This is a genomic window from Allokutzneria oryzae (genome assembly GCF_042429765.1).
GTDB lineage: Bacteria > Actinomycetota > Actinomycetes > Mycobacteriales > Pseudonocardiaceae > Allokutzneria > Allokutzneria oryzae.
In genome coordinates, this window is record NZ_JBHLZU010000005.1 from 170,544 (window position 1) to 224,644 (window position 54,101).

General features: G+C 70.3%; 56 protein-coding genes and 3 tRNA genes (2 of these 59 cut by a window edge). 25 read left to right on the plus strand and 34 right to left on the minus strand.

Translation table 11 applies throughout. The features are described 5' to 3' along the window. Together ACFFQA_RS06140 and ACFFQA_RS06145 are read right to left on the minus strand one after the other, a co-directional pair. Positions 1-31, minus strand: partial view of a YihY/virulence factor BrkB family protein gene (locus ACFFQA_RS06140; protein WP_377850659.1) — the 5' portion only. Its footprint begins 947 nt before the window's first position; only the first 31 of its 978 coding nucleotides appear in the window; its start codon is at positions 29-31; its stop codon lies off the left edge, out of view. 8 nt (positions 32-39) lie between these two features. After that, the gene (locus ACFFQA_RS06145; protein WP_377850660.1) at positions 40-282 is read right to left on the minus strand and encodes an acyl carrier protein; all 243 of its coding nucleotides are present in this window, start codon (positions 280-282) and stop codon (positions 40-42) included. Between the two features lie 175 nt (positions 283-457). Here ACFFQA_RS06145 and ctaD point away from each other — a divergent pair, with 175 nt between their 5' ends. Then, entirely contained in the window at positions 458-2,221 is a 1,764-nt protein-coding gene (gene ctaD, locus ACFFQA_RS06150; RefSeq protein WP_377850661.1) for an aa3-type cytochrome oxidase subunit I, read from the plus strand. A 13-nt stretch (positions 2,222-2,234) separates the two neighbouring features. On the opposite strand, the gene ACFFQA_RS06155 is transcribed toward ctaD, so the two are convergent. Continuing rightward, complete coding sequence (locus tag ACFFQA_RS06155) at positions 2,235-3,176, minus strand: sigma-70 family RNA polymerase sigma factor (RefSeq protein ID WP_377850662.1); 942 nt, start codon at positions 3,174-3,176, stop codon at positions 2,235-2,237. A gap of 109 nt (positions 3,177-3,285) precedes the next feature. Then, positions 3,286-4,164, minus strand: coding sequence for an SDR family oxidoreductase (locus ACFFQA_RS06160; protein WP_377850663.1), 879 nt, complete (start codon positions 4,162-4,164; stop codon positions 3,286-3,288). A gap of 251 nt (positions 4,165-4,415) precedes the next feature. On the opposite strand from ACFFQA_RS06160, the gene ACFFQA_RS06165 reads away from it, so the two are divergent. Together ACFFQA_RS06165 and ACFFQA_RS06170 are read left to right on the plus strand one after the other, a co-directional pair. Next, positions 4,416-5,600 (plus strand): Cmx/CmrA family chloramphenicol efflux MFS transporter, encoded by a 1,185-nt coding sequence (locus tag ACFFQA_RS06165; protein WP_377850664.1) that lies wholly within the window; start codon positions 4,416-4,418, stop codon positions 5,598-5,600. A gap of 30 nt (positions 5,601-5,630) precedes the next feature. Next, positions 5,631-6,068, plus strand: coding sequence for a DoxX family protein (locus ACFFQA_RS06170; RefSeq protein ID WP_377850665.1), 438 nt, complete (start codon positions 5,631-5,633; stop codon positions 6,066-6,068). Positions 6,069-6,102: 34 nt separating this feature from the next. Here ACFFQA_RS06170 and ACFFQA_RS06175 read toward each other — a convergent pair whose 3' ends face one another. The 5 genes from ACFFQA_RS06175 to ACFFQA_RS06195 all read right to left on the minus strand — a co-directional run bounded on the left by ACFFQA_RS06175 (position 6,103) and on the right by ACFFQA_RS06195 (position 7,604). Beyond that, positions 6,103-6,531: a MarR family winged helix-turn-helix transcriptional regulator gene (locus ACFFQA_RS06175; protein ID WP_377850666.1), complete on the minus strand. Its 429-nt coding sequence runs from the start codon at positions 6,529-6,531 to the stop codon at positions 6,103-6,105. A gap of 40 nt (positions 6,532-6,571) precedes the next feature. Then, positions 6,572-7,273, minus strand: coding sequence for a DJ-1/PfpI family protein (locus tag ACFFQA_RS06180; protein WP_377850667.1), 702 nt, complete (start codon positions 7,271-7,273; stop codon positions 6,572-6,574). Between the two features lie 90 nt (positions 7,274-7,363). Next, positions 7,364-7,436: transfer RNA gene (locus ACFFQA_RS06185), tRNA-Gln, on the minus strand. Between the two features lie 21 nt (positions 7,437-7,457). Next, a tRNA-Leu gene (locus tag ACFFQA_RS06190) sits at positions 7,458-7,530 on the minus strand. A gap of 1 nt (position 7,531) precedes the next feature. Next, positions 7,532-7,604, minus strand: a tRNA-Leu gene (locus ACFFQA_RS06195). A gap of 520 nt (positions 7,605-8,124) precedes the next feature. Here ACFFQA_RS06195 and trpS point away from each other — a divergent pair. After that, positions 8,125-9,144, plus strand: coding sequence for a tryptophan--tRNA ligase (gene trpS / locus ACFFQA_RS06200; RefSeq protein WP_377850668.1), 1,020 nt, complete (start codon positions 8,125-8,127; stop codon positions 9,142-9,144). Here the strand turns inward: trpS and ACFFQA_RS06205 are convergent. Next, complete coding sequence (locus tag ACFFQA_RS06205; RefSeq protein ID WP_377850804.1) at positions 9,138-9,425, minus strand: TetR/AcrR family transcriptional regulator C-terminal ligand-binding domain-containing protein; 288 nt, start codon at positions 9,423-9,425, stop codon at positions 9,138-9,140. The two genes, trpS and ACFFQA_RS06205, sit on opposite strands and share 7 nt — an antisense overlap. Positions 9,426-9,427: 2 nt before the next feature. Between ACFFQA_RS06205 and ACFFQA_RS06210 the strand changes: the two genes are divergently transcribed. Together ACFFQA_RS06210 and ACFFQA_RS06215 are read left to right on the plus strand one after the other, a co-directional pair. Then, entirely contained in the window at positions 9,428-9,559 is a 132-nt protein-coding gene (locus ACFFQA_RS06210) for a hypothetical protein (protein WP_377850669.1), read from the plus strand. A gap of 110 nt (positions 9,560-9,669) precedes the next feature. After that, complete coding sequence (locus ACFFQA_RS06215; RefSeq protein ID WP_377850670.1) at positions 9,670-10,797, plus strand: HNH endonuclease signature motif containing protein; 1,128 nt, start codon at positions 9,670-9,672, stop codon at positions 10,795-10,797. 47 nt (positions 10,798-10,844) lie between these two features. Here ACFFQA_RS06215 and ACFFQA_RS06220 read toward each other — a convergent pair whose 3' ends face one another. Next, on the minus strand, positions 10,845-11,549 hold the full coding sequence (locus ACFFQA_RS06220) for an SDR family oxidoreductase (protein WP_377850671.1): 705 nt from the start codon (positions 11,547-11,549) through the stop codon (positions 10,845-10,847). 101 nt (positions 11,550-11,650) lie between these two features. Here ACFFQA_RS06220 and ACFFQA_RS06225 point away from each other — a divergent pair, with 101 nt between their 5' ends. Beyond that, entirely contained in the window at positions 11,651-12,484 is an 834-nt protein-coding gene (locus ACFFQA_RS06225) for a helix-turn-helix transcriptional regulator (RefSeq protein ID WP_377850672.1), read from the plus strand. Here ACFFQA_RS06225 and ACFFQA_RS06230 read toward each other — a convergent pair. Together ACFFQA_RS06230 and ACFFQA_RS06235 are read right to left on the minus strand one after the other, a co-directional pair. Then, the gene (locus ACFFQA_RS06230) at positions 12,459-14,087 is read right to left on the minus strand and encodes an AfsR/SARP family transcriptional regulator (protein WP_377850673.1); all 1,629 of its coding nucleotides are present in this window, start codon (positions 14,085-14,087) and stop codon (positions 12,459-12,461) included. The two genes, ACFFQA_RS06225 and ACFFQA_RS06230, sit on opposite strands and share 26 nt — an antisense overlap. Positions 14,088-14,186: 99 nt before the next feature. Then, a complete protein-coding gene (locus tag ACFFQA_RS06235) occupies positions 14,187-16,898 on the minus strand; it encodes an AfsR/SARP family transcriptional regulator (protein WP_377850674.1) in 2,712 nt (903 codons plus the stop codon). A gap of 324 nt (positions 16,899-17,222) precedes the next feature. On the opposite strand from ACFFQA_RS06235, the gene ACFFQA_RS06240 reads away from it, so the two are divergent. Then, entirely contained in the window at positions 17,223-18,371 is a 1,149-nt protein-coding gene (locus tag ACFFQA_RS06240) for a DICT sensory domain-containing protein (RefSeq protein WP_377850675.1), read from the plus strand. 25 nt (positions 18,372-18,396) lie between these two features. Here ACFFQA_RS06240 and ACFFQA_RS06245 read toward each other — a convergent pair whose 3' ends face one another. The 3 genes from ACFFQA_RS06245 to ACFFQA_RS06255 all read right to left on the minus strand — a co-directional run bounded on the left by ACFFQA_RS06245 (position 18,397) and on the right by ACFFQA_RS06255 (position 21,261). Further along, positions 18,397-18,954: a CAP family protein gene (locus ACFFQA_RS06245; RefSeq protein WP_377850676.1), complete on the minus strand. Its 558-nt coding sequence runs from the start codon at positions 18,952-18,954 to the stop codon at positions 18,397-18,399. Positions 18,955-19,057: 103 nt separating this feature from the next. Further along, positions 19,058-19,759 (minus strand): aspartate/glutamate racemase family protein, encoded by a 702-nt coding sequence (locus ACFFQA_RS06250; protein WP_377850677.1) that lies wholly within the window; start codon positions 19,757-19,759, stop codon positions 19,058-19,060. A gap of 62 nt (positions 19,760-19,821) precedes the next feature. Continuing rightward, positions 19,822-21,261 carry a KamA family radical SAM protein gene (locus ACFFQA_RS06255; RefSeq protein ID WP_377850678.1) on the minus strand — a complete coding sequence of 480 codons (1,440 nt, stop codon included), beginning with the start codon at positions 21,259-21,261 and terminating at the stop codon, positions 19,822-19,824. A 78-nt stretch (positions 21,262-21,339) separates the two neighbouring features. Here ACFFQA_RS06255 and kdd point away from each other — a divergent pair, with 78 nt between their 5' ends. Genes kdd through kal form a run of 5 tightly spaced genes read left to right on the plus strand, consistent with a single transcriptional unit; the run spans position 21,340 to position 26,772 of the window. Next, entirely contained in the window at positions 21,340-22,404 is a 1,065-nt protein-coding gene (gene kdd, locus ACFFQA_RS06260) for an L-erythro-3,5-diaminohexanoate dehydrogenase (protein WP_377850679.1), read from the plus strand. 5 nt (positions 22,405-22,409) lie between these two features. Further along, a complete protein-coding gene (locus ACFFQA_RS06265) occupies positions 22,410-24,029 on the plus strand; it encodes an amidohydrolase (protein ID WP_377850805.1) in 1,620 nt (539 codons plus the stop codon). Further along, positions 24,026-25,606: a lysine 5,6-aminomutase subunit alpha gene (kamD, locus tag ACFFQA_RS06270; RefSeq protein WP_377850680.1), complete on the plus strand. Its 1,581-nt coding sequence runs from the start codon at positions 24,026-24,028 to the stop codon at positions 25,604-25,606. The genes ACFFQA_RS06265 and kamD overlap by 4 nt, the downstream gene beginning before the upstream one ends. Continuing rightward, the gene (kamE, locus tag ACFFQA_RS06275) at positions 25,603-26,370 is read left to right on the plus strand and encodes a lysine 5,6-aminomutase subunit beta (protein ID WP_377850681.1); all 768 of its coding nucleotides are present in this window, start codon (positions 25,603-25,605) and stop codon (positions 26,368-26,370) included. Before kamD ends, kamE begins: the two co-directional genes overlap by 4 nt. Next, entirely contained in the window at positions 26,371-26,772 is a 402-nt protein-coding gene (gene kal / locus ACFFQA_RS06280; protein WP_377850682.1) for a 3-aminobutyryl-CoA ammonia lyase, read from the plus strand. A gap of 5 nt (positions 26,773-26,777) precedes the next feature. Here kal and ACFFQA_RS06285 read toward each other — a convergent pair whose 3' ends face one another. After that, on the minus strand, positions 26,778-27,497 hold the full coding sequence (locus ACFFQA_RS06285; protein WP_377850683.1) for a TetR/AcrR family transcriptional regulator: 720 nt from the start codon (positions 27,495-27,497) through the stop codon (positions 26,778-26,780). Positions 27,498-27,708: 211 nt separating this feature from the next. On the opposite strand from ACFFQA_RS06285, the gene ACFFQA_RS06290 reads away from it, so the two are divergent. Beyond that, positions 27,709-29,085 (plus strand): serine hydrolase domain-containing protein, encoded by a 1,377-nt coding sequence (locus ACFFQA_RS06290; protein WP_377850684.1) that lies wholly within the window; start codon positions 27,709-27,711, stop codon positions 29,083-29,085. After that, complete coding sequence (locus ACFFQA_RS06295) at positions 29,069-30,016, plus strand: MBL fold metallo-hydrolase (RefSeq protein WP_377850685.1); 948 nt, start codon at positions 29,069-29,071, stop codon at positions 30,014-30,016. Before ACFFQA_RS06290 ends, ACFFQA_RS06295 begins: the two co-directional genes overlap by 17 nt. On the opposite strand, the gene ACFFQA_RS06300 is transcribed toward ACFFQA_RS06295, so the two are convergent. Then, positions 29,985-30,575 (minus strand): helix-turn-helix domain-containing protein, encoded by a 591-nt coding sequence (locus ACFFQA_RS06300; RefSeq protein ID WP_377850806.1) that lies wholly within the window; start codon positions 30,573-30,575, stop codon positions 29,985-29,987. The genes ACFFQA_RS06295 and ACFFQA_RS06300 overlap by 32 nt on opposite strands. Before the next feature lie 53 nt (positions 30,576-30,628). Between ACFFQA_RS06300 and ACFFQA_RS06305 the strand changes: the two genes are divergently transcribed. The 4 genes from ACFFQA_RS06305 to ACFFQA_RS06320 all read left to right on the plus strand — a co-directional run bounded on the left by ACFFQA_RS06305 (position 30,629) and on the right by ACFFQA_RS06320 (position 32,899). Then, positions 30,629-31,156 carry a GNAT family N-acetyltransferase gene (locus ACFFQA_RS06305; RefSeq protein WP_377850686.1) on the plus strand — a complete coding sequence of 176 codons (528 nt, stop codon included), beginning with the start codon at positions 30,629-30,631 and terminating at the stop codon, positions 31,154-31,156. After that, positions 31,153-31,629, plus strand: coding sequence for a GNAT family N-acetyltransferase (locus ACFFQA_RS06310; protein ID WP_377850687.1), 477 nt, complete (start codon positions 31,153-31,155; stop codon positions 31,627-31,629). The genes ACFFQA_RS06305 and ACFFQA_RS06310 overlap by 4 nt, the downstream gene beginning before the upstream one ends. Beyond that, on the plus strand, positions 31,622-32,368 hold the full coding sequence (locus ACFFQA_RS06315) for an SDR family NAD(P)-dependent oxidoreductase (protein WP_377850688.1): 747 nt from the start codon (positions 31,622-31,624) through the stop codon (positions 32,366-32,368). Before ACFFQA_RS06310 ends, ACFFQA_RS06315 begins: the two co-directional genes overlap by 8 nt. A 174-nt stretch (positions 32,369-32,542) precedes the next feature. Then, positions 32,543-32,899, plus strand: coding sequence for a hypothetical protein (locus ACFFQA_RS06320; protein ID WP_377850689.1), 357 nt, complete (start codon positions 32,543-32,545; stop codon positions 32,897-32,899). 539 nt (positions 32,900-33,438) lie between these two features. On the opposite strand, the gene ACFFQA_RS06325 is transcribed toward ACFFQA_RS06320, so the two are convergent. The 4 genes from ACFFQA_RS06325 to ACFFQA_RS06340 form a co-directional block, all read right to left on the minus strand. Further along, positions 33,439-34,305: a 3-hydroxyacyl-CoA dehydrogenase family protein gene (locus ACFFQA_RS06325; RefSeq protein ID WP_377850690.1), complete on the minus strand. Its 867-nt coding sequence runs from the start codon at positions 34,303-34,305 to the stop codon at positions 33,439-33,441. A 529-nt stretch (positions 34,306-34,834) separates the two neighbouring features. Further along, the gene (locus ACFFQA_RS06330) at positions 34,835-35,593 is read right to left on the minus strand and encodes an arylamine N-acetyltransferase family protein (RefSeq protein ID WP_377850691.1); all 759 of its coding nucleotides are present in this window, start codon (positions 35,591-35,593) and stop codon (positions 34,835-34,837) included. Next, positions 35,577-36,128 (minus strand): LOG family protein, encoded by a 552-nt coding sequence (locus tag ACFFQA_RS06335; protein ID WP_377850692.1) that lies wholly within the window; start codon positions 36,126-36,128, stop codon positions 35,577-35,579. The genes ACFFQA_RS06330 and ACFFQA_RS06335 overlap by 17 nt, the downstream gene beginning before the upstream one ends. A 25-nt stretch (positions 36,129-36,153) precedes the next feature. Next, positions 36,154-36,480 carry a hypothetical protein gene (locus ACFFQA_RS06340; protein WP_377850693.1) on the minus strand — a complete coding sequence of 109 codons (327 nt, stop codon included), beginning with the start codon at positions 36,478-36,480 and terminating at the stop codon, positions 36,154-36,156. Positions 36,481-36,525: 45 nt separating this feature from the next. On the opposite strand from ACFFQA_RS06340, the gene ACFFQA_RS06345 reads away from it, so the two are divergent. After that, the gene (locus ACFFQA_RS06345) at positions 36,526-36,729 is read left to right on the plus strand and encodes a hypothetical protein (protein ID WP_377850694.1); all 204 of its coding nucleotides are present in this window, start codon (positions 36,526-36,528) and stop codon (positions 36,727-36,729) included. A 35-nt stretch (positions 36,730-36,764) separates the two neighbouring features. Here the strand turns inward: ACFFQA_RS06345 and ACFFQA_RS06350 are convergent, their stop codons facing one another. The 6 genes from ACFFQA_RS06350 to ACFFQA_RS06375 all read right to left on the minus strand — a co-directional run bounded on the left by ACFFQA_RS06350 (position 36,765) and on the right by ACFFQA_RS06375 (position 42,216). Continuing rightward, entirely contained in the window at positions 36,765-37,181 is a 417-nt protein-coding gene (locus ACFFQA_RS06350) for a YkvA family protein (protein ID WP_377850695.1), read from the minus strand. A gap of 72 nt (positions 37,182-37,253) precedes the next feature. Continuing rightward, complete coding sequence (locus ACFFQA_RS06355; protein WP_377850696.1) at positions 37,254-38,078, minus strand: DUF2705 family protein; 825 nt, start codon at positions 38,076-38,078, stop codon at positions 37,254-37,256. Continuing rightward, positions 38,075-39,010: an ABC transporter ATP-binding protein gene (locus ACFFQA_RS06360; protein WP_377850697.1), complete on the minus strand. Its 936-nt coding sequence runs from the start codon at positions 39,008-39,010 to the stop codon at positions 38,075-38,077. The genes ACFFQA_RS06355 and ACFFQA_RS06360 overlap by 4 nt, the downstream gene beginning before the upstream one ends. A gap of 268 nt (positions 39,011-39,278) precedes the next feature. Then, complete coding sequence (locus ACFFQA_RS06365; protein WP_377850698.1) at positions 39,279-39,983, minus strand: hypothetical protein; 705 nt, start codon at positions 39,981-39,983, stop codon at positions 39,279-39,281. A 265-nt stretch (positions 39,984-40,248) separates the two neighbouring features. Then, on the minus strand, positions 40,249-40,737 hold the full coding sequence (locus tag ACFFQA_RS06370) for a methylated-DNA--[protein]-cysteine S-methyltransferase (RefSeq protein WP_377850699.1): 489 nt from the start codon (positions 40,735-40,737) through the stop codon (positions 40,249-40,251). A gap of 15 nt (positions 40,738-40,752) precedes the next feature. Beyond that, positions 40,753-42,216 carry an AlkA N-terminal domain-containing protein gene (locus ACFFQA_RS06375; protein WP_377850700.1) on the minus strand — a complete coding sequence of 488 codons (1,464 nt, stop codon included), beginning with the start codon at positions 42,214-42,216 and terminating at the stop codon, positions 40,753-40,755. A gap of 122 nt (positions 42,217-42,338) precedes the next feature. Between ACFFQA_RS06375 and ACFFQA_RS06380 the strand changes: the two genes are divergently transcribed. After that, complete coding sequence (locus tag ACFFQA_RS06380; RefSeq protein WP_377850701.1) at positions 42,339-43,154, plus strand: isocitrate lyase/PEP mutase family protein; 816 nt, start codon at positions 42,339-42,341, stop codon at positions 43,152-43,154. Positions 43,155-43,510: 356 nt separating this feature from the next. Here ACFFQA_RS06380 and ACFFQA_RS06385 read toward each other — a convergent pair whose 3' ends face one another. Next, a complete protein-coding gene (locus ACFFQA_RS06385; protein WP_377850702.1) occupies positions 43,511-43,978 on the minus strand; it encodes a VOC family protein in 468 nt (155 codons plus the stop codon). 81 nt (positions 43,979-44,059) lie between these two features. On the opposite strand from ACFFQA_RS06385, the gene ACFFQA_RS06390 reads away from it, so the two are divergent. Further along, positions 44,060-44,905 carry an AraC family transcriptional regulator gene (locus tag ACFFQA_RS06390; protein ID WP_377850703.1) on the plus strand — a complete coding sequence of 282 codons (846 nt, stop codon included), beginning with the start codon at positions 44,060-44,062 and terminating at the stop codon, positions 44,903-44,905. Positions 44,906-45,067: 162 nt separating this feature from the next. Further along, positions 45,068-45,727, plus strand: coding sequence for an endonuclease (locus ACFFQA_RS06395; protein WP_377850704.1), 660 nt, complete (start codon positions 45,068-45,070; stop codon positions 45,725-45,727). Positions 45,728-46,113: 386 nt separating this feature from the next. On the opposite strand, the gene ACFFQA_RS06400 is transcribed toward ACFFQA_RS06395, so the two are convergent. Continuing rightward, positions 46,114-47,328, minus strand: a complete 1,215-nt coding sequence (locus ACFFQA_RS06400) for a cytochrome P450 (protein ID WP_377850705.1) — start codon at positions 47,326-47,328, stop codon at positions 46,114-46,116. Between the two features lie 113 nt (positions 47,329-47,441). Between ACFFQA_RS06400 and ACFFQA_RS06405 the strand changes: the two genes are divergently transcribed. Beyond that, the gene (locus tag ACFFQA_RS06405) at positions 47,442-48,047 is read left to right on the plus strand and encodes a TetR/AcrR family transcriptional regulator (protein ID WP_377850706.1); all 606 of its coding nucleotides are present in this window, start codon (positions 47,442-47,444) and stop codon (positions 48,045-48,047) included. Positions 48,048-48,384: 337 nt separating this feature from the next. Here ACFFQA_RS06405 and ACFFQA_RS06410 read toward each other — a convergent pair whose 3' ends face one another. After that, positions 48,385-49,119, minus strand: coding sequence for a lysophospholipid acyltransferase family protein (locus ACFFQA_RS06410; RefSeq protein ID WP_377850707.1), 735 nt, complete (start codon positions 49,117-49,119; stop codon positions 48,385-48,387). A 130-nt stretch (positions 49,120-49,249) separates the two neighbouring features. Here ACFFQA_RS06410 and ACFFQA_RS06415 point away from each other — a divergent pair, with 130 nt between their 5' ends. Next, on the plus strand, positions 49,250-50,203 hold the full coding sequence (locus ACFFQA_RS06415; RefSeq protein WP_377850708.1) for an endonuclease/exonuclease/phosphatase family protein: 954 nt from the start codon (positions 49,250-49,252) through the stop codon (positions 50,201-50,203). Here the strand turns inward: ACFFQA_RS06415 and ACFFQA_RS06420 are convergent. From ACFFQA_RS06420 to ACFFQA_RS06430, 3 genes are all read right to left on the minus strand, one after another. Then, positions 50,182-51,657 carry an SDR family NAD(P)-dependent oxidoreductase gene (locus tag ACFFQA_RS06420; RefSeq protein WP_377850709.1) on the minus strand — a complete coding sequence of 492 codons (1,476 nt, stop codon included), beginning with the start codon at positions 51,655-51,657 and terminating at the stop codon, positions 50,182-50,184. The two genes, ACFFQA_RS06415 and ACFFQA_RS06420, sit on opposite strands and share 22 nt — an antisense overlap. A gap of 81 nt (positions 51,658-51,738) precedes the next feature. Then, positions 51,739-52,884, minus strand: coding sequence for a S1 family peptidase (locus tag ACFFQA_RS06425; RefSeq protein ID WP_377850710.1), 1,146 nt, complete (start codon positions 52,882-52,884; stop codon positions 51,739-51,741). A 135-nt stretch (positions 52,885-53,019) separates the two neighbouring features. Continuing rightward, on the minus strand, positions 53,020-54,101 hold the 3' portion of the coding sequence (locus ACFFQA_RS06430) for a pyridoxal phosphate-dependent decarboxylase family protein (RefSeq protein ID WP_377850711.1). 292 nt of this gene lie beyond the right edge of the window; 1,082 of the gene's 1,374 nt are visible here — the last part of the coding sequence; its start codon lies beyond the right edge, outside the window; it ends in the stop codon at positions 53,020-53,022.

Genomic DNA, 54,101 nt, shown 5'->3' on the forward strand with positions numbered 1-54,101 from the left:
CGTGGCTCGGTGGGAAGCCGTGGCGCGCCATGGACGAACTCAACTCACCGCGGGACCGGACGCCGATGTCTCAGCGTGGTCCCTGATGTACTCGCGGCACTGCTTGGCCCGATTCGAGTCCTCAGCCATCACCTTGCGGAAGAAGGCGGCGATGTCCTTCCTGCCCGCGTTCTCGGCGTCACGGACGTACTGGCCGTAGTCGTGTCCCGCCTTCAAGGAGTGGTACTGCAAGGACACGAGGTCGTAGGTCACGTCGTCGAACCCGGTTTCTCCGGTGGCCATGCCGGTCTCCTTTCTTCTCACGGGCACGTCACCTGCCTGGTACCCCGAGCGAGCCCGGGCAACCACGCGGAGTTCGTGCTTGGGACGAACCGGTGGCCGCGACAGGTGACCGTTTGCCGCCACCCGCTTTGGGTACGCACGCGGCGAACCGTCCGCCACAGCTGTGGGGGGAGACATGACTCGGATCGTCGCCACTCCGGTGCCCACTCGTCCTGGGGCGCGTGGGCGCGGAGCAGGGAAGGGCTCGGTCCTGCTCGGGCTGTTGCGCACCACCGACCACAAGCAGATCGGCCTGATGTACATCGTGACCGCCTTCGGGTTCTTCCTGCTGGGCGGGCTGATGGCGATGCTGATGCGCGCCGAGCTGGCCCTCCCCGGGCTCCAGTTCCTCTCGCAGGAGCAGTACAACCAGCTGTTCACCATGCACGGCACGGTGATGCTGCTGCTGTACGCGACGCCGATCCTCTTCGGCTTCGCCAACTTCGTCCTGCCGCTGCAGATCGGCTCACCCGATGTCGCCTTCCCCCGGCTGAACGCCTTCTCGTACTGGCTGTTCCTGCTCGGCGGGATCATCACGGTCAGCGGGTTCCTCACCCCCGGCGGGGCGGCCGACTTCGGCTGGTTCGCCTACACGCCGCTGTCGACGGCGACCCACTCGCCCGGGATCGGGGCCAACCTGTGGAACACAGGGCTGATCGTCAGCGGCCTCGGCACGATCCTGGCCGCGGTCAACATGATCACCACGGTGATCTGCCTGCGCGCGCCGGGCATGACGATGTGGCGGATGCCGATCTTCACCTGGAACATCCTGCTGACCAGCGTCCTGGTGCTGATGGCGTTCCCGATCCTGACCGCGGCGTTGTTCGGGCTGTTCGCCGACCGGCTGCTCGGGGCGCACGTGTTCGACCCGGCCAACGGCGGTTCGATCCTGTGGCAGCACCTGTTCTGGTTCTTCGGCCACCCCGAGGTCTACATCGTGGCGCTGCCGTTCTTCGGCATCGTCTCCGAGATCTTCCCGGTGTTCAGCCGCAAGCCGCTGTTCGGCTACAAGGGCCTGGTCTGGGCCACCTTCGCCATCACAGCACTGTCCATTGTGGTCTGGGCGCACCACATGTTCGCCACCGGCGCCGTGCTGCTGCCGTTCTTCTCACTGACGTCCTTCCTGATCGCCGTGCCGACCGGGATCAAGTTCTTCAACTGGATCGGCACGATGTGGAAGGGGCAGCTCACCTTCGAGACGCCCATGCTGTTCAGCGTCGGGTTCCTGGCGACGTTCCTGCTCGGCGGTCTGTCCGGTGTCCTGCTGGCCTCACCCGCACTCGACTGGCACGTCACCGACACCTACTTCGTGGTGGCGCACTTCCACTACGTGCTGTTCGGGACGATCGTGTTCGCCACCTTCGGGGGCATCTACTTCTGGTTCCCGAAGATGACCGGCCGGATGATGGACGAGCCGCTGGGCAAGCTGCACTTCTGGACGACCTTCATCGGCTTCCACCTGACGTTCCTGGTGCAGCACTGGCTCGGCGCGTCGGGGATGCCCCGCCGCTACGCGGACTACCTGCCCAGCGACGGCTTCACCGGCATGAACATGGTGTCGAGCATCGGCGCGTTCCTGCTCGGCGCGTCGATGCTGCCGTTCCTGTGGAACGTGGCGAAGAGCTACCGCTACGGCGAGATCGTGACCGTGGACGACCCCTGGGGCTACGGCAACTCCCTGGAGTGGGCGACCACGTGCCCGCCGCCGCGGCACAACTTCACCGAGCTGCCCAGGATCCGTTCCGAGCGCCCCGCGTTCGAGCTGCACTACCCGCACGTGGTCGAGCGCTTCCGCGCCGAGGCGCACGTCGGCGGCAAGGGCCGCCCTGCTCCCTCCGAAACCGCCGCCGACGCCACCCGGGAGGAGACGGAGCGCGGAGACGACGCGCGCGACCGATGAGGACGGGCGCAGGTCAGCTCGCCCACGCCCGCAGCGGCTGACAGTGCTCGGGCTCCCGCAACCACCGCATGGACTCCTTCTCCAGCTGGCGGATCCGTTCACGGGTCAGGCCGAGCTCGTCGGCCACCTCCTGCAGCGTGCGCTGCCGACCGTCGTCGAGGCCGTAGCGCAGGGTCATGATCCGGGCCTGGCGCGCCGGCAGGGAGTCCACCAGCTCGCGCAGCCGCGCCGCGAACTGCTGGTGCTCCACCAGCTCCTGCGCGCTCGCCGACTCGGAGTCCTCCAGGAGGTCACCGAACACGGTGTCGCCGTCCTCACCGATCGGGGTCTCCAAGCTGACCACGCTGCGGCCGATGCGGCGCAGCTCCGCCACGCGCTCCGGCGCGACGTCGGCCTCCTCGGCGATCTCCTCCACGCTCGGGTCGCGGTTGAGCTTCAGGCCGAGCTGTCGCTCGACCCTGCGCACCTTGGACAGCTGCTCCACCACGTGCACCGGCAGCCGCACCGTCCGGCCCTGCTCGGCGACGCCGCGCGTGATCGCCTGGCGGATCCACCAGGTCGCGTAGGTGGAGAACTTGTAGCCCTTGGCGTAGTCGAACTTCTTGACCGCGTGGATCAGGCCCAGGTTGCCCTCCTGCACCAGGTCCAGGAACGGCATCTCGTGGTAGGTGTACTTCTTCGCGATCGACACCACCAGGCGCAGGTTCGCCCGGACCATGTGGTCCATCGCGGCGCGTCCCTGGTCGGCGACCACGCGCAGCTCGTCCGCGCGTTCGCCGGTGGCGGCCGGCAGCAGCTGCTCGGCGTAGACCCCGGCCTCGATGCGCTTGGCCAGGTCCACCTCCTGCTCGGCGGTGAGCAGGGGGGTCGAACCCACCTGGTTCAGATACCTGCGCACCAGGTCCGGCTCGGGGGCCGAGGCGCTCTGACGGAGGGTGCCGCTGGTCACTGTCATGATCATCTCCTCGGTCCTGATCGGGGCGCGGGCATGCGTCAGCCCGCCGCGATTGCAGATCTGACAAGGTGTCTTGTTCAACAATCCCGGACCGTGGACAATTCCCGGCTCAGCCGAGCAGCCGCACCAGCTCCGCGCGGTGGTCGGCGGCCACCTCGGCCGCGTTCCTCGGCGCGGCGACGCCGAGCTCGGCGAGCCGGTCGGCGCGCAACGTCGCCCGGAGCGGCCGGTTCGGCCATTCGGGGCGCGGCGTGGTCCGCACGAGCTCCGGTGACAGCCCGACGGTCTCGGCCAGCAGGCGCGACCACGCGTACTTGGTGCAGGTCTGCTCCGGCGCGATGTGCACGACCCCGGCGCTGCCCGCCTCGATCAGCTCCGCGAAGCAGCGGGCGACGTCGGCGACGAGCGCGGGCTGCCTGATCTCCTCGTCGTCGGCGAGGACCTGGTCACCGCGCGCGAGCGTGGCCAGCACCTGCGCGGGCCAGGTCGGGCGCGGTACGGACCCCAGCCCGTAGAGCAGCGGCACCCGCACGACCAGGGTGGACTCCTGCCGCGCCGCCGCCTGTTCGGCGGCGAGCTTGGACCGGCCGTACGCCTGGGCGGGTGCGGGCGAGTCGGTCTCGCGGTAGCCGCCCTCGCCGGTACCCGCGAAGACCCAGTCCGTGGACACGTGCACCACGCGCGCGCCGACCTCAGCTGCCTGTTCCGTGACCAGCTCGGTGCCGACCACGTTGACCAGTCGCGCCCTGTCGGGGTCCTTCTCGCACAGCGCGACGTCGGGGATGGCGGCGCAGTGCACGACCACGTCCGGGCGAGTCCTGCCGAACACCTCGGCGACCGACTCGGCGCTGGTGATGTCCAGCCGTTCCCCGCCGCTGTGGTTCTTGTTGTGGTGGCAGGGGATCACGGTGTGCCCGGCGGCTTCGAGGCGCTCCCGCACAGCCGCGCCGAGCAGTCCGCTGGAGCCGGTGATCAGGACTCGGGTCATGGTGCCAGGGTAAAGGCGTCGTGCTCGGCGATGGGATCTGCTAGCGTCCCGCCTCGTGTCGAGCCCCGAGGCCTCAAGAGCCTAGCCACCGGTCATCCGGTGGCTGCTCGCGTGCGCTCACACAGCGACTCCCATCGGATCACCGCGTCGTGGACCGCGGTCGACTCCTCCTTCATCAGGTTCTCCTGTCTCTTTGGCGTTCCCGCGGTCCTTTTCCGGGTTGACCTCCGAATTCACAGGGAGTACCTGTCGTGCCCTTCGCTGTCTACGTGCTGGGGTTGGCCGTCTTCGCCATCAGCACGTCCGAGTTCATGTTGTCCGGCCTCGTGCCGGCCATCGCCACTGACCTCGCGGTGTCCATTCCGGACGCCGGAATGCTCACCTCCGCCTTCGCCATCGGCATGGTGTTCGGCGGACCACTGCTCGCGGTGCTGACGATGCGGTGGGAGAGACGCCGCGCGCTCGCGGCGTTCCTCGTGACCTTCGCGGTCGTGCACGTCGTCGGCGCCGTTTCCTCCGACTACGCCGTGCTGCTGGTGACCCGCGTGCTCGGCGCACTCGCCTGTGCCGGGTTCTGGGCGGTGGCGGCGGTCTCCGCGATCGGCATGGTCGGTGAGAACGCCAAGGCCCGTGCGATGTCCGTCGTGGTCGGCGGGACCACCCTCGCCTGCGTCGCCGGAGTGCCCGGTGGCGCGTTCCTCGGCCAGCACTGGGGCTGGCGGTCGGCGTTCTGGGCGGTCGCGGTGCTGTCCGCGTTGTCCGTCGTCGCGGTGCTGGCCACGTTGCCGCCGAGCAGGCCGGAACCCCCGGTGCGCATCGAGTGGAAACCGTTGTTCGCCAAGCCGCTTCTGGTGGCGTACGCGCTCAACGCCCTGATCCAGGGTGCGACGTTCTGCACGTTCACCTATCTCGCCCCGCTGGTGACCGAGGTCGCGGGGCTCGGAGAGGGCTGGGTCCCCGTCATGCTCGTGCTGTTCGGTGTCGGCTCCTTCATCGGGATCACCGTGGGCGGCCGCATCGCCGACGCCCGCCCTGGGCTGGTGCTCCTGGTGGGCATGATCGCCCTCACCCTCGGCTGGACCGTGCTCGCGCTGACCGGTGGCAGCGGGATCGCGACGGTGGCGCTGGTGTTCATCCAGGGGCTGCTCGCCTTCGGCATCGCGCCCGTGCTCACCTCGCGGGTGTTCTACCTGGCCAAGGCGGCTCCGGCGCTCGCGGGCGGGTTCAGCACCGCCGCGTTCAACGTCGGCAACACCGTCGGCCCTTGGCTCGGCGGTGTGGTGATCGACGCCGGGCTCGGTTTCCGGTCACCGGTGTGGGTCAGCGCGCTGATGATGGTCCTCGCGTTGGGCGTGCTCGCGGTGAGCCGGAAAAAGTCCGCCGACACAGTCCGGCGACCTGTCGATCCCGGCGTCTCCCGTTCGACGCAGGGGTAGGGAAGGAAACGAACAGGGAGGACAGCGGTCATGTCTGGAGACTCGAACACGCAGGTCAGCGCTCGTCGCATCACCAAGGAGAAGCTGGACGCGGGGGTGCTCGCCGCGGTGCGCGTCGTCGTGTCGTTCCTGTTCCTCTGCCACGGCGGCCAGGGCCTGTTCGGCTGGTTCGGCGGCATCGACACCGCCGGTACCGCCGTCCCGTTCGGTTCGTGGCCCGGCTGGTGGGGCAGCGTGTTCGAGCTGGTCGGCGGCCTGCTGGTGCTCCTCGGCCTGTTCACGAGGCCGGCGGCCGTGCTGTGCTCGGGTGTGATGGCCTACGCCTACTTCACCGTGCACCAGCCGATGGCGCTGCACCCGATCCAGAACATGGGTGAGCTGGCAGCGGTCTACAGCTGGGTGTTCCTGCTGATCGCGGTGCTCGGGCCGGGGGCGTACGCCCTGGATCGGGTTCTGCGGCGCGGGTGACCGACGGGACGTGCCGCGCTGGGCGCCGACGCGCCTAGCGCGGCACGTTCGTGAGTGTCCGGATCACCGCGCCGCGCAAGGCTTCCGGCTGGCCGGGCTCCAAAGCGGCGAGGAACTCGCGGTCCAGCTCGGCCACCACCACCCGGGCCTTGGCGAGCAGGTCCCGGCCCCGGTCGGTGAGGTCCAGCCGTGCGGGGTGCCCGTGCCCGGCGAGCGTGCGCCGGACCGAGCCCTGCTCCTCCAGCATGAGGACGGTGGCGCGCATGCTCTGGGTGGTGATCCCCGCACGGCGGGCGAGGTCGCTGTAGGAGACCTCCGGGTTCTGCGAGATGTGGCCGAGCGCCCCGAGGTGCCGCATCGTCAGGTCGATCTCGGCGAGCGCCGCCTCCGTCCGTCGTTGCAGCTCGCGCCCGGCGGCGATCAGCAGCATCACGGTCGACGACGTGATATCACCCTCGGCCACCCGGACACTCCCCACTCGCGGTTCCAGCCGCGCAAGTGTCTCAGGCGCGCACGCCCATGCGCTCCGCGGCGCGCTCGGTGACTTCCCGGTAGCCCTTGAGCATCCCGGCGGAGAAGTCGAGCGTCCGCCGCGTCAGCTCGGGCCCGGCCAGCTCGGGGGTGCCGACGCCGAACAGCGGCTTCGGCGCGTACTCGGTGCCGAGCTCGGCCATCTTCGCCAGGTCGTCGCCGTGCAAGGCCTGGAGCAGCCGGAAGCCGACCTCGTGGCTGCCCGTCGCGGGGCCGGCGGTGATGCGGTTGCGGTCCTCGACCACGTTCCCGTGCGCCGGCACCGCCCCGACCAGGGCGAGCTGGTCGTGGCACTGGAAGTTCGTGGTCGCCCGGTACCCGCGCATCAGCCCCGCCGCGCCCAGCAGCAGCGACCCCGCGCACACGCCGGCGACCCACCGCGCGCGGGCTCCCCGGTCGGCGAGGAACGCCAGGGTCTCGGCGTCCTCGAAGACCTGCGCGGGCACGGCGCCCGCGAAGAGCACGTCCAGGTCGGCGGGGCAGTCGTCGAAGGTGGTCGTGGCGCGGGTGGGGAAGTGCGGCAGGCCCGCGATCTCGTCCCGGTTCTTCCACACCAGGTGCACGTTCGCGCCCGGCAGCATGCTGATCACCGCGTGGAAGCCGACCACGTCGATCTGCATGAAGCCGGGACACACCAGGATCGCGATCTCCAGGGGGCGGGACTGGTCGGTCATGGCGCTCCTCTCGTCGAAGGTGCAGTCAAACTAACAGCCAGACTGCAACCTCGGCAATCGCGTCGCCCGAGGAGGGGTTCGTGGACGTCGCTGCCCGTCGAGGGTTCGAACCTCGGTCTCCGGAGCCAGAATCCGGTGTCCTTGCCAGCTGGACCAACGGGCATTGTCGCTGTCGTGACAGCCGTGCCCCCACCAGGATTCGAACCTGGACCGGACGCGTCCTGAACGCGTTGCCTCTGCCGTTGGGCTATGGGGGCGTGCGGTTCCGGGGAGTCGAACCCCGACTGGCCTGGCTCTCGACCAGGTGCCTCTTCCGTTGGGCTAGAACCGCGGGAACCCTTGGCGGACAAGGGTTCTTGTCGGATGCCCGCGAGTCGAACGCGGTGTCTTCCGCTCCCAAAGCGGATGGGTTGCCGTCTCCCTCGCATCCGTTGCGCGCAAAGAAAAACCGCCCTGTCCGGACTCCCGGCGGGCGGCTCCCTCGCTGTGACGACGTGCGTCAGGGTGGGGAGGCCGCGCCGGGCAGCAGCTGCTGCGGCAGCGGAAGGGAGGACGGGAGCTGTCGTTGCTGACGGGTGTTCGTCATGGCTGCCTCCTCCGCTTGGTCGTGTGGTCACATCGTCGCCACGGCCGGAGGTGAGCGGCAACCCCTTTTTGTCGACTGTGCGCCTCGGCGGGTGTAACCTCGCCCCATGCTTCGCTCGTCGTGCCTGTGCTGGTGGCGCTCCACTTAGGAGCGGCACCCCTCACGCACGACCTGGGCCGTTCGGATGGACGGCCCTTTTTCGTTCCCTGGTTCGGGATGCGGTCGCCGTTCGGACGCCCGCCCACCCACCGAACAGGAGAACGTCATGACCAGCGCGCTACTGGAGAAGTCCGTCATGGAGGCCCCCCACCGGTTCCGGGTGCTCACCGGGGACCGGCCCACCGGGCGGCTGCACCTCGGGCACTACTTCGGCACGCTGCACAACCGGATCCGCTTGCAGAACCTCGGCGTCGAGGTGTTCCTGATCATCGCCGACTACCAGGTGCTGACCGACCGCGACGTCGCCGACAGGCTCACCGAGCACGTCGAGGAGCTGGTGCTGGACTACCTCGCCATCGGCTTCGACCCCAGTCGTGGCACGGTGTTCGCCCACAGCGCGGTGCCCGCGCTCAACCAGCTGCTGCTGCCCTTCCTCAGCCTGGTCTCGATCGCCGAGCTCGGCCGCAACCCCACGGTCAAGGACGAGATCGCCCACTCTCGCCAGTCCGCGGTCAGCGGACTGATGTTCACCTACCCGGCCCACCAGGCCGCGGACATCCTGTTCTGCAAGGCGAACCTCGTCCCGGTCGGCCAGGACCAGCTGCCGCACCTGGAGCTCACCAGGACCATCGCCCGCCGCTTCAACGACCGCTACGGCCGGGTCTTCCCGGAGCCGGAGGCGCTGCTGTCGGCCGCGCCGCTGCTGCTGGGCACCGACGGCACGAAGATGAGCAAGAGCCGGGGCAACGCGATCTCGTTGTCCGCCACCGCCGACGAGACCGCCCGGCTGGTCCGGGGCGCGAAGACCGACGCCGAAAGGCACATCACCTACGACCCGGACACCCGCCCCGAGGTCTCCAGCCTCGTGCTTCTGGCTGCACTGTGCGGGAATCGCGATCCGCACGAGGTCGCCGCGGAGATCGGCTCCGGCGGCGCGGCCGCGTTGAAGAAGACCGTCACCGAAGCGGTCAACGAGTACCTGGCGCCGATCCGGGCTCGTCGTGCGGACCTCGCGCGGGACCGCGGCTACCTCCGGCAGGTCCTCCGCGAGGGCAACGAGCGCGCCAACGCCATCGCCGACAAGACCCTCGCGGAGGTGCGCCACGCCATGCGGAGCCTCTACTGAGGGCAGTGCGGCCGTGTCCAGCTTCGCTCGGTTTGTTCTTGCACAGCAAGGACAGCCGCGCGATCACCGGACCGAGGGTTAGCTCCACGGGGCAGCTCGCCACGGGTGACGGCGCGGTCGAGCACGGCGGTCACGCACTCCTGCTCGCTCGCGACGAAGATCTCGTGGAACCAGGCAGCCTGGCGCGAGCCGGCGAGGAGATCGGCGGGCAGGCCGAGCACGGCGGCCAGCGCCGTTGGTCCGGACAGGCTCGCGGCGATGCGTTGGTACCGCGAGCAGATCGGTGCGCAGCGCGCCGGTGTCCTTGGGAACCGTCACGGTCAGGCTGCCGGAGGGCGGCCTGTTCGAGCCCTCAACGGGTACCGCGATCCTTGGCGGCTTCGGTGTGCTGCTGGCGGTGGTCCCGGCGCGTTGATCACCCGCGTCACCGTCGTGACGAAGTTCCTTTTCCATAGCGGGAAAATTGTCGCCGCATTTCACCCTATAGGGCCATGATCACTATTCTCAGCGCGATAGAATAAGAATATGACCCCCGACGAGACCCTCGACGCAATCGAGGACGCTTACCGCGCGGTGAATCACGCGCACGCGGTCCTGGCACGGCATCTCGCCGAATTGGTGGTCAGCACGGATTTCGCCGAATACCCCTACCTCGGTGACGAGGTCGGCGCTCTGCTGTCGATTTCCTCGCGCAAGGCCAGCACCCTGATCAACCACGCCGAGAACCTCGCCTCCCGCCCCGCCGTCCTCGCCGCCCTGGAAGAGGGCCGGATCGACCAAGGCAAAGCCCTGTTGATCGTGGACCAACTGGATCCCCTCACCGCTGTGCAGGCGGAGATCGTGGAAGCGGTACTGATCGAGTACGCCCGCACCCACCACTACAGCCGGATCCGCCAGCACGCCCAACGCCTGATCGCCAAGCTCGACCCCGCAGCAGCCGCCCGGCGGCACGAGGAGAAGAAGCGCACCCGCCGGGTGGAGAAGCTCAACCTTGATGACGCGATGTGCGCGTTGCGGTTCGAGTTCACCGCGCTCCAAGGCGCCCTGGTGTGGGATCGGATCGACCGCATCGCCCGAGGCCTCGGCGGCGATGAGCGCACCATGGACCAGCGCCGCGCCGATGTCGCGTTCGACCTGCTGATGGGCAAGGAGACCGGAGCCCCGCAGGGCGAGGTGAAGGTCCTGGTCACCCTCCCCGCCACCACGCTGATGGGCATGGATCAGGAACCCGGGATGCTCGCCGGGTACGGGCCGATTCCCGCAGACGTGGCCCGCGATATCGCCGCCGGAGGCACGTGGAAGCGGATTCTCACCGACCCGGTGACCGGGGTGGCGGTGGATGTGGGGCGGACGAACTACCGGCCCTCAGCCGCCCTCGCCGACCTAGTCCGGGCGCGGGATGTCACCTGCGTGGCCATTGGGTGCAGGCAACCGGCGCACCGGTGCGATCTGGATCATTGCGAACCTTTCGACGGCACCAACACGGTCGCGGATGATCTGGGTCCGAAATGCCGACGGCATCACGTGATGAAACATCACACCCGGTGGAAACGAACGCAGCTCCCCGGCGGTATCCACATCTGGACGACCCCGATGGGACGCACCTATGTCCGTGAACCGGAACCGATAGCGGATCCCGCTCCACCGTTTTAATACTCGCTAGCCCGCCACCATTCCAAGGTGAGCGGGCTGGACGAGGTCTAAACCAGGCGGTGTCCGCCGTCGACGTGCACAACGGTCCCGGTGATGAACCCATTGCGCAGTAGTGTCACAAAAGCCTCCGAAACGTCGTCCACGGTGCCGATGCGGTTCACCGGCAACCGCTGGGCCATCGTCGCCAGGCGCTCCGCCTTGCCGTCACCGACGAGGTCGTCCCAGATCGGCGTGTCGATCCACCCCGGCGAGACCGCGTTGACCCGCAGCGGCGCCAGCTCGACGGCCAGCGCCCGGACAAGCGCTTCCAACGCCCCGTTCACCGCCGCGAAGACCGAGGAACCCGGCATGGGACGGTATGCGGCGATGCCGGAGGTGAACGTGATCGAACCACCCGGCGCGAGATCGGCGTGCTTGCCCACCAGCCACGGGCCCAGCAGCTTGGTGCCCACGATCGCCTTCGCCGTCGCCACGTCGTACGCGGCGACCGGCTTGTACGCCCCGACCGCGTCCGCCGCTGTCACCACGACGTGATCGAGCTGTCCGGTCTCGGTGAACAGGCGTCGAACCGCGTCCTCGTCGGAGATGTCTGCCTGTGCGGTGCGCACTCGCGGCAGTCGAGCGGCCACAGTGGACAGACGCTCGGCGGAGCGACCCGCTACGGTCACGTCCGCACCGTCGGACAGCAGACGTTCGGCGAGCGCGAGACCCATGCCGGAGCTGCCACCGATGATCAGTACTCGATTCTTCATGCCCACAGCGTCCTTCAGCGCGCAGAGAGCACGGAAGGCCGCGCCGGGACTGGTCCTCGCAGGGCCACCCCCGATGTGCCCGCCGATGTCAGACTTGACCGGTGAGCGAGCTTGGTGAGTTCCTGCGCAACCGGCGCGGGCGCATCCGTCCCACCGAGGTGGGACTACCGGTCGGCACCGGTCGACGGCAGACGCCTGGCCTGCGCCGCGAGGAACTGGCCGCGCTGGCCGGAGTCAGCGTTGACTACTACATCCGCCTGGAACAGGGGCGGGACAGCAACCCGGGTGCGGCGGTGCTGGACGCGCTCGCTACGGCACTGCGGCTGGACAACGACGAACGCGCGCACCTGCACGGCCTCGCGCGCGCCGCGAGCGGCTCGGCGCCGCCCAAGCGCCCACGGACGGTGACAGCGCGGCCGGGGCTGCTGCAGCTGCTTGAGGCGGTGCGCCCGACTCCGGCGTTCGTGCTCGACCAGGTCAGCAACATCCTCGCCGCGAACCCGGAAGGCTGTCGGCTGATGGCGGGCATCGAGGACTGGCCCGTGCGGCAGCGCAACCTCGTCCGCTATGTGTTTCTGCACCCGACGGCGCGGCAGGTGTTCGTGGCGTGGCAGCAAATGGCGGAGGACTGCGTCGCCCATCTCCGCACCGTCGAGGCCGTCGATCCGGAGCCGGTCGCCGACGTGGTCGGACCGCTCCGCGCGGCCAGCCCGGAGTTCGACGAACTGTGGCGGAACTACGACGTCCGGGTCAAGAGCGGTTCCCGGCGCGTGTTCCACAATCCGGCGGTCGGGCGATTCGAGCTGACCTCGGAGATCCTCACAGCCGTTGACAGCCAACGATTCGTGGCGTTCCAGCCGGAACCGGGAAGCACCGGTCAGGATGCGATCACGTTGCTGTCCATGGAAATCAACGCATCCCAAGACCGTGGCTAGCCCTGGCCGCCAAGCGGACCAGCTCGTGCATCCGGTAGCGGCCGAGCTGGTGCTCCGAGACCAGCGAAACGGCCTCAAGCTCCCGCAACACCGACCTGATCTCGGAAGCGGGAAGCCCGCTCAGCTCGGCCGCTTCCTCCAGGCCGAACTCTCCGGAACCCTTGCTCAGCAAGGCGAAAGCACGGCGTTGCTTCTCCGTGAGTGCGGCGAAGGAGCTGGCGAACACCGTCCGCAGGTCGGCTGCGGCGCCCCATGCCCGCAGCGCTTGCAGTCGCGTGCTCTCCTCCCGCAGCTCGGCGGCGAACCGAGCCAGGGGGTGGCGTGGCTGCTGGACGGCGCGCGCCGCCACGATCGCCAACGCCAGCGGCAGTCCCGCGCAGTACCCGACCAGTTCGCTGACCGCGTCAGGATCTTCGGCGGCTCGTCGTGCCCCGACACGTGCGGTGAACATCGCCAAAGCGTGCTTCTGCGGCAATGGGTCCACGGGCACCACGTGCGCGTCGTGGGTGACCGCGAGCCCGGTGAGCGCGCGTCGACTGGTGATCACCACTGTGCAGGTGCTGGAAACCGGGAGCAGCGGGCGGATCTGGTCGACGTCGAATGCGTTGTCCAGCACGACAAGCAACCGCTTGTCAGCCACCATGCGTTGATATAGCGCGGCTTTGGCCTCATCCGTCAGTGGAACGTCGTCAACCCCAAGTGCGACAAGCAATCCGTGCAGCGCGTCCCGAACTGGCTCCTCGCTGTCGAAGCCGTGCAGATCGACGAACAGCTGCCCGTCCGGGAACCGGTCGAGGTTGCGATGCGCCCAAGCGACCGCGAGCGCGGTCTTGCCGACCCCCGCGCCACCATCGATCGCGCAGACCCGCGCTCCGTCGAGCAGCGCGAGTTCGTCGTCCCGGCCGGTGAACCACCGCGTTACTCCGGGAAGTTGTTGCGGCACAACTGTTCTTGGTGGACTCAGGATCTGCTGCTCCATCGCGAGCAGTTCCCGGCCCGGATCGATGCCGAGCTCATCGGCCAGTCTCTCGCGTGCGGCCTGGAAAGCGGCAAGAGCCTCCGAAGTGCGGCCGGCGCGGTGAAGTGCTTGCATCAGCTGGGCCTGCAACCGCTCGCGCAGCGGATGCTCGGCGGCCAAAGCGGTCAGCTCCGGCACCAGCTCCGCCCCGCGCCCCAACGCCAGCTCCCGCTCCAGACAGTCCTCCCACGCCGCCATGCGCTCCTCGACGAGCCTGATCCGGACCGCGTCCAACCCGGAACAACGAGCATCGGCCAACGGTTCACCGCGCCACAAAGCCAAAGCGGCGCGCAACCGCGTCACCGCGACGGCGGGATCCCGTTCCTGCCTGGCTTGGCTGACGAGGTCGCGGAACCGGAAGAGGTCGATATCGCTCTCGGCAGCGGTGATCACGTAGCCCGGGTCCTGGTGGACCAGCCGGACATCCGCGGGCAGCAGCAGGCGAAGCCCGGTGACGCGTTGCTGCAACGAGTTCCGCGCGGAGCGTGGTGGGTTGTCGCCCCACAGCGCGTCGACGATCCTCTCGGTGTCGACTGGACGGTTCGGGGTGAGCAACAGCAACGCAAGCAGGCACCGTTGCTGCAAGCTGGAAACTCGAATCCCACTGCCCCCGTGGGAGATCGTCACCGTCCCGAGCAGGCCGAACCGCACAGCACCTCCGCTCTCTTCTTGTCCATTGTGGACTTAGTCGTCGAGTTCCTTCAACTGTCGCCGAACGGTCTCGGCTTCGGTGTCCCGGCCCTGGGTCTCGTAGAGTTCGAGCGCCTGCTTCCAGTGGTCACGGGCTTCGTCCACACGCCCGAGATCGAAGTGCGTTCTGCCGAGGTTGTTCAGGACACTGGCTTCGACATAGGCGTTGCCGTGTTCGCGAGACAGCGCAAGAGCTTCACCGTAGTAGTTGATCGCAGTGGAGTAGTCACCAGTCTCGTGTGCGATGAAGCCCAGCGAGTCGAGGGTATCCGCCTCGCCCAAGGGATAACGGTGTTCCCGGAACAGGACGAGGGAGGCTTCGCAATGGGTTGAGGCCATCGCGTAGTCGCCGCACTTGGCTGCGCTGTTGCCCACAATGTTCAGTGAGAGTGCTTCCCACACCGGTTCTGCCATGGCCTGGTAGAGACGGAGCATGCGGGTAGCGTGGTGCAAAGCTCGTCGATTGTCGCCGCACAGGTCCCAAAGCAGGTTGAGGGAACCGTGAATTCCGGCTTGACGCCACGTGGCGCCGGTCTCCTCGGCCAGAGCCAGTGCTCGATCGAGGTGCTCAAGCGCTTTGTCGTGGGAACCCATCCGTGAGTACGCCGTACCGAGTAGGTAGTGGGTCAGGGACAGTGGATCGTGCTCTCCTGAAAGCTCCGCTGCCGTGACCCCGGTCCGAGAGACGACGAGTTGAGTGCCGAGGTCCCCGATCAGCCCGAGGAAACTGGTCGTGGCCGAAGTCATGTGCCAGGCAGGGCTGTGCCAATCGTGTTCCAGGGCGGTTTGTTGGACTGCGACCAAGTGCAGCTTCTCGGCGCCGAACCACGCCAACGCCGCTGAGTCGTCCGCCAAGGGAAGCGGTGTGCAGCCCGAGCTGTGCGTGTCGAGCTTCGGGACTCGACGATGCGGGTTGAGCAACCGGTCACCTGCGTAAGCCGTGTGCAGGTAGAAGTCGACCAGTCGCCGCAGCGCCGTCTCGCGCTCGTCCTGTGACTGCTCGTGCTCGGCCTGTTCGACGGCGTAGAGCCGGGTGAGGTCGTGCATCCGGAACCGGTCGGGCACGTGCTCCTCAACCAGGGAGAGCTCCTCCAGCTCCCTCAGCACCCGCACAACCTGCTCGGCGGGGAGCGCGGTGAGGCTGGCCGCCGCGGGCACGCTGATGTCCGGTCCCGGGGCCAGGCCGACCAGCCCCAGCACCCGGGCCTGCTCCGTGCTCAAAGCCACCCGGGAGAAGGAGAACACGGCCCGCAGGCTCGACGGGATGTCCCCGCCGTCCAATGTGGCCAGACGGCCGGTCTCGTCACGCAGCTCGACGGCGAAGCGCGCCAGCGGTTGCCTGGGGTGGCGAGCGATGCGGGCGGCGGTGATCGCCAACGCCAACGGCAGGCCCGCGCAACAGCCCAGCAGCACCTCGACCGCGTCCGGTTCGGCGTCCAGCCTGGCCTGGCCGAGTCGTCCCGCGAGGAGGTTGCGGGCCTCGGCGTCGTCGAGGATGTCCAACGGCAACCAGGACGCGCCGTGGTGAGTGATCAGGCCGGTCAGCCGGTGCCGACTGGTCACGATCACCGCGCAGGTCGCGCCGCCCGGCAGCAGCGGGGTGATCTGGTCCAGGTCGCGGGCGTTGTCGAGCACCACCAGCATCCGTTTGCCCGCGAGCAGGCTGCGGTAGAGGGCTGCCTGGGCGTCCAGCTCCACCGGGATGCGCTGCGGCGCCACGCCCAAGGCGTCGAGGAACCCGCGGACCGCGGTCTCCGGCGTCATGGGCTCGTGCTGGTCGAAGCCACGGAGGTTGACGAACAGCTGCCCGTCCGGGAACCGGTCGGCATGGGCGTGCGCCCACCGCAGCGCCAGTGTGGTCTTGCCGATGCCGCCGCCCCCGCCGATCGCGGAGATCACCACCGTGCCGCTGTCCTCCAGGGACGCCGACAGCTGGTCCAGTTCGGCGTCGCGGCCGGTGAACCAGCGCGTCACCGGGGGAAGCTGGTCAGGGCCGCCGCCGGGCCGTGGCGGGGGTTCGGGGAGCAGGTCGGGGTCGTTGCGGTGGATGCGATCCGCCAGCTCCCGCAGCGCCGCAGATGGCGCGGCCCCCAGCTCTTGGCGGAGCCGGGTGAACACCGCCAGCGCCTCGGCCTGGCGGCCCGCCCGGTACAGCGCCGTCATCAGCAGCGCGTGGCAGGGCTCGCGCGCCGGGTTCTCCGCCGCCACAGCGGTCAGTTCCGGAACCAGCTCCGCCCCGCGCCCGGCCGCGAGCTCCAGGCCGATGGCCTCTTCCAGCACCGCCAGGCGTTCCTCCGCCAGCTCAGTCTTGATCTCGTCGAACCCCGGCGCGGTGACATCGGCCAACGGAGCGCCGCGCCACAACGTCAACGCGCTCCGCATCGCCGCGACGGGCTCCGGCAGCGCGCGAGCCGCCCGCACCCGGTCCCGGAACTCCTCCAGATCCGTCGAGGCATCCACCACCCGATACCCCTGACCAGCCCTCTCCACTGCCACACCGAGCTTGCGCAGCTGCGACACGTACTGCTGCACCGTGTTGCGGGGTGACACCGGAGGGTGCGGCCCCCACAGGCACTCCGCGATCCGGGACGTCGCCACCACCTGGCCCGCGTCCAGGACCAACAACGCCAGCACCGCCCGCTGCTGCCTGCCGACGGAGATCTCGCCGTCACCGATCACCAACGTGCCCAGCAAGCCGAACCGCACACATCCCCCTCACGCCTTGAGCCCACAGCATGGTCGACCGGCTCGCTGTCGCGGTGGGCAACGCTCTGACCTGGCCAGGAGGCCCTCATTCTCTAGGCAAGTGCAGGAGGTGGTCGAGCGGGCTCCGCCCTCGCCGCACGCGATCGGGTGATCGTGGTGATCTTGGGCGGTTCCGTTCTCCGCCAATAGCCCCACGGCAGGGTGGGCGGGGCCCGGTGTCACGGAGCGTCACCGCTGTCCGAGTGGTCTTGACGTCCTTCCCGCCGGGTTAGCCTCGTCGCCGCTGTCTCCTCGAAGGCGGAAGCTCCCCGAAGGCGGAAGCGCATGACTCACGACGAGTTGCCACCCAGGACCGGAACTCTCACCAAGCGCGCGTTGGTTCTCGCCTCGCACGCCGTGGAGCGCGCGGCGCTCGCCGCGGCGGACGACGGTCTCCTGGTGATCGCCCTGTTCCAGCGGCTGCCGTACTTCGAGCGGGAGCGGCGGGTCTACGCCGAGCTCGCTCGTCACTCCGCGTGCACGGTGGTCGGCATGGTGGACCGGACACGGCCCGACCTGCCCGTCGGGGTGACTCCGGTGCTGCTGCGCGAGGACGAGGACCTGGCGCACGAGTGGTCGGTGATCGCGCTGTCCCCGACCTTCGGCGCCTCCGTGGTGGCCCGCGACCTGGAGCGGGTCGAGACGCGCTCGACCTCGCTGGAGGCGGCGCGGCTGTTCCAGGGCCGGTGGGGCTTCCGGCGGGACGAGGCCTACGCCGAGGCCGTGCGGCTCCGGGACACGCTCGGCGACCGGCTGCCGCCGTCGGCCCGCAACGCCATCGAGCGGGTGCTCGACAGCGTCGTCGACGACCCGGCGACCGCGGTCGAGCAACGCGCCGAGGCCGCGCTGCGACACCTGGTGACCCGGCTGGAGCACCAGCGGCGCCGGTACCTCGACCTGCGGGAGAAGGTGGACGCCGACCGCGGGTTCGGGCGTGACCCCTGGACCGGGCTGCATTCGCTCAGCTCGCTGGGGACGTGGCTGGGCGTGACCGCCCCCGACACGCTGCCCCTCGGGCTGGCGCTGGTGCGGGTGCCCGACCTCGCCAGCCTTGAGGCCAGGCACGGTGCCAGGACGAGCATGCACACCGAGAACAACATCGCCGACGTGCTGCGGCGCGAGCAGCGGCAGCAGGACCGGGCGTTCCGGATCTCCAAGACGGAGTTCCTGCTCGCGCAGCCGGGGGTGGACGCGGCGGCGATCGAGGCGATCGGCCGCAGGCTCGGCGAGCGGGTCAGGGGACTGGGCGCGTGCTACCCGTTCGTCGGTGTCTGCGCCGAGGTCGCCACCACGATCAGCAGGACGCGGCCGCTGCCCCTGGAGGAGCTGCGCTCGCGGCTCGGCGCGCCGAACGCCGTCCCGATGGACGACCGCAGCTGGGAGACGGCGCCGATCCCGGTGGTGCGGGCCGCGACGGTGGCGGCCGAGGACTGAGCCTCGGGCCGCCCCGACGCCGTGGTCAGCCCTTCGGCGGGAGGACGTTCCTCGGGAAGTCGCCCTGCACGTTGCCCGGCACCTTGTAGTTGCAGACGACGTAGGTCTCGAACCACTTCCCGCCCTGGCCCGCGACCCGTGCGCAGCCGAGCTTCGTGCTGGCCTTCCACACCACCTGGGTGAAGTGGCCGGTCGCTCCGGAGAAGCCGGGTCTCGCGAAGTCGTAGTCCTTGATCTCGTCGTACCAGGACTGCACCGCCCTCCGGCAGCTGCCCAGCTGGCCTCGCTGGGTCGTCGCCCACCAGGACAGGTTCTCCCCGTGGTCCCTGAGCCCGGCGTGGCCATGCGAGAGGCCGTCCTTCTGCGAGATCAGGGCCGCGCGGAGCTTCGCGTAGACGGCGATGTTCGTGTCGACGGCCATCGGTGGTGCGCCGTGTCTGGCGCGCAGCTCGTTGTGCACGGCAAGGCACTCGGCTTGGAACTCCGCGTCCGTCCGGTTGGGCAGAGCGGATCGCGCCCATGCCGCGGGAGCGGCCAGAACGGTGAGCACGAGTGCGATCGCCAATGAACGAGCAGCACGCATATCTAGACCTCTTCCTGGCTGAATTCGGTGCGTGGCAAGGGAAAGCTTCGTCACCGTTCAGCGCGGACCGAGGTCGCGGGGATCACTTCTCGGTCACTGCCGGTCAGAACATCGACACGCCGATGTCGTCCCCGAGCGCGACGTCCACGGCCAGCTCGGCGTGCAGCCGGGTCGTCGGGAACACCGGCACCGGACTGTCGTCGGCGCCGATCAGCAGCTCGATCTCGGTGCAGCCGAGGATGACGCCTTCCGCGCCGCGCTCGACGAGCCGGCCGATGATCTCGCGGTAGGCGGCTCGGGACTCCTCGCGGACGATGCCGACCACCAGTTCCTCGTAGATGACCCGGTGCACGACGGCGCGGTCCTCCGGACCGGGGACCAGCACGTCGAGGCCGTGGCCGCGCAGCCGGTCGACGTAGAAGTCCTGCTCCATGGTGAACGCCGTGCCCAGCAAGCCGATCCTGGCCAGCCCGGTGGCCTGGACCGCCGCCGCGGTGGTGTCGGCCAGGTGCAGCAGGGGGACGCCGAGGTCGTCGGCGACCTTGTGCATGGTGTTGGTGCAGAGCACGACGAAGTCGGCGCCCGCCCGCATCAGCGCTTGCGCGGCTTCGCGCAGTACCGCGGCAGCCTCGGCCCACCGGCCTTCGGCCTGCATGCGCTCGATGGCGGCGAAGTCGACCGAGTACATCACGCAGTGCGCGGAATGCAGCCCGCCCAACCGTTCCCGGACGCGCTCGTTCACCACGCGGTAGTACTCGATCGACGACTCCCAGCTCATGCCGCCGAGCAATCCGATGACCTTCATGGGGCCATTGTCGTGGACTCCGGAGCGGGGCGGGGCGGACCCGCGCCGCCCCGCCCCGGTGATCACGCGTCCTTGTTGTCCTGCCACCACTTCTGGCCGGTGTCCGGCAGCGTGGTGATCGGGTCGTAGTACGGGTAGCGCCGTTCCAGCGCCTCGTCGTCGGTCAGCTCGATGCCGGTGCGGTAGTTCTTCGTCCAGTACGAGATGCCCAGCTCGCGGTCGTACTCGGCGAGCTGGTGGACCCACCGCTTGCCCACGTACGGGACGTCGCAGACGATGCGCGGGGTGGCGTAGCCGGGCAGATATCCCATGATCGCGTGCTGGAGCTCCTGGGCCTCCCAGACCGCGACCCGCCAGTGCTCGGCGTTGGGGATCATGTCGCACATGTAGAAGTAGTACGGCAGGATGCTCGCTTCCCCTTGCAGCGCAAAGCAAAGGTCGAGCAGCGCCTTCGGGTCGGCGTTGACTCCCCGCATCAGCACGCCCTGGTTGCGGACGTCGCGGACTCCGACCTCCAGCATCGCGCGGGCGGCTTCGGCGACGAGCGGGGTCACCGACTGGACGTGGTTGACGTGGGTGTGGATCGCCAGGTTCACCCCGCGACGCCGCGCCGTTCTTGCGACGCGCTCCATGCCCTCCACGACCGCCGGCTGGATCCAGTGCTGCGGCAGACCGGCGAGCGCCTTGGTCGCCAGGCGGATGTCGCGGACGGTCTCGATGTCCAGCAGCCGCATCAGGAAGGACTCCAGCTGCTTCCACGGCACGTTCGCCACGTCGCCGCCGGAGACCACCACGTCCCGCACTCCAGGGGTGCGCTTGAGGTAGTCGATCATCTGGTCCTGCCGGTCCACCGGCTTCAGCGACAGCTTGTGCTTGTCCACCTGCGGGGTGGAGTTGCCGACCAGGTCCATGCGGGTGCAGTGCCCGCAGTACTGGGGGCAGGTCGAGAGCAGCTCCGCGAGGACCTTGGTCGGGTAGCGGTGGGTCAGCCCCTCCACCACCCACATCTCCGCCTCGTGCAGCGAGTCGCGCGAGGAGTGCGGGTGCGAGGGCCAGGACAGCTCGCGGTCCGAGGCCACCGGGATCATGTACTTGCGGATCGGGTCCGCGTAGAAGGCCTCGGTGAACTCCTCGGGCGACTCCGCGCCCTCGGGCACCATCGTGTTGATCATCTGCGGCGGGACCAGCATCGACATCGTCGCCAGGCTGGACTGGTCGGCGGTCAGGTCCTCGTAGAAGCGCTCCGTCAGCAGGTCACCCATGACCGCGCGCAGCTGCCGGATGTTCTTCACGCACGACACGCGCTGCCACTGGGCGTCGCGCCACTGAGCCTCGGTGATGTGCCTCCAGCCGGGGAAGCGCCGCCAGTCCGGTTCGCGCAGCTCGCGCCGCACGTACTCGTACGGCTGCCGGGAGCTGTTCTCGATCGCCTCCGAGACAGTCGTCGGAGCCGGCTGGCCAGTCTGCTTGCCAGTGGACACACCGTCGTGCACCGCAGTCATAACTACTCCTCGCCCTCAAGACGACGTAAAGATATGCTGCCAGAACGCAGCGATGGCGTAAATCTTTCGGAGGTTAGCGTGACGGAGGCCGGTTCGCGGAGTCAAACCTCGCCCTTCGGGCTGCACCGGGTGCTCGAACCCGCCGGGGTGCTGCCGCAGCAGGCGTGGCGACTGGACGCCGACCCGACACCGGGCAGCGACGAGGTCGTGATCGACGTCGAGCGGCTCAACCTGGACGCCGCCTCCTACCGCCAGCTGCGCGAGGCCCACGGCACAGGTCCTGAGCTGCGCAAAGCCGTGCTCGACATCGTCGCCGAGCGCGGCAAGATGCAGAACCCGGTGACCGGTTCCGGCGGCATGCTGCTGGGCACGGTGCGCGAGGTCGGGCCGGACTCCCCGCTCGGGCTCAAGCCCGGCGACCGGGTGGCCACGCTGGTCTCGCTGACCCTCACGCCGCTGCGCATCGACGACGGGCTCTCCGACTGGGACGGCCAGGGCGAGCAGGTGCCGTGCAAGGGCACCGCCGTGCTCTTCGGCCGGTCCATCGCCGCCGTGCTGCCCGATGACGTGCCGGACCTGCTCGCGCTGTCGGTCTTCGACGTCTGCGGGGCCCCGGCGCTGACCGACCGCGTCGTCCGCCGCAAGCTCTCCGCGCTGGAGCGTGCGCCGTCCGTGCTGGTCCTCGGCGGTGGCGGCAAGTCGGGCTCGCTCTCGCTGGCCGCCGCGCGCCGCGCGGGCGCGGGCAGGCTGGTCGCGCTCGTGCCGTTCGAGGCCGAGGCGGAGGTGGTGCGCGCGTCCGGGCTGGCCGACGAGGTCGTCGTCGCCGACGCGCGGGACCCGATCGCGCTGCTCAACGCGGTCGGGGAGACCGTGGACGTCACCGTGGTGTGCGTGGACGTGCCCGGGTGTGAGCACGGGGCGGTGCTCGCCACCAGCGACGGCGGCACGGTCATCTTCTTCTCCATGGCGACCTCGTTCTCCGCCGCCGCGCTCGGCGCGGAAGGGCTGGCCGCCGACGTCGAGATGCTCGTGGGCAACGGCTACGTCCCGGGCCACGCCGCCTTCGCGCTGGAGCTGTGGCGCGCCGAAGCCGGGGTGCGCACCGTGTTCGAGGCGCGGGAACGGCAGACTTCCCGCTCATGACGCGCATGGCTCCGAAGACGCCGACCCTGCTGCACGGCGGCCGCATCCACAGCCCGGCCGCCTCCGACGCGACCGCGATGGCGGTCGAGGGCGACACCGTGGTGTGGGTCGGCCAGGACGCGGTGGGCAAGGCGCTCTACCGCGAGGCCGAGCACGTGGACCTCGCGGGCGGCTTCGTCACCCCGGCCTTCGTCGACGCGCACGTGCACGCCACCTCCGCCGGGCTCCAGATCGAGGGGCTGGACCTTGCGGGGTGCGCCTCGCTCACGGAGTGCCTGGACGCGGTGCGCCGGTTCACCACCGCCAACCCCGGCACCCTGGTGTGGGGCCAGGGCTGGCAGGAGACGCGGTGGCCGGAGGGCCGTCCGCCGACCCGCGCGGAGCTGGACAACGCGGCCGGGGGAGCGGCGGTCTACCTCTCCAGGATCGACGTGCACTCCGGGCTGGCCACCACGGCGCTGATCGACCGGGCTCCGGCCGCGCGCGAGGCCGTCGGCTGGTCCGAGGACGGGCCGCTGACGCAGGAGGCGCACCACCACGTGCGGCGGGCCGCGCAGAGCTCGCTCACCGCGAGCCAGCGCCGCTCGGCCCAGCTGGCATTCCTGCGGCACGCCGCCGCGAACGGCATCGCTTGCGTGCACGAGTGCGCAGGACCGGACATCTCCAGCGCTGAGGACCTCGCCGCGCTGCTCGAAATGTCCACTGTGGAGTCCGTGCCGGAGGTCGTCGGGTACTGGGGCGAGCTGAACGGGTTCGACACGGCCAAGGAGCTCGGAGTGCGCGGGCTCGCCGGTGACCTGTTCGTCGACGGCGCGATCGGCTCGCGCACCGCCGCGTTGTGCGCGCCCTACAGCGACCGGGCGGAGACCTCCGGTGCGCTCTACCTCCGCGCGGACGACATCGCCGAACACCTGGTCGGCTGCACGCGCGCCGGGCTCCAGGGCGGCTTCCACGTGATCGGTGACGCGGCCGTCGCCGAGGTCGTCGAAGGCTTCGCGCTGGCGGAGAAAGTCGTTGGCGCGCACGCGCTTTCCGCCGCGCGGCACCGCTTGGAGCACCTGGAGATGGTGGACGCCGAGCAGGCCGTGCGGCTGGCGGGCTGGGGCGTCGCGGCCTCCATGCAGCCGCTCTTCGACGCCGAGTGGGGCGGCGAGGAAGGCATGTACGCGCAGCGGCTCGGCCTGCCGCGCGGCACCCAGCTCAACCCGTTCTCCCAGCTCGCCGCGGCCGGGATGGTGCTGGCTTTCGGTTCCGACGTGCCCGTGACGCCGGTCGCCCCGTGGGAGACCGTCCGCGCCGCCGTGCACCACCGCACTCCGGGCCTCGGGGTCTCCCCGCGCGCCGCGTTCACCGCGCACACGCGGGGCGGCTGGCGCGCCTGCGGCGTCAACGACGGCGTCACCGGGACGCTCGCGCCTGGTGCTCCGGCGACCTACGCGGTGTGGGAGGCGGGCGACCTCGTGGTCGCCGCGCCGGACAACCGCGTGCAGCGGTGGTCGACCGATCCCCGCTCGGGGGTTCCCGGCCTGCCCTCGCTGACCTCGTCCGACCCCTTGCCCCGCTGTGTGCGTACCGTCCGCAGTGGACAGACCATCTACGACAGCCGAGGAGGCGCAGGCCAATGACAAAGGCGTTGTTGGGACTGGACCAACAGACTGTCGCCAGAGCCAGGGAGCTGGCCGCCGCCGCGGCCGCTCCGGTGATCGAGCTCGCGAAGGCGCACACCACCGTCGCGGTGGAGCGCGCGACACTGCGGCTGGCCGGGATCACCGGCGCGGACACCACCCACCGGGCCGGTGACGTGCCCTGGGTCAACCGCGTGGTGGACACCGTTCGAGACCACTGTGGACTGGAGCACGGGTCGCTGCTGCCGGTATTCCACGCATTGCGCGAGCACGACCTCGGCACGCTGACCGAGCTGGCTGAGGCGACCGCCGCCGGGCAGGTCCGGTTCACGCTGCCGGAGGGCAAGGACCGCGAGCGCGCCGCCAAAGCCGCGCGATCAGCCGTCGGCAAGGGGCTCCGGCAGGTGGACCGCAGCAAGGCGCAGCGGACCAAGCTGGTGGAGAAGATCGGTGACCCTGAGCAGCGGCCGTGGATCTACCTGATCGTCGCGACCGGCGACATCGACGAGGACGTCGTGCAGGCGTGCAACGCCGCGCGTGCCGGGGCGGACATCATCGCGGTGATCCGTTCCACCGGACAGTCCCTTTTGGACTACGTGCCGGAAGGCGCTACGCACCACGGGTTCGCGGGCACCTACGCCACGCAGGAGAACTTCCGGATCATGCGCGCGGCGCTGGACGAGGTGAGCAAGGAGGTCGGCCGCTACATCCGGCTGACCAACTACGCCTCCGGGCTGTGCATGCCGGAGATCGCGGTGCTCGGCGGTCTCGAACGGCTGGACATGATGCTCAACGACTGCATGTACGGCATCCTGTTCCGCGACATCAACCCGATCAGAACCTTTGTGGACCAACGGTTCTCGCGCCAGGTGCACGCGCGGGCCGGCATCATCATCAACACCGGTGAGGACAACTACCTCACCACCGATGACGCCGTGGACGCCGCGCACACGGTGACGGTCTCGCAGCTGCTCAACGAGCGCTTCGCGCACGAGGCCGGGCTGCCGGACGAGCTGCTCGGCCTCGGCCACGCCTTCGAGATCAACCCGGACCTGCCGGACTCGTTCCGGATGGAGCTGGCGCACGCCCTGCTGGCGCGCGAGGTCTTCCCGGACGCTCCGCTGAAGTGGATGCCGCCGACCAAGCACATGACCGGCGACGTCTTCCGTGGCCACCTGCTCGACGGCTTCTTCAACCTCGCCGGGGTCCTGACCGGGCAGAGCATCCTGCTCGTCGGCATGATGACCGAGGCCGTGGTGACGCCGTTCCTGTCCGACCGCGACCTCGCGGTGGCCAACGTGCGCTACGTGCTCAACGCCGCGGGCAACCTCGCCGAGGACTTCCGGCCCGCGCCGGACGGCTTCATCGTCAAGCGCGCGCACCTGGTGCTGGACGAGGCCGTCGCGCTGCTGGAGCGCATCGGCCGCGAGGGTCTGCTGAACGCGATCGCCGAGGGCACCTTCGGGCTCATGAAGCGCCCGCCGGAGGGCGGCAAGGGCGCGGACGGCGTTGTCGTGAAGGCGGAGGAGTACTACAACCCCGCCATCGAGATGCTGGAGACGGGGGCCACCAAGTGACCACTCTTGAGCAGGGGAGCGCCGAGAAGCGCTACGTCCGCCCGTACGGCGACACCACGGGCGACGGCATGGTGCAGATGTCGCTGACCGTGCCGGTGCCGCACGGCCCCAAGGCGGAGGGCGCCGCAGCGCAGCTCGCCGCGAAGATGGGCATCGAGCCCGCGATGGTGGTGCACTCGCACGCGATCGGCCCGGACTTCACCTTCGTGGTGGTCTACGGCTCGGTGAAGCACCTGATCGACCTCGACGAGGTCAAGGTGGTGGAGCGCGAGTACCCGCTGCTGACGCCCACCGAGATCAACACGTCGGTGAAGAAGTCGCTGCGCCGCAAGATGGTCGTGGTCGGCGCGTGCATCGGCACCGACGCGCACACTGTCGGCATCGACGCGATCCTCAACATCAAGGGCTTCGCGGGGCAGAAGGGCCTGGAGTACTACCGCGAGCTGCGCGTGGTGAACCTCGGCGCCCAGGTCGCGGTGCCGGACCTGGTGAAGCGTGCGCGCGCGGAGAAGGCGGACGCGGTCCTGGTCTCCCAGGTGGTGACCCAGCGGGACGCGCACCTGTTGAACACCAAGGAGATGGCGGCGGCCTTCCGCGAGGCGATGGGTGAGCGCCGCCCGCTGCTCGTCGCGGGCGGCCCCCGCTTCGACCCGTTGCAGGCAGGGGAGCTCGGCGTCGACCGCGTCTTCGGCCGAGGCACCACACCGGGTGAGGTCGCGAGCTTCCTGGTACACGCTTTGTCACACAAGGGAAAGGCAGCCTAGATGGCCAGCGGAGCACTCGTGGAGGGCTTCACCGTCGCCCACCGCCGGTACGTGCCGTACGCGCACGCCCACTACGGCGGGAACCTGGTGGACGGCGCCTACAGCCTCGGCCTGTTCGGTGACGTGGCCACGGAGCTGTGCATCCAGACCGATGGCGACGAGGGACTGTTCGCGGGCTACGCCAACGTGGAGTTCCTCGCGCCGGTGCGCGCGGGCGACGTCGTGGAGGTCGTCGCGACGCTGACCCGCATCGGAAACCGCTCCCGCACGGTCGATTTCGAAGCCCGCGTGGTCTGCCGCGCGGCTCCGGACCGCGGTCCCTCCTCCGCGGACGTCCTCGACCCGCCGCTGGTCGTCACCCGCGCCACCGGCACGGTCGTGGTCCCCATCGCCACCACGTAGCCCGGTTACGAGCGGCGGGTTTCCAGTCCGTCCAGGAACAGGCCGAGCCCGTAGGCGAAGTGGTCCTCGCGGACCTGGCGCAGGTCCTTGTCCCCATGTGCCGTGAAGTGTTCGCGGAGATGGGGATAAGGCCGCGTCGCCTGTTCGACGGTCGGGCGCAGGCGCTTCTCCCAGTCCTGCTCGTCCTGCCCGCTGCGGGCGATCACGGTCAGCAGCGCGGCCTCGCTGATCCCGATACCGATCACGTAGGCCATGACGGCGCTGATCGCCTGGTCGGCTTCGACCATGCCGAAGCCCCCCGACGCGAACAGACCGAGCATGCGGTCGTTGAGCCGCATCACGTTCGGCCCCAGGTACGACAGGCCGACCTGGCCGAGCACCGACGCGATCCACGGGTGCCGCAGGATCATTGACCGCACGCTGTGCGCGCAGGCCGTGACGCCCGCCCGCCAGTCCTGGGCAGACGCGGGGGCCGGCACCTCGATCTCGCCGTAGACCTCGTCGACCACGAGCTCGATCAGCTCGTCCCGGTTGGTCACGTGCCGGTAGAGCGAGGTCGCCGCCGTGCCCATCTGCGTGCCGAGCCGCCGCATGGTCAGCGCCTCGACGCCCTCGGCGTCCAGCAGCCGGACCGCCTCCGCCACGATCTGCTCCTGGCTCAGCGCCTGCTCCTTCTTGCGGCGCGGGCGCGTCCACGCCGACGGGATCGGCTGCTCGTCTGCCATCTGACCTCCTCGTTCGCCCACGTCAGAGTAGTGCACACCGTGCGCTCATTGCGTACGCGCCGAACGTCTGCGTACAGTGTTCGCAGTCTGAGAACGGCGTTCGCAACGAGAAGGCGGAGGCCGACCCCGGGCACGCCGCGCCTGATCAAGGACCTCTGGACCGCCGCCAGGCGATCGACGACTAGAACCGTTGTCCAGCAAGGAGAACCCGATGACTTTCGACCTCGTGCACTGGCAGGCCCGCCTCGACGAGCTGCGCGCCGCTCATCACGTGCCAGGTGCTTCCTTGGCCGTGCTCTCCGGTGGCGAGATCCACGAGCTGGCCAGCGGTGTCCTGCACCGGGGGACCGGCGTCGAGGCGACGACCGACTCGGTGTTCCAGCTCGGCTCGGTCGCCAAGGTGCACACGGCCACGCTCGTCATGCAGCTGGTCGACTCCGGCGAGCTGGACCTGGACGGGCCCGTCGTCTCCGTGCTGCCGGAGTTCCGCGTCGCCGACGCCGAGGCCACCAAGACGATCACCGTGCGCCAGCTGCTCACCCACACCAGCGGCATCAGCGGCGACTTCACCCTCGACACCGGCCGCGGCGACGACTGCCTCGCCCGCTACGTCGACGCCTGTGCGGAGGTCGGCCAGGACTTCCCGCCAGGTACGGCGATCTCCTACAGCAGCACCGGGTACAACGTGCTCGGCAGGATCGTCGAGGTGCTGACCGGCCAGACCTGGGATGACGCGCTGAAGGACCGGCTGCTCACCCCGCTGGGCCTCACCAACTCGGTCACGCTGCCCGAGGACGTGCTGCGGTTCCGCGCGGCGATGGGGCACACCGACGCGGGGGAGCCGATGCCCGCGTGGACCCTGATCCCGCGCTCCGGAGGCCCGTACGGGGGAGTGCTCTGCGCGGGCGCGGGCGACGTCGTCCGCCTCGCGCGGATGCACCTCGACGGCGGCGCGGGACTGCTCTCCGAGTCGGCCGTCACGGAGATGCAGCGTCATGCGGTTGACGTGCCGGACAAGTGGACCGTCAGCTCGGACGGCTGGGGTCTTGGCTGGACGCTCTACGACTGGGACGGCGTTCCGGGCTACGGCCATGACGGGGCCGCGACCGGCCAGTACTCCTACCTGCGCGTGGTTCCCGGAGCCGGGGTGGCGGTGGCCCTGCTGACCAACGGAGGTGGCGCGCGGCAGCTCTGCACCGACCTGTTCCGCGAGCTTCTCGGCGAGCTGGCCGGAGTGCGGATGCCCGCGCCGTTCGCTCCTGCGCCTGGACCATCCACAGTGGACTTCTCGGAGCATGTCGGTGTGTACCAGCGCGAGGGCGTGCGCATCACCGTCTCCCAGAAGGCGGGCGCGCCGCACCTGGTGTACGAGTTCATCGACGGGATGGCGCACTTCTCGCCGCCGCTCGAAGTCGACCTGAAGCCGGTGTCGGAGAACGTCTTCGCCGCCCCGGGCACAGGGGCGTTCAGCGACGACTGGATGCCGGTGGTGTTCTTCACACTGAGCACCGGCACCTCCTGCGTCTACGTCGGACTCCGCGCCACCCCGAGGATGGGTAAGGTCACGGGACGTGAGGGTTGCGTATGAGCGTGGATTGCACCGGATCGCCGACGATGTCTGGGCCTGGCTGAGCCCGGACGGCAGCTGGGGGTGGAGCAACGCCGGACTCGTTGCGGGACAAGGCGAAGCACTGCTCGTGGACACGCTCTACGACCTTCGGTTGACCCGGGAGCTGCTGACCGCTGCCGAGTCCGCGCTCGGCGGGCGGCCGATCACCACGGCGGTCAACACGCACGCCAACGGCGACCACTGCTTCGGCAACGAGCTGCTCGGGGCGGACGTGCGGATCCACGCCGCGCGGGAGACGGTCCCCGGCATGCACGAGATCTCGCCGCAGGCGATGGCAGCGCTGCTCAAAACCGACCTCGGGCCGGTGCTCACCCCGTACTTCCGCAAGTCCTTCGGTCCGTTCGCCTTCGACGAGATCACCCTGCGTGAGCCGGACGTGCTCTTCGACGGCAGTCACACCCTCGACGTCGGCGGCCGGACGGTCCACCTGCTCGACCTCGGTCCGGCCCACACCGATGCCGACACCGTGGTGCACGTGCCCGATGCCGGGGTGGTCTTCGCCGGGGACCTGTTGTTCATCGACGGCACCCCGATCATGTGGGCGGGTCCGTCGAGCAACTGGCTCGCCGCCTGCGACCGGATGCTGGCGATGGACGCCGACGTCGTGGTCCCCGGACACGGGCCGATCACCGACCAGGACGGGATCCGGGCGGTGCGCGGCTACTTCGAGTACGTGCACGACCAGGCGAAGACGGCACTCGCGCAGGGCAAGACCTGGTCGGAGGCGGCGTTCGACATCGACCTCGGGCCGTACGCGGGGCTCGCGAACCCCGAGCGGATCGTCATCACGATGCACGCCCTCTACCGCGAGCTCGATCCCGCGCACCCGGAGGTGGACGTGACGACGATCTTCGCGTTCATGGCCGAGTGGGCGGCGAAGCGGGCTTAGCGGCGCGGGGCCGCATGATCAGCGCCGTCAGGTAGTACACGCACGGCTGCTCGCCGGGGTTGGCGAAACCGTGCACGACGTCGGCCGCGAAGTACGCCGAGTCGCCCGCCGTGAGCGTCAGCCGCTGGTCCTCGACGGTCAGCGCGAGCGTGCCCTGCTGGACGACGACGTACTCGTGGGAGCCGGGGGCGTACGCGGGGAAGCTGCCCGCGTCGCACCTCGGCGGCAGCTCGGTGCGCAGCAGCTCGACGTTCACGCCGGGCACCACCGGCGACAGGATGGTGCGCCGCCAGCCACCGGGGTGGTCGGAGACCTCCTGCTCGGCGGCGCGCCGGATGATCACCCTGTCCTGCGCGGGCTCGGCGACGAGCCTGGTCAGGGGGACGCCGAGGCCGTCGGCGATGCGGGAGAGCACCGTGATGGTCGGCGCCTTCGCCGCGCGTTCCACCGAGGACAGCATGCTCACGCTCACCGAGCTGCGGTCGGCGAGCTCCTGCAAGGTGAGGCCGCGTTCGGCGCGGAGGGCCTGCACGTGTTCGCCGAGAACTCCCAGGTCCAGCACGTGCGCTATAGTAGATACAGTTTCTCTATAGCGAAAACCGGGAGGGTGTCGTGGAGATCCGGCAGGCATGGCCGAGTGATCTCGCCGCCGTCGCGCGGATCTACGGCCACTACGTCACCGGCGGCGTCGCCACCTTCGACGAGCGGCCGCCCACCGTGGAGGACTGGCACCGCGCCTACTGGAAGATCGCCGCGACCGGGCTGCCGTTCCTGGTCGCCGAGGACGACGGCGAGGTCATCGGCTACGCGCTCGCCAAGCCCTGGCGCGACCGGCCCGCCTACCGGGGCACCGCGGAGGAGTCGATCTACCTCGCCCCGGAGGCGGTCGGCAGGGGAGCGGGCACCGCGCTGCTCACCCGGCTGCTCGCCGACTGCGCGCGGTGCGGCATCGGCGAGGTGCTCGCGGTGGTCGTGGACAGCGGCGACCCCGCGTCGATCCGGCTGCACGAGCGGTGCGGCTTTGTCCAGACCGGTCGGCTGGCGCGGGTGGGGCGCAAGCACGGCCGGGTGCTGGACACCGTGCTGTTGCAGCGCACCCTGGCAAAACCGGTGGACAGCGCGGCGACGATCGGGGCGTGAAGAGCTGGACCGTCACCGCCCTCCCCGTCGCGCACCCGGACGCGGCGCTGCTGATCGAGCGGTACTTCTTCGACATCATCGGTCGCTACCACGGCCGCCCGGCCACCCACGACGAGGTGCACGGGCACATGAAGGTCGAACCGAGCGACGACCTGCCGCTGTTCGTGGTCGCCTACGCCGACGGCGTGCCGTCCGGATGTGTCGGCATGCGGCTGCTCACCCCGGAGGTCGGCGAGCTGACCCGGATGTTCGTCGAGCCGGAAGTCCGAGGCAACGGTGTGGGCGCGATGCTGATCGCCGAGGTCGAGCGGCACGCGCGGCTGCTCGGGGTCACCGCGATCCGGCTGGACACGCGGTCGGACCTGGTCGAGGCGCGCGGCCTGTACGCGAAGCTGGGCTACGCGGAGGTCCCGGCCTACAACGACAGCATGTACGCCGAGCACTGGTTCGAGAAACACTTGGCGCATGACTGACCTCCCTGTCGCCCTGGTCACCGGGGCCTCGCGCGGTCTCGGCGCCGCCATCGCCGCCCGCCTCGCCAAGGACGGGTTCGCCGTCGCGGTGAACTACCGCAGCGACGGCGAGGCCGCCCGGCGCGTGGCGGAGGAGATCACCGCCGCCGGAGGCACCGCCGAGCCCTTCGCGGCCGACGTGACCGACGAGCGCGCCGTGCACGAGCTGGTCGCCGCCATCCGGGCGCGGTGGGGCGATGTCGCCGCCCTGGTGATCAACGCGACCGGCCCGCAGCCGAAGACGCCCGTCCGCGAGCTCTCGCTCGCGGAGATCCGGATGCACCAGGAGTTCTTCGTGCACAGCCCGCAATGGCTCACGCGGGCGTGCCTGCCCGGCATGCTGCGCGCGAAGCACGGCCGCATCGTGCACATCGGCTCGGAGATCTCCGGCATGGCCGCACCGGAGGTCGCCTCGTACGCGGTGGCCAAGGCGGGCCAGGAGGCGCTGGCCAGGGCGTGGGCGGTGGAGCTGGCGCCGCACGGGATCACCGTCAACACGGTGGCGCCGGGCTGGATCCCGGTCGAGCGGCACGCCGACGTCGAGGCAGCCGACTTCGACCGGTACCGGGCCAGGGTGCCGTCCGGGCAGCTCGGAGTGCCCGAGGACATCGCCGAGGCGGTCGCCTACTTCGCCTCGCCCGCGTCGGGGTTCACCACGGGAACGCGGCTGCTCGTCGAGGGTGGCAGGCACCTCACCTGACCGTCGGCGACCAGGTTCTCCAGACATGATCACGATTGCGCTGTCCGGGTGATGACCGCCTGCCGTTGGTCGCTCGGCAACGACAGTTCGCCGCGTCGAGGTCAATGTTCGCCGCGCCCGCAAGATCCACTTGCAAGAATTGGCCTGTCGTCGAGGGCGAGGGACGGGAGCCGGATGAGCGTGGAGCGGGTGTCGCGGGAGGTGGCGCGGCCGAGGCCGACCGTCGTCGCGCCGCGCCGCCGCCGCGTCCACCTCGGCCCGACAGGTCGCGGCCCGCGGGTGGTCAGCGCGATCCCGCAGCCCCGCCCGGCCGCCGAGCCCCAGGTCAAGCCCGACCGCTGCCTCGTAACGAGGGTGCTCGGCGGCCTGCCCCGGCGGTGGTCGCCCACGACCCGGCGCGCGATGGTCATGACCGTGCCCCTGATCGCCTTCGGCACGGTGTCGCTGCTGGCGGGTCCCGCGATCGGCGCGATCATCATCGCCTCGCTGTTCGCCGGTGCCGCCCTGTGCCGCTGGCTCGACCACGACTAAACCCCACCCCGGCGCCCTCAAGGCGCCGCCCCGCCCTTCGCCACGCTCGGCCCCCGGCCAGCTCCCGTCCCCGCTCCGCTGCGCCCCGCCTCCGGCCACACTCCGCTCCCGCCCACGCTCCGCTGCGCCCCCGCTCCCGCTCCGCGGCGCCCCGCCTCCGGCCGCGCTCCGCCTCCGGCCGCGCTCCGCGCCGCGCGGCTGGGCTTTTCGCGTTTTGTCACCTTAATGCGCAAGAGAGCGCTCTCATTTCGCATCAAGGTGACAAAACGCGAAACGGGGGACGCGTTTGGTGGCTCAGGGGGAGGGGTGAGCGGTTGGTGAGGTGGTGTCGCGCGGCGGCGTGACGTGCGGGGAAGTCCCGCGTACGGGGGAGGAGGGTGAGTGGGGGAGCCAGGCGTGCGGGGGAGCCGGGCGTGGGCAGCCTGGCGGGTGGGGCAGCCGGGCGGGTGGGGCAGCCGGGCGGGTGGGGCAGCCGGGCGGGTGGCGGAGCCGGGCGGGTGGCGGAGCCGGGTGAGTGGGCAGCCTGGCGAGCGGGGGAGTCAGGTGGGCGGGTTGTGGTAGGTGTGGAAGCCCTTGCCGGTCTTGCGGCCGAGGTCGCCGGCGCACACCAGGTCGGCGAGCAGGCGGCTCGGGGCGAAGCGGGAGTCGTTGGTGCACTCCTGGAGCACCACCAGCGAGTCCAGCACCGTGTCCAGGCCGATCAGGTCGGCCGTGGCCAGCGGCCCCATGGCGTGGCCGAAGCAGTCCTGGAAGATCTTGTCCACTGTGGACGGATCGGCGGTGTTCTCCTGCACCACGATCGACGCCTCGTTCACCGTCAGCATCAGCACCCGGTTGGACACGAAGCCGGGCGCGTCCCGCACGACGATGCCCTGCTTGCCCATGCTCGCCAGCAGCGCCAGCGCTCGGTCCACGGTGTCGTCGCTGGTCACCGCCGCGCGGATCACCTCGACGCTGTCCTTGAGCGGCACCGGGTTCATGAAGTGGGTGCCCAGCACCCGGTCCGGTCTGCGGGTGTTGACGGCCAGCCGCTCGATCGGCACCGCCGAGGTGCAGGAGGCGAGCACCGCGTCCGCCGGACAGATCACGTCCAGCTCGCCGAAGAGCTTGTCCTTGAGCGCCAACCGTTCCGGCCCGCACTCGATCACGAAGCGGGCGTCGGCGAGGTCGGTGATCTCCTCGGTCCAGCGCACCCGCGCGAGCACGTCGTCCGGCGGGGTCGCGGGCAGGCGGCGCAGCAGCGTGGCGAGGCGCAGCCCGTCGCGGAGCCGGGAAAGCCCGTCCACCAAGGCTTTCCGGACCGGGTCGACCACGATGACCCGGTGTCCCGCCGCCGCGAGGCACTGCGCGACCCCCGCGCCCATCGTGCCCGCGCCGACCACTCCGACCGGACGGGTCTCGCTCATCGCTTCGGCTCCTTTGTGGCGCGCCCGTGGTCACACGGCCGATCGGCGGCCGCTCGGGTGCTCCTGGCAGACCATGCGAGGTGCTCCCGGAACGCGCTCTTCTCCGAGGGTCCATTCAGTACCACGTGAATGCGACCAAAGCCAGGGTTTCCTTTTACTGCAAGGCTATTGCGTTTTCAAAGCCGCTCGATAACGTTTCGATGGCGCGGTGTTCTCCCCGTGGCCGGGGTGGCTTGGGTTCCAGCGGTGACGCGTTCGCCGGACGCGCGAACCCAACGGACCGCGGCTTGTCGGAGCGCAACGGGAAATCGGTGGGCTGCTACCTGGCGGCCGGTGGCTTCGGAGTGATCGGGGTTTCGCGTTGAGCGGCCTCGTTGTGCGAGAGAGCGCTCCCTTTTCGCATTGAACCCGCAAAAGTGAAAGGGGGTGGGCTTCGGGGTCGGGCGGCTGCGTGCGGGTGGCGAAACCCGAGCGAGCCACACCGTCCCGGAATGCCTGGCCTCGGTGGGGGACGCGTGGGACGGGGTGGTCACGGGCCGGTGGGGACGCGCGGAAGGTCGAAGCCGAAGTGCTCGCGGTAAGCCGTGAGGATCGCCTCGTCGGAGTGCAGCTTCTCCTCGGTTCGCTCCCCGCCCACCGTCCTGATGAGACGGTCACCGCTGAGCGTGAGCCTGCCGCCCGGCACCGGCTTCGAACAGGCCGGTCCGCGCCGGAACGGGGAGTCCGGCGACGTCTGCTGGTACCAGCACGTCGGCACGAAGTCCGCCATCCGGCGCGGGCGCGGGTCCAGCAGATACTCCGGAGAGCCGTCGCGCAGCACGTCGATGTCCCCGTCTTCGGTGGGGCGCAACAAGAAGGTCCCGTCCGGATCCTGTTGCTCCACACGGGAGCCCAGCCGCAGCGGGAAGGTGCTGTGCCTGCCGAAGCCCACATCCGCCAGCCAGGGTTCGTCCAGGTGCACCAGCAGCGCCATGTGGTCGAACGGCGGCCCGGCCACACCGTCGTGGTAGACGCCCGCCGACAGCATCTCCACGCGGAAACCCAGCTCTGTCAACAGGTACGCGAACGCCCCGTTGAGCTCGTAGCAGAAGCCGCCGCGCCGCTGCCGCACCACCTTGTCGAGCAACGCCTCCGTGGACAGCTCGATCGGTCGACCGAGGTGGATGTCCAGGTTCTCGAACGGAACCGCGGCGAGGTGCCGGGAATGCAGGTGGTGCAAGGCCTCCAGGTCCGCGCGTGCAGGGGGATCCGCGCCGATGCGGGCCAGGTACTCAGGGACGAGACTCACACAGGGCTCCGAAGCGGTCGAGCAGCCGGGCGGGGTCGCTGTCCACAATAAGCACGTCCCGGACCTCCTGGCGGAGGAATCCTTCGGACACCATGTGGTCGGCGAGGCCGAGCAGCGGCTGGAAGAAGCCGTTGACGTCCAGCAGCGCGACGGGCTTGGCGTGGATGCCGAGCATCGACCAGGTCCAGACCTCGAACAGCTCCTCCAGCGTGCCGATGCCGCCTGGGAGCGCGACGAACGCGTCGGCGAGCTCGGCCATCTTCGCCTTGCGGTCGTGCATCGTGTCGACCACGTGCAGCTCGGTGAGCCCCTGGTGGCCGATCTCCCGCGCCTGGAGGTGGTGCGGGATCACCCCGTGCACCTCGCCGCCCGCGGCCAGGGTCGCGTCCGCGATCTCGCCCATCGTGCCGACCGAGGCCCCGCCGTAGACCAGATCGACACCGCGTTCACCGAGCAGGCGGCCGAAGGCCCTCGCGGTCTCGACGTAGTCGCTGCCCCGGCCCGGTCGTGACCCACAGAAGACGCACACTCGCATGCGGTGATCCTGTCACGGTGCCGGCTCAGCGGTCACCGAGCACCGCGACCGCGACCGCGAACGCCAGCCTGCGGTCCAGCCAGGTCGCCGTGCTCTCGAAGTCGTAGCCGGTGGACCGCATCACCTTCGCCTCGCCCGCCAGCCACAGCAACGTCCGCTCCGTCGGCTGGTCACCGCCCTCGGCGCCAAGGGAGAACACGGAGTCCACCAGGCCACCGAGGAGCTTGCCCACCGCGCGCACTCCGGAGTCCTTGGGCGAGAGGGCCGCCCACTTGTTGCGCCCCAGGATCTCGGGACGCCCCGACTGCTCGATGCTCCAGGTGTGCCGCAGCAGCCTCCCCGCGGCGGGCACGCGCCGGATCGTGCCGATGACCTGACCCGCGCCGTCCAGGACCCGGTGGGTGTTCTCGCTCTCCTCCCGGACCTCGCCGGGAAGAAGGCGCAGGGAGCGTGGACGCGGTCCTTGCCGTCCCGCCCGCGCACGCGGACCGCGTTGGGCCCCACCAGTGTGCGCGTGTACTCCGGGCCGACCTCGCGCTCCACGATGTCGATCGTGAACCGGCCGACGTCGCGCCAGTCGACCGCCGCGACCGTCGGCTGATGAGCCTTGTCCCTCCCGAACGCCACGGGCCGAACCTACTTCCGGCGTTCGTGCTCCACGAAACGCGTCGCCTCCCCGCTCAGCTGGGTGAGCAGGAACGCGCCCATGCCGATGTCGTCGGTCAGGCCGATCACCGGCAGCAGCTCGGGGATCAGGTCGATCGGCGACAGGATGTAGAGCACACCGAAGATCCAGAACAGCCGCTTCGACCACGGCGGCGCGGGATAGGCGCCCGCGCGGATCGCCTTGACCATCCTCGGCAGCACGCGCAGCTGCCCGATGAGCCCGAGGCGGCCGCGCAGCAGGCCCACGACCCCGGTGACGATCGCGATCGCGGCGAGCACGAACAGGACCGTGCCGATCGTGGTCGGCTCCACACCGAGCACCGGGTTCGTCATGCTCCAGTAGGCGAACGCGCCGAGCCCGAACAGCAGCAAGCCGAGAAGGATCACGCCACCACGCTACCTGCGGGAACGGCGAAGGGCCGGTCCCCGTGGGGGGAACCGGCCCTTCGGTGCCGTTCGCTACGCGTCGCGCTTGGCCAGCAGGCTCTGGGCGATCACCAGCACCAGCAGCACCCAGGCGACCAGCACGATCGCCGACACACCGGTGCCGATCGCGTACGGCGCGGTCGCCGGGGTCAGGCCGGCCACGTTGTGCAGGGCCTCACCGGGCAGGTAGGCCATGATCCCGTTGCCCGCCTCACCGAGCCAGCCCACGATGCTCGGGATCACCAGCGCCACCAGGGCGGAGACGATGCCGCCAGCGGTGCTGCGGAAGACGATGCCGAAAGCCACCGCGATCAGGCCGTACAGCGGGGCCATCAGCGCCGAGCCCGCGATCAGCCGCAGGATGCGCGGGTCCGCCAGGCTGGCGATGTCCAGCCCCTGCGAGAGCAGGATCAGCTGGCCGACGCCGTAGGCGACGAACGCAGCGACCAGGCCGACCACGTAGGTCACCACGGCGATCACCACGGTCTTGGCGGCGAGGAACTGGCTGCGCTTGGGCGAGGCGGTCAGCGTCACCCTGATCATGCCGGTGGAGTACTCCGAGCCGATCGTCGTCGCCGCCATCACCATCAGGGTCAGCGCGGCGGCGTCCGAGCCCAGCAGGCTGGTGGAGACCACGTCGAAGACGTCGCGGTCGGCGATGCCGGTGCCGGTGGTCACGGCACTGGTCAGCACGAACAGCGCGGCGGCCAGCGCGGCCAGCCCGACCGCGACCAGCAGCAGGATCCTGGTGGTGCGCAGGCTCCAGATCTTGGTCCACTCGGAGGCGATGGTGGTGGGCAGGCCCGAGGCCTTGTGCTTCACCGGGGACTTCACGGTGGGCGTCGCGGAGTTGCTCATGATCCCTGGTGCTCCTTGGCTGCGGAGGTGGCCTGCGCGCGGTAGCCGACCTGGTCGCGGGTGAGGTGGATGAACGCCTCCTCCAGACCGGGGCGGCGCGGGGTGAGCTCGTGCAGCGGGATGCCGTGCTGCGCGGCGAGCTCGCCGATCTGCGCGGCCTCGACGCCGCTGAGGATCAGCTCGTTGCCGTCGCTGGAGACGACGTGCGCCCCGACGCGTCCCAGCAGCGACAGGAGGTCGGCGGCCTTCGGGGAGACGACGCTCACCTGGGCGGCGACGCCCTGCCGGACGAGGTCGTGCACGCTGACGTCGGCGATGAGCTTGCCCTTGCCGATCACCAGCACGTGGTCGGCGGTGGCCTCCATCTCGTTCATCAGGTGGCTGGAGAGGAAGATCGTCCTGCCCTCCGACGCGAGCCCCTTGAGCAGCGTGCGGACCCACACGATGCCCTCGGGGTCCAGGCCGTTGAGCGGCTCGTCCAGCATCAGCACGGCCGGGTCGCCCAGCAGTGCCGCCGCGATGCCCAGGCGCTGGCGCATGCCGAGGGAGAACTCCCCGACCCGCTTGTCCCCGGCCTTGCCGAGACCCACCAGCTCCAGGACCTCACCGACCCGCTTCTGCTCGATGCCGCCCGCCTGGGCGATCCAGCGCAGGTGCGCCCGCGCGGTCCGGCTCTTCTGCAGGGCGGCGGGGTCCAGCAGCGCGCCGACCTCCCGCAGCGGGGCGGCCAGGCTCCGGTAGTTCCTGCCGCCGACGTGGGCCGACCCCGCGGTCGGGGTGTCCAGCCCCAGGATCATCCGCATGGTGGTCGACTTCCCGGCGCCGTTGGGGCCGAGGAAGCCGGTCACGCGGCCGGGGGACACCGTGAACGAGAGATCATCCACGGCGACGACGTCCCGGTAGCGTTTGGTGAGACCGCGAACCTCGATCATTGAGTTCCCCATCGCTTAAGAAGTGGTCGAAGTCTTGTGCACGAGACAAATGTGCCGGGATACCGGTCCCGGGGCATACCTCGTCCGTCACGAATCGACCATGACGTCTGTCAGGGCGTGGGGTTGACGGCTGTCATCGCAGTTCACAAGGGTGTAGCCCGGTGTGTAGGCCCTTTCGGCTACAACCGCGAATACCCCCGAAAGTGGGGTTGACGCCGATAACGCGCATATAACGCCTGCGTGTCGCGGTCCTGTGCGACGGGAATTGCTACCGATCCCGGTACTTGACGCCGCGCAGCGCGCCCGCCCCGGCCGACCCGCCGAGGATCATCGCGTCCTCGCGCGGGTCCACCGCGCGCAGCGCGGTCAGGAACCGCTCGGCCTGCGCCTCGGCCGGCTCGTCGGTCACCGCCACGATCCGGCTCAGGTGGTAGTGGTCGCCGCGCGCGGGCGGCGGCGTGAAGAAGGTGACGTCGATGTGGTGCTCCTTGGCGAAGACGAAGCACATGCTGCTGTCCCAGCGCCCCAACAGGTTCGGGTCGTCCTGCAGCTCGGCCCGCACCAGCCGGGCGACCACCCGCGCGGGCCACTCCCACGAGCGGTCCCGTTCCGCGCGGGTCAGCTCCGCCTCGTACTGCGCCGCGTCGAACCGGAACTCCGCGGGGACCTCGCCGCGGTCGGAGGTGTTCTCCCAGTCGTACCAGACGATCTGCTCGCCCTCGCGCCTGATCAGCACCGACAGCGCGCCGCAGCACTCCGCGACGCACTCCGCCTCGGCGATCCGGACGCGGCGCGGCTCGGAGCCGGGAAGGAGGCGGCAGCCCGGCCCGAGCACGTGGTCCGGGTCGTGGTTCGGACCGGCGTCGAAGCACGCGCCCGCCACGTCCTCGCCGTCGACGAGCACGCGCAGCTCCGTCTCGCCCCAGGCCGAGTCCTTGGGCGTGGTCACGGTGAGAGACAAGTGGTTGGACACTCCGTCACGCTAACCGCGACGGTGGTCAGCGGGTCCCCGTTGTGCGGAAACGTGCTCCATAGGTGCCCGGACCGAAGCGATCCGCAGTGATGCGGCGCTGATGGAACCTGTCTGACCAGATCGAGTTGACCTGGTGGTTTCAGTCCTGCCTGAAGGCGGTGGGGGCGGCGGCACCGCCGTTGCTAGCTTCACGCTCTGTCGGGGACGGCCGCAGAGCCAGCGAGGGGTGGGGGAGCGTCTCCCGGGACGCTCCCTCTGGCCCCCGTCAGTGCCCCGCGGTCTCGCGCTCGAAGTCGAGCAGGTGGCGCTTGCGCTCGATCCCGCCGCCGTAGCCGGTGAGGTCGCCGTTCGATCCCACCACCCGGTGGCACGGGACGATGATGCTCACCGGGTTCTTGCCGTTGGCCAGGCCAACCGCGCGCGAGGCTGTCGGCTTCCCGATGCGCTCCGCCAGCTGCCCGTACGACACGGTCTCGCCGTAGCCGATCTCCAGCAGCTCGGCCCACACCCGGCGCTGGAACGGCGTTCCGGTCATCGCCAGCGGCAGGTCGAACTCCGTGAGCGTCCCGGCGAAGTACGCTTCCAGCTGCGCGATCACCTCGTCGAACCCGCTGTCCACACGGGGGCCGAAGGTCGACTCCGCCGGGCGGTGCCGCTGGTCGGCCATGTACACCCCCGCCAGCCCGTCATCGGTCGCGACGAGCGTCAGCGGCCCGATCCGGCTGTCCACCACGGTGTGCCTGCGGTCAGTCATGAGCAGATCCTTTCCTTACTGGGGAAGAAGGTTGATGGGGTGGTCGCCGGTCGCCCACAGGTACTGCACGGCGTAGGCCCGCCACGGCCGCCACGCGCTCGCGTGCGCGGTCAGCGCGGCGGGCGTGGACGGCAGACCGAGCCCCTCGGCGGCGACGCGTACCCCGAGGTCGTGGGGGATGAAGGCGTCCGGGTCTCCCAGCGCGCGCATCGCGATCGTCTCCACCGTCCACGGACCGAAGCCGGGGAGAGCGGCGAGCTGGGCGCGGGTGCGTTCCCAGTCGCTGCCCACGCCGAGGTCGATCTCGTTCGCGGCGAGCTCGGAGACCAGGTTCGTCAGCGTCGCGCGGCGGGAACGCGGCAGCGCCAACGACTCCGGGTCCAGCGACGCCAACGCCTCGGGCGTGGGGAACAGGTGGGTCAGGCCACCCGCGGGGTCCTGGATCGGCTCGCCGTGCGCGAGGACGAGGCGGCCCGCGTGGGTGCGCGCCGCGGCGGTGGAGACCTGCTGCCCGAGCACCGCCCGCACGGCGAACTCCGCGCCGTCCACGGTCCGCGGCACCCGCCTGCCGGGAGCTTTCGCGACCAGCGGCTCCAGCCCCGGGTCCTTGGCCAGCTCGGTGTCCACCGCCGTCGGGTCCGCGTCGAGGTCGAGCATCCACCGGCACCGGCTGATCGCGTTCGACAGGTCACGGAGGTCGGTCAGCGTCAGCTGGCACGCGATGTGGTCCGGAAATGGCCGCAGCGCAACGATTCCGTGCCCGTGCGGCAGTCGCATCGTGCGCCGGTACGCGCCGTCGCGCCACTCCTCGACGCCCGGCACCGCCGTCGCGGCGAGGTGGCCGAAGAGGTTGTCAGGACACAGTGGAGCGCGGAAAGGCAGCCGCAGTGAAAGCGTGCCCGAAGACGGCGCGCACCGCTTCGCCCGCTTCCGCAGTTCGGTCGGCGACAAGGCGAAAACGGTGCGCACGGTGTCGTTGAACGCGCGGATGCTGGAGAAGCCCGCCGCGAGCGCCACGTCGGACATCGACAGGCTGCTCGTCTCGATCAGGATGCGTGCCGACTGGGCGCGTTGAGCCCTGGCGAGCGCGAGCGGCCCCGCGCCCAGCTCCGCGCTCAGCAGGCGTTCGAGCTGCCGGGTGCTGTAGCCCAGCCGCGCCGACAGACCGGGAACCCCGTCGCGGTCGACCACGCCGTCGGCGATCAGCCGCATCGCGCGAGCCACCACGTCGGCGCGTTCGTTCCACTGCGGAGAGCCGGGGCTGGCGTCCGGGCGGCAACGCTTGCAGGCGCGGAAACCGGCCTGCTGGGCGGCCGCCGCCGTCGGGTAGAAGCGCATGTTCTCCGGCTTCGGCGGCACCACCGGACAGCTCGCGCGGCAGTAGATCCTGGTCGTCAACACAGCGGTGAAGAACCACCCGTCGAAGCGCGCGTCCTTCGACTGGACCGCGCGGACGCACCGCTCAACATCGTTGTGCATGCCCCCAGCATCGTCGTGCCGCGCGGCCATCGCTGGCGAAAAAACGACATCACTCTTCGGGGCCGACGGTCATGTCGTTTTTCGGCTGGACTCACGCTTCGCGGTGCTGGTGGACTGTGGCCATGACACTGAGCCGTCAGGACCGAGCCGCGCTGTTCACCTCCCTGCACCACAAGGATTCCGTGCTCGCGCTGCCGAACGCGTGGGACGTGATGAGCGCCCGGCTCGTCGAGCTGGAGGGCGCCGAGGCAGTGGCCACCACCAGCGCGGGCGTGGCGTGGAGCCTCGGTGCCGCCGACGGGGACAAGCTCGACCGGGACCGCGCCATCGACCTGGTCACCCGGATCGTCGCCGCCGTCTCGGTGCCGGTCACCGCGGACATCGAGAGCGGCTTCGGGGCGAGCGCGGCCGACGTCGCCGAGACCGTCAGGGGCATCGCCGGGGCGGGCGCGGTGGGCGTCAACCTGGAGGACGCACACCACGGCGGTCCCTCCCCGCTGCGCCCCATCGCCGACCAGGCCGAACGCCTCGCCGCGGCCCGCGAGGCCGACCCCGACCTGTACATCAACGCCCGCGTCGACGTGTACCTGCGGGCGGTCGGCGACCCGGCGGAGCGCGTGGCGGCGACCCTGGAACGGGCCCGCGCCTACCTGGCGGCGGGGGCGAGCGGCATCTTCGTGCCGGGAGTGGCCGACGCGGACACGATCGCCTTGCTGGCCAAGGAGATCGACGCGCCGCTGAACGTGCTCGTCGGCCCCGGCTCACCGACCGTCGCCGAGCTGGCCGAGCTGGGCGTCGCCCGCGCCAGCCTCGGCTCCGGCCTCAGCCAGGCCGCCTACGCCGTCGTCCAGCGCGGCGCGCGGGAGATGCTGACCAGCGGCACCTACACGGCCACCGAGGACGCACTGGACTTCGGCACCCTCAACTCCAGCATCTAGCGCCAGTCCCGCAACTCGTCCTGAAGCCCGCCGCCCCCGTACCCCCGTGCACGCCGCCCCCGTACCCCCGTGCACGCCGCCCCCGTACCCCCGTGCACGCATGGGCCACGCGCATGGGCTGGCTGGCGTGGTCAGGGTTTTCGCGTTTTGTCACCTTGATGCGGAAAGGAGCGCTCTCATTTCGCATTATGCCTACAAAACGCGAAAAGAGGGCACGGGGGTGGCGGGGGTGAGGGCGCCAGGGGCGTGGTGAGGGGCGCGGGGGTGAGGGGGCGGCGGGTGAGGGGGTGAGGGGGCCGAGGGGTGGTGTGGTGGTGAGGGGTGGTGTGGTGGGTGTTGTCATTTGAGGGCAGGCGCTAGCCCTGCTCGTACATCGCGGCCACGGCCGCGTCGATCTCCTCCTGGGGGACGTCGCGGTCGTGCCTGGCGATGCACCAGCGGATGCCGAAGGGACAGCGCACAACCCCCATGCGGGCACCGGAGAAGGAGTCCGCCAGCGGGGTCAGCACCGTCGAGCCGGAGGCGACGGCCCGCTCGAAGACGGCGTCGACGTCGTTGGTCCACAACGTCATCGTGAACGAGTTCCCCTCGGCGGGCTGGCCGACGATGCCGTAGTCCGGCATCGGCTCGGAGAGCTGGAAACGTCCGCCCGCGAGCGCGATCTCGGCGTGCGCCACCGTGCCGTCGGGCGCGTCGAAGCGCTCAAGCACCTCCGCACCGAAGACCTCCCGGTAGTACTCCAGCGCCTTGGCGCTGTCCGGAACGGCGAAGAACATCGTCAGGTTGGGGCTGCCGGCCGGAGCCGGGCCGCGGTTGTCAGACATGCCGCTCATCCTGTGACCATGCCGAACGCGCGGCTTGGACAAACGCGACACGATGTCGGACCCATCGGTCATCCTGATGCCGTGAACAGCGCACGGCACGCCCCGACCGGACTCGCGACGACCAGCGAGCTCGGTGTCCTCGGGGTGCGCGACCTCGACTTCACGGTGGATCGGGTACCGGTGGGCGCGGGGCTGGGCACCCTGGTCGAGCGGTACTGGATGACCAGCTGGGACCTGCCCACCGGGCGCCCCGCCTCGGTCACGCTGCTGCCGCATCCCTGCGTGAACCTGGTCTTCGACCGCGGCCAGCTCATGATCAGCGGAGTCGGCAGCGAGCGCTTCACCTACGCCTACCAGGGCCGCGGCCGGGTGTTCGGGATCAAGTTCCGCCCCGGCGGCTTCCAGCCGTTCCACGGCGGTCCGGTCGCCGAGCTGACCGACCAGGTCCGCCCGCTGGCCACGCTGTGGGGCGAGACCGACGCCACCGCCTTCGCCGACGAGCTCGCCGCGGCGGCCGAGCTGCCGGACCTGGTCGCTGTCGCCGAGCGGTGGCTGCGCGCGCACTGGCCGGAGCCGGACAGCGAGGTGGCCAGGGTAGGGCGCATCGTCCGGGCGCTGCTGCACGATCGGTCGATCACCCGCGTCCAGGACGTGACGGAGCGCTTCGGGCTGTCCATGCGCACGCTGCAACGGCTGTTCCAGCGATATGTGGGTGTGAGCCCGAAATGGGTGCTGCGCCGTTACCGGCTGCACGAGGCCGCGGCCCGGTTGGCGGAGGGCGCCGGCGGCACCTGGGCGGACGTCGCTGTGGACCTCGGTTACTTCGACCAGTCGCACTTCATCCGAGACTTCGTTCGCGCGGTGGGGCTGACGCCGGTGGCCTACGCCGAGGCGTGCCTGCGAAGGGAGGCGCCGCTGAGCGCATGAGACGGTTGACGGCGTGATCTCCGGGTAGCCGAGGTAGATGTCCGCACTGCGCCATCCCCCGTTGCCGACCCCGAACCGCCCAGGCCCCCTGCCACCGGGCCCGGGCCCGGTCCCGCCGGATCCGCTGCCACCTCGACCGGGTCCAGTGCCACCACAACCCCCGTGGCCGACGCCGCCGAGTCCGTGACGCAGCGGGACATCATCGCGAAGCTGCTGGACGAACACGGCAGGACCTACGCGTCAGAAGCGGGAATCCCGTTGGCGGACAAGCCTTCCCCGCTCTACCGCCTGCTCGTGCTGACCACGCTGCTCTCGGTGCGCATCAGCTCCGACATCGCCGTCGCGGCGGCTCGTGAGCTGTCCAAGGCGGGCTGGCGCACGGCTCGCGCGATGCGTGAATCGACGTGGCAGCAACGAGTTGACGCCCTCGGCCGGGCGCACTACGTCCGCTATGACGAGAGCACCGCCCGCCACCTCGGCGAAGGCGCGGAGCTGACCATCACCGCCTACGGCGGGGACCTCCGGCGCATGCGCCGGGCGGCGGACGGTGACGTTTCCGAGCTGCAACGCCTGCTGAGGCGCTTCCCGAGGATCGGTCCGGTCGGCGCACGGATCTTCTGCCGCGAGGTCCAGGACGTGTGGCCGGAGTTCCGCCCGTTCTTCGACGACCGCGCCCTGACCGCCGCCGCCCGCTTGGGCCTGCCCACCACCCCCGCCGACCTGGCCCGCTCGGCCCCGTCCGGCGCGGTCGCGCTCCTCGCGGCTGCCCTCATCCGCCACGAGCGAGCGAATCGTGCTGGAAAGAGCGCAGAAGCGGGGTGAAGAGGTGGGGGCCTCCACCGGCGGGGTTGGCCGCTGCCCGGCAGCTCCAGGGATGCCCGCGCTGATCTCGTGGCCAACGTCGGTGACGCGGTGCGGCGCGGTGTCCAGCGAGAACGCGCCGCCCATCGAACAGTCGACCCGGGTGCGCCGCCATCGCCGTCCGCCTCGCCCTCGGCGGAGTCGCCGTAGCCGCGCTGGTCGTGGTGGATCACCCGGTGGTCGGTGGCGAGCGCGTGGAACGGGTGCGCCCACATCCTGCGATCGTCCAGCGCCGCGTGGGTGAACAGCACGACGGGGCCGGAGCCGCCTCGTAGGCGAGTTCCGGCCCCGTTCACCACAACCTTTGCCGCAGCGGCAACCCAGGGTCGGCCGCCGTCAGCGCGGTGTCACCAGGTGACCGGAAGCGACGAGAGGCCGTAGACCACCGAGAACGCGCGGAACTCCACCTCGTCCACGGGGATCGCCGGGCGCAGGTTCGGGAAGCGCCGCAGCAGCGCGGGGAAGGCCACCCGCATCTCCATCCGCGCGAGCGGCGCGCCAAGGCAGTGGTGCACCCCGTGGCCGAACGCCAGGTGCGGCGCGGTCTTGCGGCCGATGTCCAGCGCTTCCAGGTTCTCGCCGATCGCCGGGTCGCGGTTGCCCGCCGGGATGGAGAAGATCACCAGGTCGCCCTTGGCGATCCGCTCACCGCCGAGCTCGGTGTCCCCGGTCGCCCACCGCGGCGCGATGGTGTGGGTGATCGACATGTACCGCAGCAGCTCCTCGACGGCCGCCTCGATGTGCTCGTCGGACTCGGCGAGCGCGCGCTGGTCCGGGTGCTGGAGCAGCTTGAGCGTGCCGAGGCCGAGCATGTTCGACGTGGTCTCGTGCCCGGCGAGCAGCAGCAGGTCCGCGACCCCGACCAGCTCGGCGTTGGTGATCTTGTCGGCGTGCTCGCGGATCAGCATGCCGATCATGTCCTCGCCCGGGTCCGCGCGCTGCCGCTCGACCAGCTTCGCCATGTAGGCCAGCGACTCCTGGGTCGCCGCGACCCGCTCCTCCAGGGCCAGCGACAGGTCCAGCCGCAGGTTGCTCAGCCGCTGGAAGTCGTCCCGGTCCTCGTAGGGCACCCCCAGCAGCTCGCAGATCACCAGTGACGGGATCGGCAGCGCGAACGCCCGCACCAGGTCCACCGGCGGCCCGGCCTGCTCCATCGCGTCGAGGTGCTCCTCGACGATCGCCTCGATCCTCGGCTGCAGCCTGCGGATCCGCCGGACGGTGAACTCCGGGGTGAGCAGCCTGCGCAGGCTGGTGTGCTCCGGCGGGTCGTAGCTGAGCAGCATCCCGTCGGCGTTCTGCCGCGCGAACGGTGGCAGGTCGACGGCGTGGCGGGAGTTGTTGGCGAACCGGGTGGCGTCGCCCAGCGCCTCCCGGATGAGGTCGTAGCGGGTGACCAGCCAGGCCTCGGAACCCCAGGTGGTGCGGATCTTGCTGACCGGGCTCCGCTCGCGCAGTTCGGTGAGTTCGGGGACGGGGTCGAAGGCGTCGCGCCGGACGTGCACCGGCGCGCTGGTCATCGGCGGCATGCTGGTGGGGGCGGGCGCTGTGCTGCTGTCGGTCATCGCGGTCCCGTTCGTGTGGTGGGTCAACCGCTAATCCGATATGGAACTCTCGGTTAGCTCCTCCCCGAAGCTAGCACAACTGATAGTCAGCTCTCATCTGATACCGTTCCCGCATGAACGCCCCAGGTCAGCGCCCCCTTCGCGCGGATGCCCTGCGCAACGCCGAGCGCCTGGTGATCGCGGCGCGGCAGGCCTTCGCCGACGACGGGCCGGAGGTGTCGCTGGAGGAGATCGCCCGCAGGGCCGGGGTCGGCGTCGCCACGCTCTACCGCCGCTTCCCGAGCAAGGACGACCTCGTGGCGGCTGTGCTGCTGTGGCGCTACGACGAGCGGGTCGCGCCCGTGCTGGAGGCCGCGCTGGTCGACCCCGACCCGTGGCGGGGTGTCGTGTCGTCCCTGGAGGCGGCGATGAGCCTGGCCTGCGAGGAGCAGTGCACGTTCCTCGCGGCGAAGAGCATGAGCAACCTCGCGGACGGCATCCAGGACCGTTACTTCGCCGACTTCACCAAGATCGTCGCCAGGGCGCAGGCCGCGGGGCTGCTCCGGAAGGACCTCACCCCGGAGGACCTGCCGCCGGTGGCGTACATGCTGGTCGGCGTGTTGCACGTCGTGCGAGCGCCGGAGTGGGACTGGCGCCGCTACCTCACGCTGCTGCTCGACGGCCTCCGCCCCGCCGGAGCCACGGAGCTACCGGCACTCCGGCGCCCGGGCCAGACGTAGCGCCACCATCGCCCGCCACCCGGTCCACGAGGAGTCCATCCCTCCTCGTTCGCGTTTTGCCACCTAAACGCGAAATGAGAGCGCTCTCTTGCGCATCAAGGTGACAAAACGCGAAACGTCGGGCCACCGCGGGCCACGTCGGGCCACGTCGGGCTGCGGCGGGCTGCGGCGGGCCGCGTCGCGAAACGTCGGGCCGCGTCGGGCTGCGGCGGGCCGCGTCGCGAAACGTCGGGCCGCGGCGGTGCGCGGCGGGCCACGTCGGGCTGCGGCGGGCCACCGCAGGCCGCGTCGGGCTGCGGCGGGCCGCGTCGGGCTGCGGGGGTGCGCCGGGATGGGGTCAGTCGCGGGACCTGGCGTCGAGCTCGGCCGCTTCCTCCGGTGTGGGGGCGGTGCCGCCGAGGTGCGCGGGCTGCCACCACGTCTGGTCGGGCGCCGGCGTCTCGGGGTATTCGCGCTGCGCCTTGTCCAGCAGCTCCGTCATCCGCGCGCGCAGCTCGGCGGTGACCTCGGTGGCGTCCTGCTCCGGCGTCGGGTGCAGCGGCTGGCCGATCAGGATCGTGACGGGCAGGTGCCTGGTGCCCAGCGAACGCGGGCGGCCCTTGGTCCACATCCGCTGCGTGCCCCACACCGCCATCGGGATCAGCGGCGCTCCGGCCTCCGCGGCCATGCGCACCGCGCCGGACTTGATGTCCTTCACCGTGAACGACCGGCTGATCGTCGCTTCGGGGAACACGCCGATCACCTCGCCGTCGCGCAGCGCGGCCATGGCCTGGTCGTAGGCGGCCTCGCCCGCCGCGCGGTCGACCGGGATGTGGTGCATGCCGCGCATCAGCGGACCGGCGACCACGTTGTCGAAGACCTCTTTCTTCGCCATGAAGCGGACCAGGCGGTTGGCGGGCTGGGCGCCGAAGCCGCAGAAGATGAAGTCGAGGTAGCTCACGTGGTTGCTGGCCAGCACCGCCGCGCCCTCGTTGGGGATGTGCTCGGCCCCCTCCACCCGGATTCGCATGTCGAGCACCCGGAACATGGTCTTCGCCAGCGCGATGACCGGGGGGTAGACGATGTCAGCCATGTGCGTCAGTCGACCGATCTGCAGCAGGGGGAATCGGACAGAACGACGCTAGGGGGTTCTCCGGCCGCCTGCGTTATGGCGAAGCTCACGTTCTCGTCAACCTCGGCCACTGGACAACCGTCCCCTCACCGTGGAACTCACCGTCAAGCAGTCCAAGGCGCGCGTGTTCGCCGTCTGGCTGTGCGCCGTGGCGTTGGCAGGCGTCCTCGTGCTCGTTCTCGTCCGCCTCACCGGGCTCGACGCGGGAACGTCCTTGGCCCTGCCCATCTCCGGGCTGCCCTTCGCGTCGGTGGGCACCGTGATCGTGTTGCCAGCGGTGCTCGCCCTGCGCGTTCGCTGGATGACCGTGGTCGCGGCGGTCCTCGTGGCAGTGCAGGCTTTCTGGCTCGCGCCGCGCTTCGTGGCCAACGGCGCGGAGATCGCCGCCGACGCGCCGAGGCTGCGGGTCGCCACCAGCAACTCCCTCCAAGGGCGCGTCGACCCCAAGGCCCTGGTGGAGCTCGTGCGCGCGCAGCGGGTCGATGTCCTCGCAGTGCAAGAGCTTCGCGCCACCGGCGTGCAACGGCTCGACGAGGCCGGGCTGCGGGAGCTGATGCCCTACCGCGAGCTGCACCCGGAGATCGACACGTCGATCTACTCGCGGCTCCCGCTCACCGCGGGCGGTCTGGTCGACCAGCCCACCACCTGGCCGCAGACCACCGCGACCGTCATGGTCGGCAACCACGCCGTGCGGCTGATCGGCGTGCACACGCTGTACCCGGTGGAGAACCCCGCTCGGTGGACCGCCGACCTCCGCGCGCTGCGCGCCGAGGCCGGGCCGAACGTGGTGATGCTCGGCGACTTCAACGCCACGCTGGACCACACACCCCTGCGCGAGCTGCTCGCCGCCGGGCTGGCCGACGCGCACGCCGAGCTCGGTCGCGGCTGGGCGCCGACCTGGCCGGCCGATCGGCCCCTGATCCAGATCGACCACGTGCTCCACGGGCGGGAGCTGCGCGCGGTGAGCGTCTCCGAGCACACCCTGCCCGGGACCGACCACCGCGCCGTCGTCGCCGAGCTGGCCTACCAGGCCGAGGGCGCGTAGTCCTTCATGAAGCAGCCGTAGATGTCCTCGCCCGCCTCACCGCGCACGATCGGGTCGTAGACCCGCGCCGCGCCGTCCACCAGGTCCAGCGGCGCGTGGAAGCCCTCCGTCGCCAGCCGGATCTTCGTGGGGTGCGGGCGCTCGTCGGTGATCCAGCCGGTGTCCACGGCCGTCATCAGGATGCCGTCGGACTCCAGCATCTCCTTGGCGCTGGTCCGGGTCAGCATGTTCAGCGCGGCCTTGGCCATGTTGGTGTGCGGGTGGCCCGGCCCCTTGTACGCGCGGCTGAACTGGCCCTCCATCGCCGAGACGTTCACGACGTACTTGCGCCGGGCCTTCGCCGAGGCCATCGCCGGGCGCAGCTTGCTGACCAGGATGAACGGCGCGGTCGCGTTGCACAGCTGGACTTCGAGCATCTCCAGCGGCTCGACCTGCTCCACCTTCTGCGTCCAGCTGTTGACGTCGTGCAGGTCGGGGACCAGGCCGCCGGCGTCGATCGCGGTGTTGTCGGCGATCCGCTCAAGGGAGGCCGATCCCGCGCGCAGCGCGAGACCGGTCACGTCCAGCCGCCCGGCGTTCTTCGTGAGCTCGGTCAGCGCCAGCGGGTGCGCGTCGCTGACGTGGCCGAAGGAGATCATCTCCGGCAGCGGGCCGAGCGGCAGCGGCTCGGACTCCGCGGCCACCAGCGGGGCGTAGGAGCCGGGGGAGCGGCGCACCGTCTGCGCGGCGTTGTTGATCAGGATGTCCAGTGGCCCCTGCTCGGCTACCGAGTCGGCCAGCGCCACCACCTGGGCGGGGTCGCGCAGGTCGATGCCGACGACGCGCAGCCGGTGCAGCCAGTCCGCGCTGTCCGGCATCGCGGCGAAGCGGCGGACGGCGTCGTTGGGGAAGCGGGTGGTGATCGTGGTGTGCGCGCCGTCGCGGAGCAGCCGCAGCGCGATGTACATGCCGATCTTCGCCCGCCCGCCGGTGAGCAGCGCGCGTCGGCCGGTGAGGTCGGTCCGCGCGTCGCGCCGATCGCGGTTGAGCTTCGCGCACGGCGGGCAGAGCTGGTGGTAGAACGCGTCCACCTCGTGGTAGCGGTTCTTGCACGTGTAGCAGGCGCGGGCGCGCAGCAGGGTGCCCGCGGTCGCTCCGGTGACGTTGGAGACCAGCGGGATGCCCTCGGTCTCGTCGTCGATGCGGGTGGGCGAGCCGGTCGCGGTCGCGGCGGTCACCGCGTTGTCGGCGGCGGTCACGGCGTCGCGGCGGATAGTGCGCTTGCGCTTCTTGACGCCCTTGTAGAGCCGGGACGTGGCGCGCTGGAGCTTGATCACGTCCGGGTGTTCCGGTGGCAGGTTGTCCGCCTCGGCCAGGACCCGCAGGCACTCCTCAAGCCGCTCCGGGTCGATGCCTGCCGCATCGGTGTCCACCGCGTTCGTGCCCACCGCGTCAGTGCCCGTATCCACCGTCATCTGCCACTACCGTCGTCTCGATCCCCGTACATGTGCTCCGAAGAACTGTACGGGGTCGAGACGACGGTCCTCATCAGGCCGTTACGCGGTGTGCAGCCGGAGCCCGTAGACGTTGAGGATCTCCGTCAGCGGCTGGAACCAGGTCTCACCACCGCTGGTGCAGTCGCCCCAGCCGCCGGAGGTCACGCCCTGGGCCTGGTCGCCGGTGACGAACGAGCCGCCGGAGTCGCCGCCCTGGGCGCACGCGCTCGTCTTGATCAGCTCGTGCACGAGCTGGCCGTTGCCGTAGTTGACCGTCTCGTTCTTGGCCAGCACCTGCCCGCAGCGCCAGTGCGTCGTCGAGCCGGACCGGCAGATCGAGCTGCCGACCGGTGCCTCCCACTGCCCGCGCACGAGCACGTCCGACACCGAACCCCAGCCGAGCACGACCGGAACCGTCCACCAGCCGTTGCCGGTGCGCACGAAGGCGTAGTCGTTGCCGGGGAAGGAAGATCCGGCGAACTGGCCCTGTGCCGACCAGTCCCAGCCCTGCGTGTTGGCGCCCGCGCCCGCGCAGTGGCCCGCCGTCACGAAACCGCCGTGCACGGAGAAGCCGATCGAGCAGCGGACGTAGCCGCCCTGCACCGGCACGTAGTACGGGTCACCGCCGACGGTGCCTGCCGCGTAGGTCCTCGGCTGCCGCGCGGTCGTCCTGTTCACCGTGACCGGCCCCGCCTTGCGTGCCTCGGCGACGAACGCGTCGACCTCGGGGCTCTCCGCGCCGACGCGGACGTTGATCACGACGCTGCCCGACTTCGGGTCCGGGTGCCAGCTGTTGATCCCGTCGGGCGCCTTGTGCGTCCTCGCGGTGGCGTCGACCCGGTCCTTGACCGCGTTGAGCTCGGCCGCGGTCCGGCTGACCTTGGTGACCTCGGCACCCGCGGCGCGGACCGCCGCCGCCGCTTTCTCGTCGGTCACACCGACCACGAGCTTGCCTGTTCCGGCGTCGAACCAGGAACCGCCGAATGCGGTTCCGGCCGCGCGTTCCGCATTCGCGTCGACGGCTCTGATCGCCGCTTCCTGGCGGATGCGTTGCTGGGCCTGGAAGGAGTTGAGACCCAGATCGCGTTGCATTGCCGAGACCATCCCGGGGGACAGTTCCTCGGCGGTTGCCGGTGCCACGCCGAGTGCGGCCGTGGCGGCGGAGACGGCGAGCACGCACAAGCCAAGACGAATGTGCCGCTTCATTGGGCTCCTCACGAAGTACGCAGGGGATGAGGGGCTCCATACCCGGTGCGGCGGCATCACACCGGGGCTGGCAGGTTCGTCGCTGAGATTAGGCAGTGCGCTGTCCTCGGCAAAGCCGCCAAATGATGTAAGGAACTACCGAACCAACGACCGAACAATCGACAGCGCTTCGCGCACCCGTTGTGGTTCGGTTCGGTGGCTGAGCACGCACAACCGCAGCAGATAGTCGCCCCGCAGTCGAGTGCTGGACAGGAAAACCCTTTCCGTGGCGTTGATCCGTTCCAGCAGGCGCCGGTTTTCCTCATCGCCTCCGGAACGCAGCCGGAAAACGTTCACGGTCAGGTCGGGGCGCACCGGAACGTCCACTTCGGACAGTTCGGTCAAGCCGTCGTGCACGACCGCGGCCAGGTCGAGCTTCTGGTCGAGTGCGCGGCGGAACGCGCCGACCCCGTGCAGGTGCAACGGCAGCCACATGCGCAACCCCCGGAACTCCCGCGACAGCTCGGGGCCGAGGTCGCAGTAGTCCGGCGGCCACGGATCGCGCTGGAGGTCCTGGAGGTAGCTCGCGTCGACGGTGTGCGCGGCGCGCAGGGTGGCCTGGTCCCGCACCAGCAGCACCCCGGTGCCGTAGGCGAGGAACATCGTCTTGTGCGGGTCGATCGTGATGGAGTCCGCGCGCTCGACGCCGCGCAGCTTCGCCTTGCCCCGTTCAGTGAGTTGGAAACCGCCGCCGTAGGCGCCGTCGACGTGGAACCACATGCCGTTGCGCTCGGCGATCCCGGCGAGTTCCTCCAGTGGGTCAACGGTTCCCGTGCTCGTGCTGCCCGCCGTCCCGACCAACAGGAACGGCTCGCGACCGGCGGCGCGGTCGGCCGCGATCAGCTCTTCGGCAGCCTCGGCGTCCATGCGGTGGTCGTCGGTCACCGGCACCACGCGCAGCTGGTCCGCGCGCAGCCCGGCGATCCGGGCGGCCTTCGCCACGCACAGGTGGGTGTGCTCGGTGACGTAGACCGTCCCGGTGCCGTGGAGCTCGCCGAGCCGGTCGTGCCGCGCGGCGACCACGGCCGACAGCGTCGCCAGCGAGCCACCCGTGGTGATCAGGCCGCCCGCGGTGGAGGGCAGGCCGAACTCCCGGCACAGCCACTGGACGACGCTGTCCTCCATCGCGACCATGTCCGGAGCTAGCGACCCGACGCCGGTGTACCGGTTGACCACAC

What these genes read in the sequence shown, in the direction of transcription:
- ACFFQA_RS06285 (WP_377850683.1), bottom strand. Translation starts at nt 27,497, where the DNA reads ATGGCAGACGAGCAGCCGATCCCGTCGGCGTGGACGCGCCCGCGCCGC.
- ACFFQA_RS06180 (WP_377850667.1), bottom strand. Translation starts at nt 7,273, where the DNA reads ATGACCGACCAGTCCCGCCCCCTGGAGATCGCGATCCTGGTGTGTCCC.
- ACFFQA_RS06410 (WP_377850707.1), bottom strand. Translation starts at nt 49,119, where the DNA reads ATGGCTGACATCGTCTACCCCCCGGTCATCGCGCTGGCGAAGACCATG.
- ACFFQA_RS06220 (WP_377850671.1), bottom strand. Translation starts at nt 11,549, where the DNA reads ATGAAGAATCGAGTACTGATCATCGGTGGCAGCTCCGGCATGGGTCTC.
- trpS (WP_377850668.1), top strand. Translation starts at nt 8,125, where the DNA reads ATGACCAGCGCGCTACTGGAGAAGTCCGTCATGGAGGCCCCCCACCGG.
- ACFFQA_RS06315 (WP_377850688.1), top strand. Translation starts at nt 31,622, where the DNA reads ATGACTGACCTCCCTGTCGCCCTGGTCACCGGGGCCTCGCGCGGTCTC.
- ACFFQA_RS06320 (WP_377850689.1), top strand. Translation starts at nt 32,543, where the DNA reads ATGAGCGTGGAGCGGGTGTCGCGGGAGGTGGCGCGGCCGAGGCCGACC.
- ACFFQA_RS06385 (WP_377850702.1), bottom strand. Translation starts at nt 43,978, where the DNA reads ATGTCTGACAACCGCGGCCCGGCTCCGGCCGGCAGCCCCAACCTGACG.
- ACFFQA_RS06240 (WP_377850675.1), top strand. Translation starts at nt 17,223, where the DNA reads ATGACTCACGACGAGTTGCCACCCAGGACCGGAACTCTCACCAAGCGC.
- ACFFQA_RS06335 (WP_377850692.1), bottom strand. Translation starts at nt 36,128, where the DNA reads ATGCGAGTGTGCGTCTTCTGTGGGTCACGACCGGGCCGGGGCAGCGAC.
- ACFFQA_RS06170 (WP_377850665.1), top strand. Translation starts at nt 5,631, where the DNA reads ATGTCTGGAGACTCGAACACGCAGGTCAGCGCTCGTCGCATCACCAAG.
- ACFFQA_RS06325 (WP_377850690.1), bottom strand. Translation starts at nt 34,305, where the DNA reads ATGAGCGAGACCCGTCCGGTCGGAGTGGTCGGCGCGGGCACGATGGGC.
- ACFFQA_RS06400 (WP_377850705.1), bottom strand. Translation starts at nt 47,328, where the DNA reads ATGACCGACAGCAGCACAGCGCCCGCCCCCACCAGCATGCCGCCGATG.
- ACFFQA_RS06420 (WP_377850709.1), bottom strand. Translation starts at nt 51,657, where the DNA reads ATGACGGTGGATACGGGCACTGACGCGGTGGGCACGAACGCGGTGGAC.
- ACFFQA_RS06375 (WP_377850700.1), bottom strand. Translation starts at nt 42,216, where the DNA reads ATGCACAACGATGTTGAGCGGTGCGTCCGCGCGGTCCAGTCGAAGGAC.
- ctaD (WP_377850661.1), top strand. Translation starts at nt 458, where the DNA reads ATGACTCGGATCGTCGCCACTCCGGTGCCCACTCGTCCTGGGGCGCGT.
- ACFFQA_RS06290 (WP_377850684.1), top strand. Translation starts at nt 27,709, where the DNA reads ATGACTTTCGACCTCGTGCACTGGCAGGCCCGCCTCGACGAGCTGCGC.
- ACFFQA_RS06255 (WP_377850678.1), bottom strand. Translation starts at nt 21,261, where the DNA reads ATGACTGCGGTGCACGACGGTGTGTCCACTGGCAAGCAGACTGGCCAG.
- ACFFQA_RS06245 (WP_377850676.1), bottom strand. Translation starts at nt 18,954, where the DNA reads ATGCGTGCTGCTCGTTCATTGGCGATCGCACTCGTGCTCACCGTTCTG.
- ACFFQA_RS06155 (WP_377850662.1), bottom strand. Translation starts at nt 3,176, where the DNA reads ATGACAGTGACCAGCGGCACCCTCCGTCAGAGCGCCTCGGCCCCCGAG.
- ACFFQA_RS06265 (WP_377850805.1), top strand. Translation starts at nt 22,410, where the DNA reads ATGGCTCCGAAGACGCCGACCCTGCTGCACGGCGGCCGCATCCACAGC.
- ACFFQA_RS06405 (WP_377850706.1), top strand. Translation starts at nt 47,442, where the DNA reads ATGAACGCCCCAGGTCAGCGCCCCCTTCGCGCGGATGCCCTGCGCAAC.
- ACFFQA_RS06360 (WP_377850697.1), bottom strand. Translation starts at nt 39,010, where the DNA reads ATGATCGAGGTTCGCGGTCTCACCAAACGCTACCGGGACGTCGTCGCC.
- ACFFQA_RS06370 (WP_377850699.1), bottom strand. Translation starts at nt 40,737, where the DNA reads ATGACTGACCGCAGGCACACCGTGGTGGACAGCCGGATCGGGCCGCTG.
- ACFFQA_RS06160 (WP_377850663.1), bottom strand. Translation starts at nt 4,164, where the DNA reads ATGACCCGAGTCCTGATCACCGGCTCCAGCGGACTGCTCGGCGCGGCT.
- kamD (WP_377850680.1), top strand. Translation starts at nt 24,026, where the DNA reads ATGACAAAGGCGTTGTTGGGACTGGACCAACAGACTGTCGCCAGAGCC.
- ACFFQA_RS06145 (WP_377850660.1), bottom strand. Translation starts at nt 282, where the DNA reads ATGGCCACCGGAGAAACCGGGTTCGACGACGTGACCTACGACCTCGTG.
- kal (WP_377850682.1), top strand. Translation starts at nt 26,371, where the DNA reads ATGGCCAGCGGAGCACTCGTGGAGGGCTTCACCGTCGCCCACCGCCGG.
- ACFFQA_RS06425 (WP_377850710.1), bottom strand. Translation starts at nt 52,884, where the DNA reads ATGAAGCGGCACATTCGTCTTGGCTTGTGCGTGCTCGCCGTCTCCGCC.
- ACFFQA_RS06380 (WP_377850701.1), top strand. Translation starts at nt 42,339, where the DNA reads ATGACACTGAGCCGTCAGGACCGAGCCGCGCTGTTCACCTCCCTGCAC.
- ACFFQA_RS06215 (WP_377850670.1), top strand. Translation starts at nt 9,670, where the DNA reads ATGACCCCCGACGAGACCCTCGACGCAATCGAGGACGCTTACCGCGCG.
- ACFFQA_RS06250 (WP_377850677.1), bottom strand. Translation starts at nt 19,759, where the DNA reads ATGAAGGTCATCGGATTGCTCGGCGGCATGAGCTGGGAGTCGTCGATC.
- ACFFQA_RS06355 (WP_377850696.1), bottom strand. Translation starts at nt 38,078, where the DNA reads ATGAGCAACTCCGCGACGCCCACCGTGAAGTCCCCGGTGAAGCACAAG.